Source organism: Corynebacterium sp. AOP36-E1-14 (genome assembly GCF_052377495.1).
GTDB lineage: Bacteria > Actinomycetota > Actinomycetes > Mycobacteriales > Mycobacteriaceae > Corynebacterium.
Genome location: NZ_JBQSWV010000010.1, coordinates 57,672 through 100,024 on the forward strand (window position 1 = coordinate 57,672; position 42,353 = coordinate 100,024).

A 42,353-nucleotide genomic window follows, 5' to 3' on the forward strand; every position below is an offset into this window, starting at 1 on the left:
ACTCGCTGGCCCCGTCGCGGAACATGCGCCGGGTCACGGAGACCTCGGAGTAGTCGATGGGCAGCGCGCCGTCGGCGTTGTCGATGGTCAGGGTGACCTCCGCGCGGCCCAGGGCCTTACGGTCGCCGGCGCCGGCGAAGATGACGTCCTCCATCTTGCCGCCGCGCAGGGTCTTCGCGCCCTGTTCGCCCATCACCCAGGCGAGTGCGTCGACGACATTGGACTTACCGGATCCGTTCGGCCCGACGACCGCGCAGATTCCGGGTTCCAGTTTCAGGGTCGTCGCCGACGCGAAGGACTTGAAACCCTTCAGGGTCAACGACTTGAGGTGCATGGCGGAGAATTTTACCTCAGCGGGTCTCGAACCCGGTGTACTCGCCACGCGGGCCAGTCACCGAGTCCACCACGTGGTCCACCCGCCCCGGGGTGTCACCGGAGCGTAGCCAGTTCAGCAAGTCACCCGTGGCGGTCTCGGAGCCTTCGGCGATGACGAGGACGCGGCCGTCCGGGTAGTTGGACGCGAATCCGGTGAGCCCGAACTCCAGGGCCTTCGTCCTGGTCTTCCATCGGAAGCCCACCCCCTGGACGTGGCCGTGCACCCATGCGGTGAGACGGGTGGTGGGTGCTTCCGGGTGCTCGCTCATGCGTCCAATCCTGCCATGGTGGCTGTGGTGGCCGCTCTAGCCGCGCAGCGTGCGTGCCGGCTGGGCGTCGAAGGTGTCGTCCTTGTCGTCCCAGCACTCCACGTTCTTCAGCTCGGGAAGCATGCTGCGCTTGAAGACGGGGTCGAGCCCCTGCTTGCGCTGTTCGTTGTAGTTGCGCAGCAGCTTGAGCACCACCGGGCACAGCGGGACGATCGCGCAGAGGTTGACGAGCACCATGATCGCGGTGAAGGTGTCGGCCAGGGCCCAGATGAGCGGGAGCTGGACGATGGCGCCGAGGAAGACGCAGATGACCACGAAGGTACGGAAGGCCAGCATGACCATCGGGTTCTTCGTGAAGTACTCCACGTTGGACTGTGCGAGGTAGTAGTTGCCGATCACCGAGGAGAAGGCCAGGAAGAACAGGATGAAGGTCACCGCGTGGATGCCCCAGTCGCCGACCTGGGCGGCCACGGAGTCCTGGGTCAGCGGCGAGCCCTGGATCTCCTCACCGAAGGGCGGATTGGACAGCAGGATGATGAAGGCGGTGACGGAGCAGACCACCAGGGTGTCGAAGTACACGCCGAGGGTCTGAACCAGGCCCTGCTTGACGGGGTGGGACACCGCGGCGGTGCCGGCGGCGTTGGGCACGGAGCCCTGGCCTGCCTCGTTGGAGAACAGGCCGCGGCGCATGCCGTTGACGAACGCCGCACCGACGGTGGCGCCGGCGATCTCCTTGAACCCGAAGGCGTGCTCGATGATCTGGGCGAAGACACCGGGGATCTCGGAGAGGTTCATCAGGACGACGATGAGGCCGAGCCCGATGTAGGCCACGGCCATGAACGGCACGACCACCTGGGTGAAGGAGGCGATGCGCTGCACGCCACCGAAGACGATGAGGGCGGTGAGTGCGGCGACGACCAGCCCGACGATGATCTTCAGGCCGGTGCCGTCGTTGTCGGCGGAGCGTCCGACGGATTCCACGATGGCGTTGGTCTGCAGGGCGTTGTTGACGAAACCGAAGGTGACGGTGATGATGACGCCGAAGATCACGGCGAGGACGGGCTTGTTCAGGCCTCGGGTGATGTAGTAGGCCGGACCGCCGCGGTAGGCGTTGTTGGCGTAGTCGCGGGTCTTGTAGAGCTGGGCCAGGGTGGACTCCACGAAGGAGGTCGCACCACCTACGATGGCGATGACCCACATCCAGAACACCGCCCCGGGTCCACCGAGGGTGATCGCCACGGCGACGCCGGCGACGTTGCCGGTGCCCACGCGCGAGGCCGCGGAGATCGTGAAGGCCTTGAACGGCGAGATCCCCTTCTTGCCCGCCCCCTCCGGGTCCTTGCCGACCATCTCATCGTCCTCGTACGGCGCCTCGGCGACCGCCCCGAACATCTGGGGGAAGAGCCGCAGCTGGACGACCGCAGTCCTGACTCCGAAGTACAGGCCGACCGTGACGAGAATGAAGGCGAGAACCAGCCAGATGTTGTCGTTCATGGATGAGATGAAGTCCGTCATGTTCGGGACGTTACTGCGCATCCAGTGAAAGCGACGTACCAACACCCGCTTAGGTGTCGCAGATCACTTTTGTTTACCTCATTAGGCCACCCCCTGGTCATTGCCGGGCGTTATCGCTGCTCCGAGTCGGTAGGAGCCTCACCGCCTATTGCCCCGTCGGACGCCCCGTCGGCCGCTCCCGCGTCGCCGAGCAGTTCGGCGACCTCGTCGGCGACGTCCGACAGGCCGGGCTCGCCGTCCAGGCCGGCCTCGCCGATGACGTCCAGCAGGACGGCGGCGCCGTCCTCACCGAAGGCCGCGATGATCTGCTCCGCGAGGAAGCGGCTGCCCGGGGTCGACGGGTGCGCGGTCATGTTGAATCCGCGGGTGGTCCAGTCACGCAGCCCGGAGACGAACCGGTCGGCGTCGCGCGCGCAGGTGGAGTTGACGTCCACGGTCATGTCCCGGATGTCGACGAAGCTGACACCCGCCGTCTTCGCCGCGGCCTTCTGGTTGGCCTGCGTGGCCCGCTCGTACTCCGCGGTGCGCGGGGCGGGAGCGCCGGACGGCAGGTTCGGGATGATGTTGCGGTCGCAGTAGACCTCGTCGGTGCCCGTGGTCGACAGGCGGCCGAGCATGAGGATCTCCGCCGCCGGCGCCGCCTCCCTGACCTTCTCCACCGCCTCGACGAGATTGGCCTGGATCTGTTCGTCCGAGGTTCCCCGGCGCTTGTCGTTCATGCCGGCGGCGAGGACCACCGTGGAGGTGTCGTTGACATGCCCGGCCTGGATCGCGAGGTCGACACGGTGGAGCATCTCGGTGGTGGTGTGGGCGTTGCACGCCCAGTTCTGGACGGGGCGTCCGGTCTCCTTGGCGACCATCGCGGGCCAGGCGTCCGGGGCGACGAAGCACCCCGCCTGCCTCGGGTAGGCGAAGCCGAGCTGGGGGTACTTGTTGATCAACCAGTGCGAGTTGGCCGTGAAGGAGTCCCCGAAAGCGACGAGGTTGTTCTCTGTCTCCTCGGAGTACGGGTTCACCCGGGGGAACAGTGTGCCCAGCGTGGGGATGCCCGCGGATCCGGCAACGGTCGCGGACGACCCGAGCGATCCTGAAGACCCTGAGGCCGGCAGGTCGTCGGCCGCGGCAGTCGGGGCGGCGGCGAAAACAATGGTCAGCGCCAGAATCGGGGCCGTGATCGCGGCAAAGGACGTCGGGCAGCGGCGAGGAGGTCGCACGGCAGAGTTCTCCTGAAGGTATGAAATGTCAGTGGCGGAGAGTGGTGGATCATTGCAGCGCAAACAGCACGGCAAGCGCCCAATGAATCCCGGGTAACCGTAGTCGGCTAAGCACTCTATTACATGCAAGCAAGAATATTCATCCCTACGTCTCCCCTACCCCTTCTCACCGAGCGCTGGCGGCTGCCACCTGAGAGGCGAGGAAGCGGGATCCCGGAGTCGAGGGATGGGAGGTCATGTTGAATCCGCGGGTGGTGATGTCCCAATTCCCGGAGATGTAGCGGGCGGCGTCCTTCGCGCAGCTGGAATGGCTGTCGATCGTCTTGGAACGGATGTCGATGAACGGCACGCCGGCAGACGCCGCCGCTGCCTTCTGGTTGGCCTGCGTGGCTCGTTCGTTGGACGCGGTACGCGGTGCAGGCTGGCCGGTGGGCATGTTCGGGATGATGTTGACGTCGCAGTAGACCTGGCTGGAGCCCGTGGTGGCAAGGCGCCCGAGGATGAGCACCTCAACCTTCGGGGCGACGGCGCGGACCTTGTCCACCGCCGCGACGAGATTCGCCCGGACGACCGCGTCGTCGACGCCCTGATTCTTGTCGTTCATGCCGGCGGCGAAGACGACCGTGGAGGTGTCGTTCACGTGGCCGGCCCTGATCGCCTGGTCGACCCGGCCGAGCATGTTCGCGGTGGTGTGCGTGTTGCACGCCCAGTTCTGGACGGGACGGCCCGTCTGGTTCGCGACGAACCCGGGCCATGCGTCAGCAGCTACGAAGCAACCTGACTGCTTCGGGTAGGAACTGCCGAGCCCAGGGTGCTTGTTGACCAACCGGTGCGAGTTGGCGGTGAAGGAGTCGCCGAAGGCCACGACGTTGCCCACCGTCCTCGAGGAGTACGGGGCCGAGGTCGACGATGACCCGCTTGAGCCACTCGATCCACTGGAGCCCGACGAGCCCGAAGAACTCGAGGATCCAGAGGATCCAGAGGAATCCGCTGAGCCACCTCCGGACGACGGCAGATCAGCCGCAACTGCCACGGGGGAGGCGGCGAGGGCCGAGAAGGCCAGGGCAAGGGCCACGAGCGGCGCCAGGGCGGTAGGACGGCGGCGAGACAGTCGCACGGCAGAGTTCTCCTGAAGGAATGAAGTGTCAGAGGTGGAGAGATGAAGAGAGGTGGAGGTCCGAGGAGGAAGCGAACACCCTCCCCAGATTCCCGGCGCCGCGCGAAGTGACTCGTGGCCCACAGAGAACACTATTCTAAGAACACACATTTGGTTCAGAAATCAACTATTCTCAGGGGTCTTTTCCGCCGGCCCCCCCCCCCGCCAACGTCCAGCCACGACCAACCGCGGATAGCCCCCTGCCAGCGCGCCGGTCACCCGTGTGCCCACTACGCAGAGCTAACGGGCTGCCTCAGAATGGTGCGGAGCTTCTCCGGGGCCACGCGGCGGACGTCACTGAGGTAGATCTCGTGGTGCATTCGCTCAGGAACTGGCCCTCGTCGTCGAAGGATCCGACGTCGAGAGCCGCCCGCTGACCCCGAAGGCCGACTTCCAGCCAGACAGAGCGGCCGAGTCTGCCAGCCGAAGCAAGCCGGAAGGTACCCATTCAGCCGTCTGCGAAGAAAGTACCGCTGCGATGTAGCTTGCGCGCTCTAGTGGCCAGATGCACGCAGAAAACTGTGCGCCCTCGGATAGCTACCGGTAGGCTCAGGGAGTGGATGTGAAGGTTTCCAGATCCGAGGTCAACGCTTTCCGGTTGCATGCCCATCACCTAACGGACCGAGTCGAGCAGCACCGCCTGCTCGATGTCGTTGGCGCAAGTGGCATCCAGAACAGCCCTCCTGGCTCGGCATTGCTCTCGTTGCATGCTCGGGCGCAGGGTGTCTCACAGGAACTGGTCGACAAACGCGTAGGCGATGACAAGAACCTGTTGCAGAGCTGGTGCATGCGCGGGTCGCCGTTCTTCTTCCCTACACGCGACGCACCGGTGTTCACCACTGGAGTGCTGCCGCCGACTGAAGAGACGATGCGCCAGTTCATCCGAGGGGCAAGCCCATCGGTAGACGAGCTCGAGCTCAGCCTCACTGAAGTAGTCGAGCTGACTAGAGCCGAGATCGGCACAGTACTGACCGGTCGCCGCCTGGCGATCGACGAGCTTGGAGCCGCTATCGCGGAACGGGTCGCCGACACTCTGCCGACGAAGAAGCGCCGCTTGCGGAACCAAGAAGGCCCCCATGCCGCTGGCCAGCCCCTCGGCGAGGCCATCGTGCACTTCTGCATCCGGATCCTCACCCTACAAGGCGTAGTCTGCCTTGCTCCACGGGAGGACAACGCGGCCCCGTTCGTGTTGGTCGAGGAATGGTTGGGCACGCCAATCCCGGACGTCGACCCGGAAACGGCCCGGGCGGAGCTTCTGCGCCGCTATCTGCACTGCTACGGCCCATCGACCAAAGCGGACTTCGCCAAGTGGTTGGGGGTCCGAGCCGGTGACGCTGAACCTTGGTGGGGTCTCGTCGAAGACGAGTTGACTCCGATCAATTTTGGTCGCAAGACATGGATGCTGACCGATGATGTCGACGCTCTCCAGACATCCCCTCCAATGCAAGGGCTGCGCCTGCTCCCGCCTCGCGATCCGTACACGCAGTTGCGTGACCGCGAGACCATCGTCGACAAGAAGTTCCACAAGACAGTGTGGAAGCCTGTCGGTGATCCCGGCACGGTACTCTCGGATGGTGCGATAATCGGCACTTGGCGTCCCCGTAAGAATGGGAATAAATTCAGGCTTGTAGTTGCGCCGTTTGACCGCCTCACAGCACGCGTCAAAGAAGATATTGAGCACGAAGCTAAGAAAATTACCGCTCTGCGTGGTGCTACCGACCTGACCCTCGATTTCGAACCTTGATACACCTATGGGCAGTGGCCGGCGGGAGAACGTGCAGATAGGCAGCCTTGGATTTTCAGTTTCATTGAGTCAAGGTGTCTTGGGACTGCTGCACGTTTAGGTAACAGGTTGTACCCACGCCGCCAGTGCGACGGTCGTGTTCATGATGTTCTCGAATTCGATGGGCGTCAAACGGCCCAGGCGGGCCTGTCGGCGACGTCGGTGGTAAGTTCGATTGATCCAGGTCACCATCGCGATCCGCAATTGCTCACGCGTGGTCCAGGCGCGGCGGTCAAGGACGTTCTTCTGCAGCAGGGCGAAGAAGCTCTCCATGGCGGCATTATCTCCGCTCGATCCGACTCTGCCCATCGATCCGACCATCCGGTGACGGGCCAGTGTGCGAAGCATCTTCCGACTACGAAATTGTCTGCCCCTATCGCTGTGCACGATGCAGCCGGCGACGTCGCCACGCATCGCCACCACGTTATCCAGGGCTCGGACGGCCAGACGCGACTCCATCCGCGAGCCGATCGAGTACCCCACGATCCAACCAGAGAACATGTCCTTGATCGCGCAGAGGTAGAGCTTGCCCTCGGCGGTGTTGTGCTCCGTGATGTCCGTCAGCCACAACTCATTCGGCACGTCCGCGGCGAATACATGACGAGATCGGCCGTGAAGTCCCGCTTCACCAGATCGTCGAGCACGGGCGGACCGGGGAAGTTTCCCGTTCTCCCCCGCTTCTTACCAAGCACTGACCACCCCTGGTTGTTCCGGCAGATCCGCCACGCGGTCCGCTCACAGATCCCTTCGCCGGTGGCGCGGGCTTCTTCGGCGAGGAATCTCGACCCGAACTCCGGGTCATCCCGGTGAGCGTCGACCAAGGCGTTGGCTCGATAAGCCGAGGCCAACTCCGCAGCGGTGACCTCATCACGGGCGCGCAACGGGCGCTGAACGTGGACGGGAGCGTGTGGTTCGGGAACGGGCGCTGGCTCGTGGTCGCCGTGGGACTTTTCGGGGCCTGCTACGGGCTTTTCACATTCGTCCGCTGGATCGTCGGCCTCGTGGAGACCTGGAAGAACAGTTAGTTCTGGGGGCGCTCGTTGAACTGGAGCTTGTGGCCATCGGGAGCGTCGACCGTTGCGTAGGTACCCCAGGGCTCGCGAGTAACGTCGGAGGTCGTCGCACCCCGAGCACGCATTTCTTCAACGGTGGCCGCAACATCGTCGGCGGCGAACGTCAGGAATGCGCCTTCACCGGGCTGTTTTCCGAACGACTCAGCCGAGGCGAGGACGAGGGACGTTTGGGCGTCGGAAGGTTTGACCTCCAACCAACGCGACCCTTCGCCCATATCTGCATCCATGACGACATCGAAACCGAGAACGTCCCGGTAGAACTCCAGAGCGGAGTCCTGATCGCTAACGTAGAGCACGGCCGAGGCTACTGAAGTGATCATGCATCCGATGCTATCGAGGGCCGCTGTGATGCACCACGGGTCGCCAGCCCTGCCCGATAACCGGACTCGGTCAACTCATGCCGAGTCCATGCCGCGCGAACTCGACGACACGCGCCCGCATGACTTCGTGCCTGTGCTCGTCAGTAGCGTCGGGCAGGAGGAAATGCGCGAGCTGCGGCATGGTGTGCGGCCAGCACGCCATACCGATCAGAGTCATGAGCGTCACCGCACGGGCGGCGGCAGGAAGGCAAGACCACAAGTCCGCTCTCGCCTATGATCGTCGCTGACACACCGGACAGAAGTGCGAGGACCGGTTCATCCACTGCTCGCGCACCATCGGCGTCCCGCACCGGTGGCACGGCTCCCCCGTCCGCCCGTAGGCGTTCAACGACCGCGAGAAGTACCCGGACGCCCCGTTGACGTTCACGTACAGGTCGTCGAAGGTCGTCCCGCCGGCCGCCAGGGCGCGCTCCATGACCTCACGGGCGCACTGCAGGACGCGCAGGACGTCCTGCTGCCGCATCGCGCTGGCGCGCTTACGCGGGTGCACGCCGGCGTCCCACAATGCCTCGTCGGCGTAGATGTTCCCGATTCCGGAGACCACCGTCTGGTCCAGCAGCACCCGCTTGATCTCCGAGCGTTTCCGACGGATCGCCCGGGCGGTGTCCACCTCGTCGAAGGACGCGTCGAGCGGGTCCACCGCGATGTGTGGGACGGGGTCACCGTCGGCGAGTTCCCAGCGTCCGAACGTGCGCTGGTCGACGAAGGTCAGCTCCAACGCTCCTCCGTCGACCGTCGCCAGGCGCGAGCGGATCCGCACGTGCGGGGAGACGACCTGCCCCGGTTCCCCGAGCAGCATCTGCCCGGACATGCCCAGGTGCACCAACAGGTTGCCACGACTCCCCAGCTCCAGCCAGAGGTACTTGCCGCGGCGGCAGACCTGCGACACGACCGCCGCGTCCAATCCGGCGACCAGGGCGGACGCTCCCCCGTCCTGTCCGCGCACCGCACGCGGGTGCAGCACCTCGGTGTGCAGGAACGTCGCGTCGAGGATGTGCTCGGCCAGGCCGGCGCGCACGACCTCGACCTCGGGAAGCTCAGGCATGATGGCGGCTCAGGTCAGCTCAGGGCCTTGTAGGCCTCGCGGGCGGCGTGGTGCTCGGCCTCCTTCTTCGTGTGGCCGATACCCCGCCCACGTACCTGGTCACCGATGGTGACGGTGGCGTTGAAGGTCTGGTCGTGGGCGGGGCCGGACGCCTCGGAGGCGTACACGGGGTCGCCGCCGATGCGCAGGTCGCTGAGCTTCTCCAGCAGCACGGTCTTCCAGTCCATGGTCAGACCGGTGGACGGCGCCGTGGTGATGCGCTCGGCGAAGATGCGCAGCACGGCCTCGCGGGCGGTGGCGAAACCGTGGACCAGGTAGATCGCCCCGAGCATCGCCTCCACTGAGTCGGCGAGGATGGAGTGCTTGTCGTTGCCGCCGGTGAGCATCTCACCGCGGCCCAGCAGGATGTTGTCGCCCATGCCGAGTTCGCGCGCCACGTCCGCCAGGGCGTACATGTTGACCACACCGGCACGCATCTTGGAGATGTCGGCCTCCGAGCGCTCCGGGAACTGCACGTAGAGCTGCTCGGCGACGCTGAGACCCAGCACCGCGTCGCCGAGGAACTCCAGGCGCTCGTTGTTGGGGAGGTTGCCGTTCTCGTTGGCGAAGGAGCGGTGCGACAACGCCAGACACAGCATGTCGTCCGGCAGGTCGACCCCCCACGCCTCCTTCAGCGGGCCGTGGTCGGTCTTCGTGAAGGCCGCCTCCAAGGCGGCCTCACCGGTGAGACGACGCTTGCGTGCCATCAGGCGTCCTCCCCCGGCTTCTCGTCATCGTCGTCACTCACGTCGCCGAACTTCTCGGCCAGCGCCGCCCAGCGCGGGTCCACGACCTCTTCCTCGCCGGACACGCCGTCCGGCTCCGGGGTGGCGTCCGAGCAGGTCAGCCCGTAGTCGGCGCAGACCGGGTTGAACGGGAGGTTCAGGCCGGCCTCGTCGAGGAGCAGCTGGGTGACGTCCGCCCGGTCCTTCTCGACCAGGTTCGGCTCGTCGCCTTCCTCGGCGTCCTCCCCGGAGATGAAGTCCGGGGTCATACCGAAGACGTCGCTGACGTGCAGGGAGATCTCGCGTTCGATGGGGCCGAGGCAGCGGGAGCACTGGCCGGTGGCGTGAGCGTACGCGGTGGCGTCGACCAGCAGGGACTCCCCCAGGTTCGTGATGTCGGCGACGACCTCGACCTGCGCGCCCTCGGCGATGCCGAGCATCTCCCCGCCCAGCCGGACGGTCGCTGTACCGGTGGTGGTCACATGGTGGGGCACGCCGACGGACTGGAGCGGCTCACGGACATCGAGGAGGAAAGGATCGTTACTCACACCATGTTTCTACCCTCGCGACGGGGGGTAGTGCGAATCAGTCGCGGTAGCCGTCCCGGTACTCCTCGCGCGGAGCCTCCCGGTAGTCGTCGCGGTACTCGCCGCGCGGCTCCCGACGGGCCGGCTCACGTCCCGCCGCGTCCCCGTGGCGTGTGCCGGACACCCCGGCACCCTTGCGCAGCGCCGAGCGGTCGCGCGAGACGGTGCGCAGCGTCCCGGTGAGCGACTCCTCGAACTGGGCCAGGGTGGAGTCCACGTAGTGGTCGCACTCGCGGCGCAGACGGTCGGAGTCGGAGTGGGCGGACTCCACGATGCGGCGGGACTCGTCCTCGGCGACGCGCACGACCTCGGACTCTCCGACCAGGCGCTGCTGCTCGGCGATGCCCTCGTTGACCGAGCGGTCGTAGGACTCGTTGCCGGCGGTGACCAGACGCTCGGCCTCCGCCTCGGCGCGGGTGGTGGTCTGCTCGTACTCGGCACGGGCGTCGGAGACCAGGCGGTCGGCCTCGGACTCGGCGCGGGCCACGGTGGAGTGGGCGCGCTCCTCGGCGTCGGTGACCATGTCCTCGGCCTGGCGGCGTGCCTCCTCGAGGATCCGGTCGCGCTGCGCCTCGGCGTCGCGCACCAGGGTGTCCGCCTCGTCCTCGGCGTTGGCGATGATGCCGTCGCGGTGGTCGAGGACGTCCTGCGCGTCGTCCATCTCCACGGGGATGGCGGTGCGCACCTCGTCGAGAAGGTCCTGGACCTCGCGGCGCGGGACCATGCAGTTGGAGGTCATCGGAACGCCGTACGCCTGGTCAACCATGTTCTGGAGGTCATCGAGGCCCTGGAAAGTCTTGTACATGCGTTCCAGCATGCCAGAAATGGGGCGGACGGTACGGGTGTGACACGCAGACGCCACACCCCCTCGGGTGTCGGCCGGGTGTCAGGCGGGCGTGTCAGGCCCCGTAACGGGCGGTCACCGCGGCGGCGACGTTCTCCGGCAGCAGGCCATTGACGTCCCCGCCGTACTTGGCGACCTCCTTGCAGATCGTCGAGGACACGTAGCCGAACTGAGGGTTGGTCAGCAGGAAGAAGGTCTCCGCCCCGGACAGCCGCTGGTTCATCTGTGCCATCGGCAGCTCGTACTCGTAGTCCAGGGAACTGCGCAGCCCCTTGACCATCGCCGGGATCTTGTTGTCGGTGAGATAGTCCACCAGCAGCCGGTCCCAGGTGTCCACGGTGATCCGCGACGCCTCCGGGGAACCACTGGCGTCCAGTGCCTCACGGATCAACGTCACGCGCTCCTCGGCGGTGAACAGGCCGGACTTGTTCGGGTTGTAGGTCACCAGCACGGTCACCTCGTCGAAGTTGCGCGCGGCGCGCGTGAAGATGTCGAGGTGACCGTTGGTGACGGGGTCGAAGGACCCGGGGCAGCAGACTCGCATGCCGCCGATCCTACCGCTCCGTGTTCTCCCCTACCGGCTGTCCCCTGCTGCGCTTACTCCCCGTCGCCGCGCCAAATGGCCATGTCCATGCGCGCGATGCCGTAGGTGCGCTTCTTGAGCTTCTGGTTGGTCTTCTCGAAACCTTCCGGCCAGCTCACCTCCGCCGAGGCCACGTGCCGCTCGATCACGACGACGGCGTCGCGCATCAGCGTGGGCACCAGGGCTGCGACCATCTCGTCGACGGCCTCGTCGGAGAGGTCGTAGGGCGGGTCGGCGAGCACCATGGTGAAACGGTTGTGCGGCGCGGTGCCCAGGAAGCTGGACGCCTTGGCCTCCACCACGTGCACGTTCGGGTGTCCGACGGTCGCGGCGTTGGCACGGATCGTCTCGCAGGCCTGGTGGTTGTCGTCGACCAGGGTGACCTCGGCGGCGCCGCGCGAACCGGCCTCCAGGCCCAGGGCACCGGAACCGGCGAACAGGTCGAGCACGACCTCGCCCTCGAAGCCGAAGCGGACCTGCAGCGAGGAGAACAGTCCCTCACGCGCCCGGTCGGCGGTGGGACGGGTGACGTCGGCGGGAACCTTGATCTTCCGGCCGCGTGCGGTGCCGGAGATGATGCGTGTCACGGCGGATCAGGCCTCCCCGAGGACGAGGATCAGGTCCCCGCCGTCGACGCGCGCGTAGTCCTCCACGGCCCCACGGCGGACCACGCCGGGCCCCGGGGCGTCCACGGCACTCTCGAGCTTGGTGGCCTCGACCACGGCGAGTCGGTCTCCCGTGGCGACGGTCTGGCCGTCCTCGACGGCGAATCTGACGATCCCGGCAAAGGGGGCGTGAATGTCCATGGTCGCTGATTCTATCGTGCCGGGGTTCGCACCCGCCGCCCAACTCCACTGCCGTCCAACTCCAGCCGACTCCAGCCAACTCCAGCCGACTCCAGCCAGCTCCGGTCAGCTGCGCTCGATGTACTCCTGGTCGCCTTCGGTGAAGTCTGCCGCCAGGGTGCGCGCCAGGGGCTCGTCGTAGGCGACGAGGTCCTCGGCGTAGCGGCGTGCCTCGGCGACGGTCTCGCCGTCCTCGGCGAGGTCGAGCAGCCGGGCCCGCCGGTCCCGGGCACCGGACTGGTGCTCGCCCAGGACGTCGCCCTCGGTGCGGGTACGCAGGTCGAGTTCTGCCAGTGCGAAGCCGTCGGTGGTTGCGGCGACGGCCTCCAGCCGCCGGTAGGACGCCGCGGCGACCGGGGTGGTCTCCTCCGCCTCCGGGTTCACCGTGGTCGTCAGGAAGCACAGGGATTCGGCCGTGCCTCGCCCGACCCGGCCGCGCAGCTGGTGGAGCTGGCTGACGCCGAAGTTCTCGGCGTCCATGATCACCATCACCGTGGCGTCGGGGATGTCGACACCGACCTCGACGACGGTGGTGGATACCAGCACGTCGACCGCGCCGCTGGCCAGCTCGTCCATCACCTCGGCCTTGTCGGTCATGCGTCCGTGCAGCCGGCCGATGCGCAGACCCTGCAGCGGGCCGGCCTCCAACCGGTCGGCCACGTCGTCGACCCCGCCGAACCCCTCGATCTTCGGCACCACCACAAACACTCGGTGCCCGTCGGCGACCTGTTCACGGATCACGGCGAACAGCCGCTCGACCCAGGAGCGTTTCCACATCGGCACCACGTGCGTGTGCACCACGCCACGCCCTGCCGGGGAGGTGTCGAGGGTGCACATCGACAGGTCGCCGAACATGGTCATCGCCACGGTGCGTGGGATCGGTGTGGCGGTCATCACCAGCAGGTGCGGGGTGCGCTCCACCGGGGACTCCTCGCGCAGCTTGTCACGCTGGCGCACGCCGAAGCGGTGCTGCTCGTCGACGACGACCATGCCCAGGTCGTAGAACTCCACGGCGTCCTGGATCACCGCGTGGGTGCCGACCACGATGTCGGTGGTGCCGGAGATGACGTCGAGCAGGGTGTCACGGCGTTCCGACACCGGCTGCGACCCGGTCAGCAACGAGACGGTCACACCCGTGCCCGCCAACAGTCCCGTCAGGGTGCGGTAGTGCTGGGCGGCGAGGACCTCGGTGGGCGCCAGGAAGGCGCACTGGGCGCCGGAATCCACGACGCGCAGCATCGACAGCAGGGCGACGATCGTCTTGCCCGAGCCCACGTCGCCCTGCAGCAGCATGCTCATCGGCGACTCGGTGCCCATGGCCTGCCCGATGGTGTCCAGGGCCGCCTGCTGGGCCTCGGTGAGTTCGTAGGGCAGAGCGCGCACCAGCGTGGAGTAGCGCGACTCGTCCTCGATCGCCACCACGGCACGCCCGTGGCGGGCGGTGGTGTCGGCCCGACGCAACGCCATGACCAGCTGCAACGCCAGAGCCTCGTTGAACTTCAGCCGGGTGCGGGCGTCCTGCGCGGGTACCTCCGACCCCAGGCCGGACGTCTCCTCCGGGGGACGGTGGATGTCGTGCAGGGCGGTGGCGAAGTCCACCAGCGCCCGGCCCTGCACCGCCGGCCAGCGCGGTGCGCCTGTCGCGTCGGACGGCGCGGGCAGCATGTCGGCGGGCCGTCCCATCGCGTCGAGGACGTGGGCGGTCACCGCCATGACCTCGGCACCGGTGGTCCCGGTGCGCCGCGGATACGTGGGCAGCCACGGCACGGAGAGGATCTCCTGCGCCGCGCGCATGCCCCCGGCGACCTCGACGATGGTCTCCAGCGGGCCGAAGGCGCCGAACGCCGCCTCGTAGGCCTCCCCCTCCAGGGGGCGCCCGTCCGGGCCGGGCCCGGGGTGCAGGGTGATGTAGCTGGGGTTGCGCAGCTGCCACTCCTCGCGGAAGAGCTTGAGTTTGCCCGACAGCATGAGTTTGGCGCCCACGGTGATGAACGGCTGGTGGCTGCGCGCGGCACCGAACAGGGCCGAGGAGAAGTCCTCCCCGTTGACCCGGACACGGAAGGCGAGGATCTCCCGCGGGCCCTTGCGCCCACGGTTGTCCTGCAGCTGCGACCAGGTGACCTCGCCGAGGCAGGTCAGCAGTTCGCCCTCGACGAGGGCGTCCGTCCACACCTCCCCGGCGCTCGCGCCTGGCCCGTCTGTCCCATCTGTCATGGCCCCGGTGCCGCTGGTGTGCACGTAGCTGACCGGGAAGTTCATCAACGCCTGTCCCAGGGTCGACAGCCCGGGTTTGCCCGCGAGTTTGCGGGCGCGCTCGGGCGAGACCACCAGGCTCAAGGGCCGCGGATCATCCCACCCGAGCATTCACTCCACCCCCACCTGCACGCCGGTCCCCAACCCGCGGACGCGGTAGGAGTGCAGTTCCACACCCGGGTGCTCGGCGCGCAGGGACTCGATGGCGGACGCGACGGGGTCGGCGCCCCCTGCGCCGTCCTCCCCCGTCCCGACCTCGCCGTCCTCTCCTGCGAGGTCGTACAGGACGGTGACCAGTTCGCCACCGTCGGCAAGCAGCCCGGTGACCATCGTGGCCACCAGGTCGGCGACGTCGGACCCGTCAGCCCCGTCAGCCCCGTCGGTCTGACGCCAGCGTTGGGCGGACACGGCGTCCGCCATCTCCTCTGCGTTCTCGTCGAGGTCCGCGGTGGGACTGTAGACGGCCATGGCCGCCAGCCCTCCGACGAAGGACTCGGTGTCCACCACGGTGGCCTCCCAGTCCGAGGACGCCAGGCGGCCGAAAAGCTCGGCGGTGTCCTGCCCGTTGGTCAGCACGATGCAGCCGGTGCCACGTCGTTCGAACTCGGCGATCACCGTGGCGGTGTCGCCGGCCGTCGCACCCGCGGTGGCGAACATGCCGCGCAGTCCGCCCTCCGGGACCAGGGCCAGCACCGGTGCGCTCGGACGCTCCTCCTCGGCGGGTTCGACGAGGGGCAGGGCCTCCAGGGACAGGTCGGTGACCTCCCCGGTGGCGAAGGCGAGTTCGATCAGCGGGCCACCGGCGGTGGTGTGCACGTGGACCCGCCAGGTGCCGTCGGACTCGCCGGGCACGATGACCACACTGTTGCCCCGGGTGTTCAGCTCGCCGCGCAGGGTGTCGAGGTGCTCCTCGTCGGCGCGCAGGGTGAACATCACCTCGATCTCGGCCCTGGCGGCGCCCTCCGGCGTCCGCTGCGACGACTGCGCACCACTCTCGTCGGCCTCGTCGGCCGGCCGGGAGCCGTCCTGCGGGGACGCGGTGGTCCGGCCGGCGTCGGCCGGGGTGTCGGCGAAAGCATCGGTGAGCGCGTCGACGAGAGCGTCGAGGATGACCACCAGTCCCCTGCCACCGGCGTCGACGACCCCGGCAGACGCCAGGGCGGGCAGCTGCGCGGTGGTCTCGGTGAGGGCCTCGGCCGCGGCGTCGCGCGCGGCGCAGGCGATGTCCACCGCACTGACCTCCGAGGCGTCCTGCCCGGTGCCCTCACGCTCGGCGACGATCGCCGAGGACGCCTCCGCCGCGGCGTGCAGCACCGAGATGATCGTGCCCTCCACCGGGGCGGACACCGCCCGACGCACGAGCTTCTCCGCCCGGTGCAGCATCCCGGGGATCGCACCGGCCGACAGGGCGTCCTTGCCCGAGGCGGCGGCGGAGTCCGCCAACGCCCGCAGGAACTGGCTCAGCACCAGCCCGGAGTTGCCGCGGGCACCGGTGACCGCACCGGCGGCCAGCGAGGCCGCGACGTCCGCCACACTCGTCGCGGCGACGGCCTGCGACCCGGCCCGACCATGGTCCTGGTGCATGCGGTCGACGGCCGAACCCATCGTGGCGGTCATGTTCGACCCGGTGTCGGAGTCCGGGATGGGGAACACGTTGAGTTCGTTGATCTCGTCCTTGTGCTCCGCCAGGCCCGCGGCGGCCTGCTCCGCCCAGCTGGCGACGTGTGCCCCGGTCAGCATGCCTGCTCCTGACCGGACAGGTCCCAGTCCACCGGGTCCGCACCCTGCTCGGCGAGCAGGTCGTTCGCGCGGGTGAACGGGCGCGAGCCGAAGAACCCGCGGTAGGCCGCCAGCGGCGACGGGTGCGGCGACAGGATGCAGCGATCGCGCCCCACGACGTCGGCCATGTCCTGGGCCTGACGACCCCACAGCACCGCCACGAGCGGACGGGACGCCAGACTGCGCACCACCGCCGCGGTGATCTCCTCCCAGCCCTGGCCGCGGTGACTGTTCGCCGACCCCGCGCGCACGGTCAGCACCCGGTTGAGCAGCATCACCCCGGCGTTCGTCCACGGCGACAGGTCCGCCGTACGCGGCCGCGGCAGCCCCAGGTCCGACTCGTACTCGGTGAAGATGTTCACCAGCGACTTCGGCACCGGTGAGGTGTCCGCCGTCGAGGAGAACGACAGGCCCACCGCGTGCCCCGGGGTGGGGTACGGGTCCTGGCCGAGGATCAGCACCCGTGTGCCGGTCGCCGGACCCGCCAGCGCGCGGAAGATGTTCTGCGGCGCCGGCTGGACGTCCTCGCCCTCGGCGATACGCCCGGCGGTCCACTGCGCCATCGACTCCAGCGCGCCGGCCCGCAGGCCGGACGCGGCGAGCTCGTTGCGCCACGACGGGTGCACCGTCGCCAGGATGCGACCCGCCAGCTCGTCCTGCGGCTCGCCTGTACCTGTGCCTGTACCTGTACCCGTGTCAGCCAAGGGAGTCCCAGCCTCCCGTGTAGATCGGCGGCTGGCCGTCGACCGTCACCCGCGGCAGGTCGGACCCGCCGGACACCTCGTGCACCACACCCAGCCTGCGGTAGCCCGCCGGCACGTCCTTCGCCGTGGTGCCCACCAACGTGTGGTCCTCCCCACCGGTGAGCACCCACTGCCACGGGTCCACGCCGAGAACCTCACCGGCGTAGTAGAGCTGCGCGTCCGGCGTCAACGACGCCCCGTCCAGGTCCAGCTGCACGCCGGAACGCTCCGCCAGGGTCGTCAGGTCGCGCAGCAGCCCGTCGGAGTTGTCCGTCATCGACGACACCCCCGCCGCCCTGGCCACCGAACCACGGCCCACGACCAGCTCCGGGGCGCAGTGACGGCGCACCAGGTCCTGCAGCACGGCGTTGTCCGGCACCGCCTCACGCGAACCGAAGTACCGCAGGATCGCCTCACCGGCCGCAGAATGCCCGATGACCCCGCTGGCGATCACCTCGTGGCCGGGCTCCGCCCCCGTGATCGTCATCGCCGGGTCCGGGCCGGCCAGCACACCGACCGCCGTGACCGAGACCACCAGCTGTGTGGAGGACACCACGTCGCCACCGACAAGTTCCACCGCCCAGGGTGCGGCGGTCTCCCCGATACCGCGGGCGATCTCCGAGACCATCTCCAGCTCCAGGTCCGGCGGGGTGGCCAGCGACATCAGCACCGCCGTCGGACGTCCGCCCATCGCCTGGATGTCGGCGAAGTTCTGCGTCACCGCCTTGGCACCAACCTCGAAGGGGGTGGACCAGTCGAAACGGAAGTGCACGCCCTGCACCAGCACGTCCGTGGTCGCCAGGTGCCGGGAGTTCGGCGGGGCCGGGTCCAGCACGGCGGCGTCGTCACCGTTGATCTCGCTGGGCGCCGCCTCACGGATGGCGGCGATCGTCGCCGCCTCACCGGCCTGCGCCACGGTGAGCTTGCCGGAGGTGTCTGCCGTCATCGGTCTCCTCGAATCATCACACACCGTGGGTGACACGACTGCCGGAACGGTTCACCGGCCCCGGCGGTCGGGTCCTGCACCCGCGGGGCCGTAGAATCATCCGCATGTCTTCACGGTCTAAGGTCACCGATCAGGGTAGCAGCACCTCCGGACACGGAATGCCACGACGCAGCGGTGTCGCCCTCGCCCTGCTGATCGCGGTGGTGTTCGTGGTCTTCGTCCTCGTCGGAGCGAAGATCCTCGTGGACCGCAGCGTCTACACCCTCGTCGCCATGGGCCCGGTCGACGCGCCGGACGCCGACAGCTCCGCCTGCGCCGACATCACCGGCGACCTGCCCGACCGCATCGGCGACTACCGCGACGTCGGGGTCGCCGACCCCGCCCCCGAGGGGTCCGCCGGCTACCGCGACAGCGGCGGCACCGAGCTCTCCCTGCGCTGCGGGGTCGGCGCCCCCGCCCAGTACACCGAACTCAGCTCCACCGAGGAGTCCGGCGGCGAACAGTGGCTTCCCATCGCCGACGCCACCCCGGGATCCGGGCTGACCACCTGGTACGCCGTGGGGCACTCCCCCGTGGTCGCCGTGACCACCGACGGCCGGCTCACCGCCGCCGACCTCTCCGGTGTCGGCGAGTCGATCAGCGCCCACGGCGACGACACCGACGCCCCCACCCCCGGCGACGTACCGCTGGCCGGGCTCGCCGAGCAGGACGACGCCGACGCCGCGTCCTGCACCGCCCTCGAGGACGCCCTGCCCGATTCCCTCGGCGAGTACCGTCGCATGGGATCCGGGGAACCGGAGGGCTCGCTGGTGTGGGTCGCCGAGGCCCGCGAACCGGTGGTGCTGCGCTGTGGCGTGGAGCTGCCCGACAGCTACGAGGCCGGCGCACAGCTGACGCAGATCGACGAGGTGCCGTGGTTCCAGGACACCGCGCTGGCCGAGGGGTCCACCGCCGGAGTCTGGTACGCGCTGGGCTACGCCGAGACCGTGGCGGTCTCGCTGCCGCTGGACGCGGGCAACAGTGTGCTCACCGCGGTGTCCGAGGCCATCGACGGGCATCTGGAGCGCACCGCCGAGCGCTAGGCCGGGCGCTCCTCTCGACCACATGTCATCTCAGTCATGCCCCAGGCCAGATCCCGGCGGTTTTCTGCCCTGGGGCATGACTCAGATGACAGTGCCCCCCTCTGCCCCCTCTGCCCCCTCTGCCCCCCTGCGACCCGGCGACCCGGCGACGACGCTAGTGGCGTGCCGCCCCGCGCTACCCGGGCCTACCCCGCCAGGGCGTGAGCGATGAGGATGTCCAGCAGGTCGGTGTACTCCACCCCGCTGGCGGCGAACATCTTCGGGTACATGCTGATCGGGGTGAACCCCGGCATGGTGTTGGGCTCGTTGAGCACCGGACCGTCCGGCGTGACGAAGAAGTCCACGCGCGCCAGGCCCGAGCAGCCCAGGGCGCGGAAGGTCTCCACCGCCAGACGGCGCACCTCGGCGACCTGCTCGTCGGGCAGCGGCGCGGGGATCTCGTAGGTGATGATGTCGTCGAGGTACTTGGTGTCGAAACCGTAGAAGCCCTCCGGCCCGTCACCGGTGCCCATCAGCATCGACGGGTAGGACGCCTGGATCGTGCCGTCCGGGTACTGCAGCACACCGCACTCCACCTCCGGTCCCTGCAGCATGGACTCCACGAGCACCTTGTCGTCGGCGGCCAGCGCGGTCTCCAGGGCAGCCGGGAAGTCGGCCCAGTCGTCGACCTTCGAGATGCCGATCGACGAGCCGCCGCGTGCCGGCTTCACGAACACCGGCAGCCCCAGGGCGTCCTGCTCCTCGGGCGTGAGGACGCGCCGCTCGGTGACGATGACCTCGTCACCGACGGGCACGCCGGCGTGGCGGGCGACGGCCTTGGTGTACTGCTTGTCCATGCACGCCGCGGAGGCGAACACGCCGTTGCCCACGTAGGGCACGTGGGCGAGCTCGAACAGGCCCTGGACGGTGCCGTCCTCGCCGTTGACCCCGTGCAGGACGGGGAAGACCACGTCCACCTCAGCGTAGAGGGAACCGTCGCCGAAGCGCAGCTGCCCGCCGCGGCGTCCTCCCCGGCCTCCCCTGCCGCCGAGGTCGAAGTTCACCGAACGGCCGCCGGTGACCTCCGGCAGTTCCCGGTCGTGGACGCTCAGGGCGTCCAGGTCAGTGGTTCCCTTGACCCACACGCCGTCGCGCGTGATGCCGACCGGCACGATGTCGTAACGGTCGGGGTCGAGGTGGGCCATCACCGCACCGGCGGAGATGCAGGACACGCTGTGTTCGGTGTTCTGACCTCCGTAGACAACGGCAACGGTGGTTTTCGCCTGGTTCGTGGGGGTATTCACGGGGACCAAGTGTAGCGCCCGGGGCGGCCCCGGCGGTCACTCGGCTTTCTTCGTGCGTCCCATCAGGTCGCGGATGGCGGTCGGCACGTCCCCGCCGTGGTGGCAGACCCGCACGACCTGGCGGGTGATCGGCATCTCCACCCCGTGTGCCTCGGCGAGCTCGGCGACGGACATGCTGGAGATCACGCCCTCGGCGACCTGTCCCTTCGTCGCACCGGAGGCCTGGTCCAGGGACTCGCCCATGCCGAGGCGCTCGCCGAAGGTGCGGTTGCGCGACAGCGGGGAGTTGCAGGTGGCCACCAGGTCGCCCATGCCCGCCAGGCCGGCCATGGAGCGTTCCTGGCCGCCGAGGGCCACGGTCAGGCGGGTGATCTCGGCGAGCCCGCGGGTGATCACGGTGGCGATGGTGTTGTGCCCCATGCCCATGCCGGCGGCCATGCCGCAGGCCAGGGCGATGACGTTCTTGCACGTGCCGCCGACCTCGCAGCCGATGACGTCGTCGTTGGTGTAGGGGCGGAAGTAGGCGGTGGCCAGGGCGGACTGCACCAGCCGGGCGCGGCGGTCGTCGGTGCAGGCCACCACGCTGGCGGCGGGTTGCTGGCGGGCGACCTCCACCGCCAGGTTCGGCCCCGAGAGAACCGCCACGCGTGAGGCGTCGACCTCGGCGACCTCGGCGATGACCTCGCTCATCCGTCGTCCGGTGGAGTGCTCGATGCCCTTGGCGAGGCTGACCAGCGTCGCGTCGGACGGGATGAGGTCCCGCCACTGCTCCAGGTTGGCGCGCAGCGACTGCGAAGGGACGCCGAGGAAGACGACGTCGGCGCCGTCCAGCGCCTCGGCGGCGTCGGTGGTCGCGCCGATCGAGGACGGCAGGACGGTGTCCGGCAGGTAGGTACCGTTGGTGTGGTCCCGGTTGATCTCCTCGGCGATCTCCGGGCGACGGGCCCACAGCGTGACCGCCGGACGTGCCGCCGAGCCGGTCGGTGCCGAGCGCGCACCTGCCTCGGTGTCCGCGCAGACCTTGGCCACCGTCGTCCCCCAGGAGCCGGAGCCCATCACCGCTACGCGAACCATATCTGCCGTGCTCCTCTGTGTCGTGGGTGGCGGTCGCCGTCATCGGGTGGTGTCGCCTTATGCCGGGGACTTCCCGACTACGTGCCCCACACCGGTCACCGCTAATGTGGGTGAGAGGAAGAGATTCCGCCGTATCTGCTCCCCAACATTGAACCATGACGCACCCGGTCCGTGGTGACGGCACGACCGGACCGGTGCGCTCGGGAAGGCGTCACCCTTGATCAGCCACACCGGCACCGGAGACCTGTCCACCTCGCTGGCTTCGAGAAACCTCGAGGACGACTCCCCCGCCGCCCCCGTCACCGGTCACGTCGCCCGGATCGGCAGCACCCCCGCCGACGAGTTCGAGCGCCCCGTCTTCGCCGCCGGTGCGGTGCTGTGGCGGCGCACGGTGCCCCAGGGCCCGGGTGCCCCGGAGACCGCCGGCAGCGCGGAGGGGCAGGACGCGATCGAGATCGCGGTGATCCACCGTCCCCACTACGACGACTGGTCGCTGCCGAAGGGCAAGGTCGACCCCGGCGAGAACCTGGTGGAGACCGCCACCCGTGAGATCGCCGAGGAGACCGGCTACTCCCCCACCCTGGGCTGGCTGCTGGGCCATGTGCACTACCCGCTGGGCAACAAGACGAAGGTGGTCTACTACTGGACCGCCGAGGTCACCGGCGGCGACTTCAAGGACAACAACGAGGTCGACGAGCTGCACTGGCTCTCCCCGGAGGACGCGAAGGCGAAGGTCAGTTACGACGCCGACCGCGACGTGATCGGTGCTGCGCTGGAGGTCCTGGCGTTGGGCTGCACCCGACGGGTGCTCTACGTGCGCCACGCCAAGGCGATGTCGCGGGACAACTGGAAGCAGGACGACAACCTGCGACCGCTGACGAAGAAGGGCTACCTGCAGGCCACCTCCCTGCCGGCGGTGCTGGAGGGTTACCGTCCGCGCACGGTGTCCTCGGCCACCCCCGAGCGCTGCCGCGCCACGGTGGAGCCCACGGCCGCCTGGTTGAACCTGGACATCGAGACGGACGTGAACCTCGGCGACGCCGCCCTGGCGCACTCCCCTCGTACCGTGATGGAGGCCCTGGTCAGGGCGAGTTCCGCGCCGGTGAGCGTGGTGTGCGCCCAGGGTGAGATCATCCCGGCGGTCGTCTCCGGGCTGGCGCAGGACGCCGGCTTCGAGGTCGAGGACCTGCGTGCCAAGAAGGCCAGCGTGTGGGTGCTGCACTTCGGGCAGGGCGACACGCTGCTGGGCGCGGACTACCTGGCGTCCCCGCTGCCGGTGCGCTGAGGCTGCACCGCTTCAGTCCTGCTCAGCCCTGCAGCAGGATCTCCCAGCTCACGCCGAAGCGGTCCACCCCGCGGCGGGTGTGACCGTCCAGCCCCAGTTCACGGCCGAGCACCTCGGCCTGCACCGGGGTGTCGCAGTACACCCGGAAACTCACCGCGTCGGTGAAGGTGAAGGGCTGTTCGGTGGCCGAGTCCATCATCGAGAACCAGGTCCCGAGCAGTCGCACGTCGGCGAACATCACCGAGCCGGCGACCGCGGGGCCGTTGTCCTGCGGGTAGGTGACGATGGTGCCGGTTCCGGTGCCTCCGGCCCCGTCAGGACCGAAGACCTCGGCGAACACCCCGGTCCACAGCTCGCGCGCCTCACCGGCCCGGTTCTGTGCTTCCCCGCCGAAGAGGAAGGACGGGATCAACGCCGGGCGTGGGGCCCCGGCCGGATCGGTGAGCATGACCTGCCAGCTCATCCCGTACCTGTCGAGCACCCAGCCGTAGCGGGCGCTGAAGGGGTACTCGTCCAAGGGCATGAGTACGGCCTGGGCGTCCTCGGCGAGTCCCTCCCAGATGGTGTCGAGGACCGCGCGTGCGCGCGCCTGCGCCGCCTGCTGCGCCTCCGGGGTGGCGTCCGGTGACCAGCCGAAGAACGACGGGTCGACGTTGACCATCATGTTGGTCGCAGGAGAGATCCCCTCGGCGCCGGAGGTATCGGCGGCGTCGGCGGCGTCGGTGAGGTGCAGTCGCATGCCGGCGACGAAAAGGTCCACGCCCTCGTCGGTGGCCGTGCCCCCGGTCGCCCCGAGTTCCAGGCCCGCCTCCTCGAAGGGGCGGAAGACGTCGGTGTAGAACCGGGCCGCCCCGACGACCCCGTGGTCGCCGACCTGCAGGCGCAACCGCGGGACGATGCGCTGGTGGTTGCCGGTGGTGTGCTGGGTCATGCCCTCCGAGGGTACGACATCTCAGCCGATCAGCGGCTTGAATCCGGGGCGGGTGGCCTCGAAGTCGCTGATCGCCGCCTCGTCCTGCAGGGTGATGCCGATGTCGTCGAGGCCGTTGAGCAGCCGCCAGCGGGTGTCGTCGTCGACCTCGAAGGCGAAGACGTGCTCTCCCAGGCTGGCGGTGCGCGCCTGCAGGTCCACGGTGATCTCCACACCGGGGCGCTGCTCGATGAGCTTCCAGATCAGCTCGATGTCCTCGGCGGTCATCGTGGCGGCGAGCAGCCCGTTCTTGGCGGTGTTGCCGCGGAAGATGTCGCCGAAGCGTGGGGAGAACACCACGCGGAACCCGTAGTCGAGTAGCGCCCACACGGCGTGCTCGCGGGAGGAGCCGGTACCGAAGTCGGGTCCGGCGACGAGCACCGAGGAGGCCACGAACGGCTCCTGGTTGAGGACGAACTCCGGGTCACGGCGCCAGGACTTGAACAGCCCGGACTCGTAGCCGGTCTTGGTGACCAGCTTGAGGTACTCGGCGGGCACGATCTGGTCGGTGTCCACGTTCGAGCGGCGCAGCGGGCAGGCCACGCCGGTGTGGGTGCTGAACTTCTCCATGGTGCGCTTACGCTCCCTTCTCGAGGTTCTCGGACGCTCCGGACGCTTCAGGCAGGTCGGCGGGGCTGGCGAGGTGGCCGAGCACCGCCGTCGCCGCGGCGACGGGCGGGGAGACCAGGTGGGTACGTCCTCCCTTGCCCTGGCGTCCTTCGAAGTTGCGGTTGGAGGTGGACGCGGAGCGTTCGCCGGGGGCGAGCTGGTCGGGGTTCATGCCCAGGCACATCGAGCAGCCGGCGGTGCGCCACTCCGCCCCGGCGTCGAGGAAGACCTTGTCCAGTCCCTCCTGCTCGGCCTGGGTCTTCACCGCGGTGGAGGACGGCACGACCATCATCTGCACCGACGGGTCCACGCGGCGTCCGCGCAGCACGTCGGCGGCGGCGCGCAGGTCCTCGATGCGGCTGTTGGTGCAGGAGCCGAGGAAGACGGTGTCGATGCCGATCTCGCGCAGCGGGGTGCCCTGCTCCAGGCCCATGTACTCGATGGCGGACTCGGCGGCGATGCGCTCGGTCTCGTCGGTGATGTCCTCCAGGTACGGCACCGCGGCGTCCAGCGGCAGGCCTTGGCCAGGGTTGGTGCCCCAGGTGACGAACGGGGTCAGCGCGGCACCGTCGATCTCGACGACGGTGTCGTAGGACGCCCCGTCGTCGGTGGGCAGCGAGCGCCAGTAGGCGACGGCGTCGTCCCAATCCTGGCCGGTGGGCGCGTAGCGGCGTCCCTTGAGGTAGTCGAAGGTGACCTCGTCGGGGGCGATCATGCCGGCGCGGGCGCCGGCCTCGATGCTCATGTTGCACATCGTGAGCCGCCCCTCCATGGACAGCTTCCTGATGGCCTCGCCGCGGTACTCGATGATGTGGCCCTGGGCGCCGCCCGTGCCGATCTTGGCGATGATCGCCAGGATCAGGTCCTTGGCGGTGACCCCGGGACGCAGTTCCCCGGAGACCTCGATGGCCATGGTCTTGAACGGTGCCAGCGGGAGGGTCTGGGTGGCGAGCACGTGCTCGACCTCGCTGGTGCCGATGCCCATGCCGATGGAGCCGAAGGCACCGTGGGTGGAGGTGTGCGAGTCGCCGCAGACGATGGTCATGCCCGGCTGGCTGGCGCCGAGCTGCGGGCCGACAGTGTGCACGATGCCCTGCTCGCCGTCGCCCATGGAGTGCAGGACGACCCCGTACTCCTCGCAGTTCCTGCGCAACGTCTCGACCTGCAGGCGTGAGACCTTGTCCTCGATCTCGAGAAGGTTGCCGGAGTGCACGCCCAGGGTGGGCACGTTGTGGTCCTCGGTTCCCAGGGTGAGGTCGGGCCGGCGCAGCGGCCGGTTGTTCTGCCGCAGTCCGTCGAAGGCCTGGGGGCTGGTGACCTCGTGGATGAGGTGCAGGTCGATGAACAGCAGGTCGCGCCCACCGTTCTCCCCCCTGGTCACGACGTGGGCGTCCCACACCTTCTGTGCGAGGGTGCGCGGGGCGTGCGTGGTGGTGTCGTCTGGGTGCGTCTGCCGGGTCACAGCATTCACAGTTCTCTCCTCGTGCTTGCTCGCTGCAGTCGTCCGGAGGTTCCGGTCGTCGCCCGCCCGTCACTGCGGGGCAACCTGGAAGTTCCACTGGTTGGAATGTATAGTATCAGATCATGGGAAACCCCTTCGTCACCGAGACGCCCTCACCCACGCCTACTGCGGCGACCGCGACCACCAGCGGTATCCAGGTCCTCGACCGTGCCCTGCTCATCCTGGGCATCGTCGCACGGCGCCCGCACAGCCTCTCCGAACTGTGCGAGACCACGGGCCTGCCCCGCGCCACGGCGCACCGCATCGCCGTCGCGTTGGAGAAGCACCGCATGGTCACGCGGCTGGAGGACGGCCAGTGGACCGCCGGACCGGCACTGGCCGAGCTGGCACCGAAGTCCTCGACCCGTCTGGACGAGGCGGCCGAGCACGTGCTGCCCGACCTGGTGGAGCGCACCGGCGAGGCCGTGCAGATCTACAAGCTCTCGGGCCACGAGCGCGTGTGCATCGCCACGGCGGAACCGCGCCAGGGCCTGCGGGACACGGTACCAGTGGGCAACCGGCTGACCCTCACCGCAGGCTCCGCGGCGAAGGTGCTCGTCGCCTACTCCCCCAAGGTCTTCCAGGACGACGTGCTGACCTCGGCCCACTACACCGCCGAGGACCTGGAACTGGTGCGCGCCGGCCAGATCGCCGAGTCCGTGGGCGAGCGCGACGCCGCCCTGGCCAGCGTGTCTGTACCGGTGCGGGACGCCTCGGGCGTCATCGCCGCCCTGTCGATCTCCGGGCCGGCCGAGCGCATGGGCCCCTCGCCCGCCGCCCGCCACCGCGAGGCCCTGCAGCACAGCGCCGCCGAGCTGGAGCACTACCTGCGTTGATCGGGAGATGATGGCCTGGGGGTGATACGGGGCGGTCTGGGGCGGCTCCCATGCCCGTGTTTCCGATATAGCCTGCGCAATGCGCAGGGGTGTCCTACGCTGACACGGACAATACCGCCGTGCCTCACACCGGCACCAACGAATGGAGACCCATTATCCTCGGTAGCTTCGGAATCAACGAACTCGCCGTCATCGTCCTGGCCGTCGCGTTCATCGCGGTCGTCGTCTGGGCCGTGGTGAAGGTCATCAAGTACCTCTCCTGACGGTCCCACAACCCCGCGCTACGGGTGGCCTTCTGAAAGCAGACCAACAATAGCGTGAGGTATCAGCGACGGGCCGGGTACCCGACCCCGGACATACGAAAAGCCCGGTCACGAAGACCGGGCATTTCGACTACTACTTTGTACCCCGTACGGGATTTGAACCCGTGTTACCGGCGTGAGAGGCCAGCGTCCTAGGCCGCTAGACGAACGGGGCAGGAACTAACGTATGTCGTCCAGCAGGGCACCGTGGCCGCGCTGTGCAACGGGGAGAACTATATATGACGATCCACATCGGCACCTAATCACCGCCGTGACGTGCAATGATGGTGACATGAACCCGCTCACCACCACGCAGCTGCGGGGCCTGCGCCTCACCGCCCAGCTGCTCGCCCCCGCCGCGGCTCGTCCCCCACTGCCGGACTCCCCGCACGGGCAGGACGCCGCAGTCCACGCCGTCGCCGCGCACATGCTCGCCAGCCAGGCGCAGAACCTCCCCGCGGGCGTCCGCGCACTGGGACTGCGTGCCGGTGCCCCGATGCTCACCGAGGAGGATCTCACCGTCGCCCACGTGGTGCGCAGCTGGTCGCAGCGCGGCACCCACCACCTGCTCGCCGCCGAGGACGTCCGCTGGCTCACTCGCCTGTGCACCCCGCGGGTACAGAAGGCCTCGGCGAAGCGACGTGGACAACTGGGCCTGTCCGACGAGGACGTCGACGTATGCCGCACCGCTCTGCTGGACGCGCTGGCGGCGTCCTGCACTCCCCTGGCCCGCAGCGAGGCCTACCAGGTGTTCGCCCGCGCCGGCATCGACCCGGAGGGCGGCCGCGGGCCGCACATGCTGCGCCACTTCGGCGGGGAGGGCGACATCGTCCAGGGCCCGCGTTCCTCGGCCGCAGGACGCCCCGAGGACACCTTCGTGCTGCACGACAGCGTGGTGACCGACCCGCGGAACCTCGACGGGGAGGACGCACTGCGCGAGCTCGCCTGCCGCTACTACCGCTCGCGCGGCCCGGCCGGCGTCAAGGACCTGGCGTGGTGGTCGGGGCTGACCGTGCGCGACGCCCGCGCCGCCACCGCCCTCGCGCTCGCCACAGGAACGGTCATGGAGGGCTCCACGCAGGACGGACGCAGCGTCCTACTGGCCGACTGGCAAGTCGACGTCACCGCCGCTGAGATCACCCAGGCTCTGGCTCTGACGTTGGAATTACCCGCGTTCGATGAGTACCTGCTCGGCTACGCCGAGCGCTCGGACGTGATCTCGGACGCGGTGGCCGGCGAGGTCGGCCCCACGAAGAACGGGCTGTTCCACCCCTGCCGCGTCGAGGCCGGGGCCGTCACCGGCCGGCTGTGACAACTGAGGACGGTCAAGGACAGTCAAGGACAGCCGCCTACTCGGAGAGCAGGCGCGACTGCTCCTCGGCGACGGCGGCCAGGTCCTCGTTGCTGAGGTAGTCGCGGTCGAAGCGCTGCCACGGCTGCTCCACCATGCGCCACACCCCGGTCGTCCGGTCGCAGAACGGGTGCGCGGCACGCACCCAGCGCATCCACGGGGCGATCTCCCCGGTGTCCGGGTCGATGCGCGTGTAGTGCAGGACCGTGCAGTTGAAGATGGTCATCTCCTTGTCCTTGTCGCAGCGCAGGAACTCCTCGTCGCTCCAACGCTCCAGGACCAGGCGGGTGGACCACATGAAGTCTCCGTGGGTCACCACAAGCACGTTGTCCTCGCTGCTCTCACGGTGCAGGGTGCTGAGCATGTTGCGCACCCGGTTCTCCGCGACGTTGGCGATCGACTCCCCCGCCGGCGGCGCCCAGTACAGCGGGTCCTTGCGGCGCAGCAGGGCGTTGTGGGCGTACTGCTCCTCGAAGACCTTGCGCGGCAAGGGCGAGATCTCACCCCAGGAGCGTTCACGCACCACCCGGTTCTCCTCCCACAGCGCACCGTCGAGCTGGAGGTTCGCCGCGGTCTCCCGGGTACGCACGTACGGGGAGGTGATGCAGCGGTCCAGCGGGTCGACGTTGTCGGTGATCCACCGTCCCGCCGCGTGCGCCTGGGCCACACCGGCGTCGGTCAGACGCCATGAGCGGTCGGCGACCAGCATCGTCTCCTCGCTGAAGAGTGCCTGGTCGCCGGCCTTGTCCGCGCGTTGGATCACGTTGGCCTCGCTCTGGCCGTGGCGGACGAGGATCAGGTTCTTCGGCATGGTCACCCCACCCACCCTAGACCTTTCGCCTAGGAACAGTTGCACCCCCTTCTGCTCCGGGGATACCCCGACCCCGGACATGCGGAAAGCCCGGTCCGAAGACCGGGCTTTGCCGTTTCACATACCTTGTACCCCGTACGGGATTTGAACCCGTGTTACCGGCGTGAGAGGCCAGCGTCCTAGGCCGCTAGACGAACGGGGCAAGAAAACGAACTGCACATCATGTTCAGCGTTTCCGCTGGCCTACCAGGACTCGAACCTAGAACGACGGTACCAGAAACCGCTGTGTTGCCAATTACACCATAGGCCAATCGTTGCTGTGCTCCGCGGTGTTCCCCGCGCTGCCTTGCAACGGTGGATACTATAACCAGAGCGCTCGCACACTCGCAAACTGCCAGGTCAGGACGCCGATCGCGGCGTCCTGCGCCCGCTGCGACCGGCGTACGCCGGCTACAACCCTGTTATTCGGCGGCGACGTACAGCGTGACCGCCCGTGCGGCACGCAGACGTGCCAGCGTGGACTCGCGTCCCAGCAGCTCCATCGACTCGAACAGCGGCGGGGACACCGCCGCGCCCGAGACCGCCACCCGCAGGGCCCCGTAGGCCTTGCGCGGCTTGAGTTCCATCGAGTCGATCAGACGCGCCGACAGGGCCGCCTCGATCTTCTCCGTGACGAACCCCGCGTCACCGAGAGACTCCAGCGCCTCGATCTCCTCGATCGCGGCGTCCAGGACCTCCACGGCTTCCTCCTTGAGGTTCTTCTTCGCCGCCTTCTCGTCCAGCTCCAGGTCCGCGTCGGCGGTGACCAGGAAGCGCAGCAGGCCGTCGGCGTCGCCGAGGGTCTTGATGCGGGTCTGCACCAGTTCCGCGGCGAAGGCGAACTTGTCGGCCGGGTAGTCGGCCGGGAAGCCCTTGTACTCCTCCAGGTAGCTGCGCAGGCGGGTGGTGAAGTCCGCCAGGTCGAGCAGGCGGATGTGGTCGGCGTTGAGCGCCTCGAGCTTCTTCTGGTCGAAACGGGCCGGGTTCGGCTTCACGTCGGCGACGTCGAAGTTCGCCACCAGCTCGTCCACGCCGAACACGTCCTGGTCGGCGGACAGGGACCAGCCCAGCAGCGACAGGTAGTTCAGCATGCCCTCGGGGATGATGCCGTTGTCGCGGTGGTTGAAGAGGTTGGACTCCGGGTCACGCTTGGAGAGCTTCTTGTTGCCCTCGCCCATCACGAACGGCAGGTGCCCGAAGGTCGGGGTCGCATCCGCCACGCCGATGCGCACCAGCGCCTCGTACAGGGCCAGCTGGCGGGGCGTGGACGGCAGCAGGTCCTCGCCGCGCAGCACGTGGGTGATCTTCATCAGCGCATCGTCCACGGGGTTGACCAGGGTGTACAGCGGCTGCCCGTTGGAACGGGCGACCACGAAGTCCGGCACGGTGGACCCGTCGACGTTCATCTCGCCACGGACCAGGTCGTTCCACGTCCAGGTCTTCTCCGGCATGCGCAGACGCCACACCGGCGAACGGCCCTCGGCCTCGAAGGCGGCGACCTGCTCGGAGGTCAGGTCCCGGTCGAAGTTGTCGTAGCCCAGCTTGGGGTCACGGCCGGCGGCGCGGTGACGCTCCTCGACCTCCTCGGCGGTGGAGTACGCCGGGTACACGTCGCCGGACGCCTTGAGCTTCTCCAGCACCTCGACGTAGATCTCCATGCGCTGCGACTGGCGGTACGGGCCGTGCGGGCCGCCGGGCTCGCCGACCCCCTCGTCCCAGTCCAGTCCGAGCCAGGTCAGGGACTCGACGATGGCCTCGTAGGACTCCTCGGAGTCCCGGGCGGCGTCGGTGTCCTCGATCCGGAACACCAGCTTTCCGCCGGTGTGCCGGGCGTAGGCCCAGTTGAACAGTGCGGTGCGGACCATGCCGACGTGCGGGGTCCCGGTCGGCGAGGGGCAGAAACGAACGCGAACATCACTCATGGTGCACTATTTCACCACATCCACTCCCCCGCCACGTCCCCGGAGTACCCGGCGGCCCGCAGCGCACCCACCCAATCGTCCAGCGGGAGGCCGCCGCTGCCCGGTGCGCCGCGTCCGGGGTCGTCGGCGATCTGGACGTGGGCGGGGAAGGTGAACGGGTCGCCGGACCCTTCTGCGCCGTCCAGACCGTCCAACCACGCCGCCACGTCGTCGGTCCGGCTGAGGTGCCACAGGTCGGCCAGCAGCCCGGTCCCGGGGAAGCTGCTGGTAACCGCGCGGGCGTCGACGACGGTCTGCACGGGGTAGTCCTCGACCCCGGAGCTGGGTTCGATCAGCACGGTGCCGTGGCCTCGCCCCTGCACCAGGTTGGCAAGGGCGGCGGTGTTGTCGAGCTGCATGGGGCTCAACCGGCGTCCTCCCCGCCCGAGCAGAAGGTTGAAGCGGCCGGCGCCGGTGGCGTCGGCCAGCCGGGACATCGCGTCGACGTGGCGCCGGCTCAGAGGTTCCTCGTGCAGGACGCCGCGGTCGCCGGCGGCGAGGTCACCCGCCCAGAAGTTCACGGCGACGAGCGTGAGCCCGCGGCGCGCGAGTTCCGCGACGAGGTCGTCGACCTCCGTGTCGTCCGGCTCCGGGGTGGTCCACGGCCACCACAGTTCGATCCTGTCGACCCCCAGGGCGCCCGCCCTGTCGAGGTCGGGGTGCCCGGCGGGCCTGCCGATCGAGCAGTTCACCGCCGTCGTGCCTGCTGTACCTGTCATGCCTGCCGTCCCTCACGTCGGAATTGTCCCCAATCTACGCGACCCGCCGGAGGCGCATCGGCCATAATGAGCCCCATGGTTGAATCCCCACACTCCCCCAGGGTCGCCCCCAGGGTCGCAGTCGTCACCGGTGCCGGCGGCGGGCTGGGCCGTGCCTTCGCCACCGCCTTGGCGCAGGAGGGCTGGAGCGTCGCCGCGTTGGGACGCAGCGTCGGCACGCTGGAGGCCACCGTCGAGGCGTGCCGCACGGCAGGCGACACGGCGGGCGGTTCTGCCGACCATCTCGCCGTCGTCTGCGACGTCACCGACGAGTCCTCCGTTTCCGCCGCATTCGACCAGGTCACCAGCACCCTGGGAGGCCTCGACCTGCTGGTCAACAACGCCGGCGTCCCCGGAGCCACCGGGCGGATCGACACCGTCGACGCCGCCGCCTTCGAGGCCACCATCGCGACGAACCTCACCGGCACCTTCCTGTGCACCCGGGCGGCCTTCTCCTGGATGGCCGCCCATGGCGGAGGACGCGTCGTCAACAACGGCTCCATCGCCGCGCACGCCCCGCGTGCCGGCGCGGCGGCCTACGCCGCGTCCAAGGCCGCCGTCGCGTCCCTCACGGTCTCCACCGCGCTGGACGGACGGGGCCGGGGTATCACCGCCACCGAACTCGACATCGGCAACGCCGCCACCGAGCTGCTGGGCACCTTCACGGCTGCCGACCCTGCCGCCGAACCCACCTTCGACGCCGCCGAGGCCGCCCGTCTGCTGGTCAGCGTGGCCGACATGCCGACCGGCGTGTCCGTGGACCGGGTCACCGTCACCGCCGCAGGCATGCCGTACCTCGGGAGAGGATAGGGACGACCGGCGATAATTTCAGTTTGTTTCCCACCCCTGAGTACGGTGACGGTGTGATCAACAACGATCGCCCGTCAACTGCGCCGGACTTCCTGCTCTCCCGCGCGTCGGGCAGCATCCGCACCCAGGGGACACGCGCGTCCTTCCCCGACCCGTTCGAGGCCGCCACGGCCCTGCGCGACGGCAGTGCGCGGCTCGTCGTCGGCGCCGTCCCCTTCGACACCGCCAACCGGGCCGCACTGACCGTGCCAGGCAGTGTGGTCGAGACCGAGGGGCCGCTGGAGCCGCCGGCCTACTACCGCGGACGTGAGTTGGGCGAGCTGCTCGAGGTGCTCAACGTGCACCCCACCAGCAGTTCCGAGGAGCACCAGTCCACGGTGGCCGCCGCCATCGAGACGATGCGCACCACCACCCTGCGCAAGGTGGTGCTCGCCCGCGCGGTGGACATCGAGTTCGCCGAGGAGGTCGACCCGCTGCTCATCGCCGCCCGGCTGATCGACCTGTCCGCCCACCGCGACGGTTTCGCCGTGGACCTCTCGGCGACCGGACGCTCCGACGACCGTGGCACGATGCTCGTCGGCTCCTCCCCCGAGGTGCTCATCCGCCGACGCGGCACGACCGTGGAGGCCCGTCCGCTGGCCGGCTCCGCCGCCCGGCTGGCCGACCGCGGTGCCGACGAGGCCGTGGGACGCACGCTGCGCGACTCCACCAAGGACCTCACCGAGCACCAGCTGGTCGTGGACCACTACCGGCAGGTGCTCGGCGGGGTGTGCTCGGAACTGTCCATCCCCCGGACCCCCGAGCTGATCAAGACCAACGAGATGTGGCACCTGGCCACCCCGGTGCGCGGCACACTGCCGGACCTGCACTTCTCCGCACTGGACCTGGCGTTGATGCTGCACCCCACACCCGCCGTCGGGGGGACCCCCACCGACGACGCCATCGGGATCATCAACGAGGTCGAGGAACCACGCTGCTGCTACGCCGGCTTCGTGGGCTGGTGCAACGAGGACGGCGACGGCGAGTACATGGTCAGCATCCGCTGCGCCGAGATCGCCGGTGCCACCGCCAGGGCGTGGGCCGGCGGCGGGATCATCGCGACGTCCTCCCCCTCGGCCGAGGCCGCCGAGACGACCGCCAAACTGCAGACCGCACTGCGGGCACTCAACGTGCCCGCCGCGATGCGGGCGGTCTGACATCCCCCTGTAAGAGGCTCCAGGTAGAGGCTCTAGTAGGCCTCGATGGGGTTGACCAGGTGGCCCAGGCCGGGGATCTCGATGTCGATCCGGTCGCCGGGGACCATCTCGGCGGTGCCGGCCGGGGAGCCGGTGCAGATCACGTCGCCGGGCAGCAGGGTGAACGCCTGGGAGACCCACTCCACGATCTCGGGGATGGCCTTGATCATCTGGTCGGAGTTGGAGTCCTGCTTGGTCTCGGTCACCCCGTCGTGGGTGAGGTGCGCCTTGATGGGCAGGTCGGTCAGGTCGGCGAAGTCCAGGTCCGTCTCGATCCACGGGCCCAGCGGGCAGAAACTGTCCAGACCCTTGGCGCGCGACCACTGGCCGTCGGCGAACTGCAGGTCGCGCGAGGAGACGTCGTTGACGATGGTGAAGCCCAGGACGACGTTCTTCCAGTCGTCGCGCTTGACGTCCTTGCAGGGCTTGCCGATGACGATGGCGAGCTCACCCTCGAACTCCACGCGGGTGGCCCACTCCGGCTTGCGGATCGGCGCGCCGGTGCCGACCACGGCTGTCGGCGGCTTCAGGAACAGTGTCGGCGGCAGGTGCTCGGCGGACTTGTTGAACACCTCCTTGACGTGGTCGGCGTAGTTGCGGCCCACGGCCACGACCTTCGACGGCAGGATCGGTGCAAGCAGGCGGACGTCCTCGAAGGCCCAGCTGCGCCCGGTGAACTCGGGTTCCCCGAAGGGGTGCCCGGCGATCTCACGGCAGGTCGCGCCGGTTCCGTCGGCCTCCCCGCCCTCCAATGCCACGAAGGCCATGCCTTCCGGATGTGCGATTCGCGAAATTCTCATGGTCGGTTAGCTTACAGTGGAAAACTGGACTAGCTGTGGGCGCCCCCGGATTCCAGGCAGTTACACCTGTGCCGACCGTAGGGTCGAGTAGGGTGACCGGCCGTTGGAGGGGGAGGTCATCGCCAGGAACAGCTCCGCACACGACAGCGCGTCGGTCACCGCCCGGTGCGGCGGGTAGGTCGGCAGTCCGTAGCGTTCGCGGATGCGCGGCAGGCGCAGGTCCTCCCCCCGGGGGTGCACGGACCTGCGCTGCATGCGCCGGCGCTCCAGTGCGTAGGTGTCCAGGGTCGGCACCGTGAGCCCGGTGCCGAAGGCCGTCCGGCACGCCGCGGAGAGGAAGTCCTGCTCGATCATCGCGAAGTGGGCGAGCATCGCCCGGCCCTGCAGGGCCTCCAGGAGCTCGCCCAGCGCGTCCTCCAACGGCATGCCGGCGTCGACTACGTCGTCCGTGAGCCCGTGCACGGTCGCCGACTGGCCCACGCCCTCGTCGTCGTCCTGCGGTCCGGCGATCACCACCTCGCGTGCCCCGGACAGCACGATGCGCCGTCCCTCCATCGGCACCCAGCCGATCGACAACAGCCGGTCGGACGACAGGTCCAGCCCGGTGGCCTCGACGTCGACGGCGAGGACCGGCAGGTCCTCCAGGCGCGTCGAGCCGGCCGGGGGACGCTCGGCGTAGAAGTCCGCCAACGCCCCGGTCGCCCGACGCCTGTTCCACGTCCTGCGCAGCATGCTCACGTGTTCCTCACCGGGTACTTCACGGCCAGGGAGGTCTGGATGCTCTTGATGATGCCGAAGGCGTCGCGCAGGTTCTCCCGGTCGAGCTTGCCCAGGTTGTCCGGGTCGATGCGGTAGTCGGCGACCTCCCCGCTGCGCAGCTGGCCGGCCTGGTGGCGCAGCGAGAGCGCCTTGAGGAAGTTGAAGGCCTCCGTCAGGTCGCGGGCGGCCTTGTGCGTCAACGCCCCGGTGGACGCCGCCTGCGCCAGGCGCTGGTGGGTGCCCACCGCCTTCACCCCGCCCATCAGGGCGTACAACCGGGCGATCTGCACGATCGGCGCGGTGCCGCCGGCCTTGACGTCCAGGGTGTTGCGGTAGTCGCCGCCACGCTGGACGACCAGGCCGCGGAAGATGCCCAGCGGCGTCTCCTTGCGTGCGACCAGGGCGGCGAGCCGGGCGTGGAAGCGCGAGGAGCTGCGTGCCAGGGCCACCGAGTAGCGGTGCACCCGGTCGGCGAGTTCGCGCGCACCGTAGACCGGGCGCATGTCGAAGAAGGTCTGGGCGTGCAGCAGCGCGTCCGGGTTCGGCGCGGTGACCCAGGTGTGGAAGGAGTCCTTCCACTGGTCCACGGTCATCCGCCACTTCGGGTTCATCGCCATCATGTCGCCGGGGCACAGCCGCTGGCTTGCCTCGTCCAACCCGGTGCACACCAGCCGGCCCAACTCGGCGAAGTACTCCCCGTGCAGTTCCTCGTCATAGGAGTTGTGCAGCACCAGGCCGTTGTCCTGGTCGGAGGAGAAGCCCACCGCCCGGCGCGCCTGGGAGCCGATGACGATGAAGGCGTAGGGCACCGGCGGGGGCCCGAGCTCCTCCTCGGCGAGCACCAGCAGCCGGCGGGCCAGGGAGTCCAGTGCCACGGTGAGGATCTCGCTGGCCTCCTCGGCCGAGGCACCGCGGGTGATGAACCCGCTGGTCATCTCGGCGGTGTCGTTGATGATGCTGCGCATCTGCTCGGTGTCGGTGGCCTTGGCCAGGTCCGCGGTGAGGTAGATCGGGTCGTTGCGCAGCGCACGCATGATGTCGGAGGCCGAGATCACCCCGATGACACCGTCGCCGCCGCCGTCGAGCCCGCCGACGACGGGCAGGTGGTGCACGCCCTGCTCACTCATCATCAGCATGGCCTCGAAGGCGGTGGTGTCCGAGGAGGTGGAGAACGGGTTCTGCGTCATGATCCCGGACACGGCGGTCTCGGTGTCCAGGCCCGCGGCGAGCACGCGGGTGCGCAGGTCGCGGTCGGTGATGATGCCGACCAGCTCATTGCCGGAGACGTCCGGGAGCTCGGGGCCTGCGGTGTCGGCGGGGTCGGCGGCTCCTCCCGTGTCCCCGGAGTCCCCGGTGTCGGCGGTGTCCCCCGTATCGGCGGTGTCGGCGAGGACCGGCAGGCAGGAGATGCTGTTCTCGCTCATCAGCTGGGCGGCCTCGCGCACACTCGCCTCACAGCTCACCGACACCAGGTCACGGTCCACCAGCTCGGCGACGTGGGTGCGCAGTGCGTCCGACCCGGAGCGCACGCTGAGCCGCTCGGCAGCGGCGCGGATGCGTTCGGACACCCCGGCGAAGTAGCGGGCGACCTCGGGGTTGCGCTCGATCAGGCCGCGGACCTCCTCGCGGTCCATGGTGAGAAGGAGGCTGTCCTCGACGGCGATCATGGTGTAGTGCGACGGACCCGGGTCCACCCCGAATCCGCCCTTCGTGACGATGGTGGAGTGGCCGAAGAAGCGGCCGGCGCCGCGGCGGTCGAGCAGCACGTCCTGGGAGTCCAGGACGTCGACGGCGCCGGAGCGGATCACGTAGAGGACGTCGTTGGGCTGCCCGGCGGTGATCACCGTCTCCCCGCGGCGGACGTAGATGATCTCCATCTTGGCCGGCAGGTCGTCGAGTTCCTCGTCCGGCAGGTGGCTGAACGGCTCGTGGCCGCTGAGGAACCGCCGGACCTCGTCAAGTTCCACGCTCATGGTCGGCAAGTGTATGGGGTGGGCGCGGGGCACCGGACACCCCAACCCCGAAGTGGGGGTATAGGCAACGAGTTTCACATCAATTCGTGGCATAGTGCTGTATTCCACTGTGACGTGGATTACCCTGACGGGCATGGCACTGGAACACGCGATCATGATCTCCCTGGCGGAACGCCCGGGGACCGGTTATGACCTGGGACGACAGTTCGCCACATCCCTGGGCCACTTCTGGCCCGCCACCCGCCAGCAGATCTACCGGACGCTCGGACGCCTGCACGACGACGGACTGGTGACGTGTCGCGACGTCGCCCAGGACGGCAGGCCGGACAAGAAGATCTACACCCTCGCCCCCGCCGGGCGCACCGCCTTGCACGACTGGATCGCCGACCCGTCCGAGGTCATGAAGATCCGCGACGACCTGTCGGTCAAGATCCGCGGCGCCGAACACGGCGACCTGCGCGACCTGCTCGCCGACGTCGCCGCGCACCGCGACGCCCACACCGAGACGCTGCGGCTCTACCGCAGCTACGAGGCGCGCCAGTTCCCCGAGCTCGCCGGGAACGGCGGGAACGCCACAGACGGCGGCAGGACCGCGCTGACCGGACGCCGCCTGCACCAGCACCTCGTCCTGCGCCTGGGCATCCGCCTGGAGACCAGCTTCGTGGACTGGTGCGCCGAGGTGATCGACGCCCTCGGCAGTACCGGCACAGAACCGACCACACCTGCGACCACAACTGCGACCACACACGAGAAGGAAGACGACGGATCATGACGAGTTCCCCGTTCCCCCACCTCTTCAGCCCCCTCACCATCGGTGGCCTCACCCTGCCGAACAGGTCGGTGATGGGGTCGATGCACACCGGCCTGGAGGACCGCATCTGGCACGCCGACGAACTCGGCGAGTTCTACGCCGAACGCGCCCGCGGCGGTGTCGGCCTCATCGTCACCGGCGGCATCGCCCCGCTGCGCAGCGGTGACCTCATGTCCTTCGGCGGACGGATGGCCACCCCCCTGGCGGTGCTGCACCACCGCCGTGTCACCGACGCCGTCCACCGCGAGGGCGGGCGCATCGCCATGCAGATCCTGCACGCCGGACGCTACGGGGTCACCCCCTTCAAGGCCGCCCCCGGTTCCGAGCCCTCCCCGATCCACCCGTTCAAGCACATGCGCATGACCGAGCGGATGATCCGTCGGGCGATCCGCTCCTTCGGACGCGCCGCCCGCCTGGCCCGCAAGGCCGGCTACGACGCCGTGGAGATCATGGGTGGCGAGGGCTACCTGGTCAACCAGTTCCTGTGCCCGCACACCAACGACCGCACCGACCGCTGGGGCGGCTCGACGGCCAACCGCCAGCGCTTCCTCATCGAGGTCATCGACGAGATCCGCCGGCAGGTCCCCCGCGACTTCCCGGTCATCCTGCGCCAGTCCATCGCCGACTTCGTCAAGAACGGCCAGACCTTCGACGAGATCGCCCTGCTCTCCCGGCGCGCCGAGCGCCACGGGGTCGACGCCATCAACACCGACATCGGCTGGCACGAGGCCCGCGTGCCCACCATCGTCACCTCCGTGCCGCGCGGTGCGTTCGTGAAGTTCACCGAACGGCTGCGCGACGAGGTGTCCATCCCCCTGATCGCCTCGAACCGCATCAACACCCCCGAGGTCGCCGAGGGGATCCTGGCCAACGGCAAGGTCGACGCCGTGTCCATGGCCCGCCCGCTTCTCGCCGACCCCCACTTCATGGCCAAGGCACAGCAGGACCGCGCCGACGAGATCAACACCTGCATCGGCTGCAACCAGGCCTGCCTGGACCACATCTTCGTGGGCAAGAGCGTCTCGTGCCTGGTCAACCCGCGTGCCGGGCGTGAGACGAAGCTGGTGCTCTCCCCCACGCGCCATGCGCAGAAGATCGCCGTGGTCGGTGCCGGACCGGCGGGTCTGTCCGCCGCGGTCTCCGCCGCCGAGCGTGGTCACCACGTGGAGCTATTCGAGTCCCGCGACGCCATCGGCGGACAGTTCTCCATCGCCGCGAGGATCCCGGGCAAGGAGGAGTTCCACGAGACCATCCGCTACTTCTCCACGCGGCTGGACACCCTGGGTGTGGACGTCCACCTCAACACCCGCGCCAGCGCGCAGGACCTCGTCGACGGCGGCTTCGACCACGTCATCGTCTCGTCCGGCGTGGCCCCGCGCATCCCCGACATCGAGGGCGTGGACCACCCCAGCGTGATGACCTACGCCGACGCCGTCCTGGGCGACCGCGAGATCGGCGACCGCGTCGCCGTGCTCGGCGCCGGTGGCATCGGCTTCGACGTCTCCGAGTTCCTCACCACCCCCACCGGGCCCGACTCCCCCACCCTGAACCTCAAGGAGTGGGAGCAGGAGTGGGGTGTCGACAGCGACCCGGCCGCCGTCGGCTCACTGACGAAGCCGCGTCCCTCCGCGCCGCTGCGCAAGGTGTACATGGTGCAGCGCAAGAGTTCCCGGCAGGGCAAGTCGCTGGGCAAGACCACCGGCTGGGTGCACCGTGCGGCGGTGAAGATGAAGGAGGTCGAGCAGATCAGCGGGGCGACCTACGAGAAGATCGACGACGACGGCCTGCACCTCGCCTTCTACGAGGACAAGGACGGCACCCGCACCCTCACCGACCGTCGCGTGCTGGAGGTCGACTCCATCGTGTTGTGCACCGGCCAGGAGTCCGTCACCGAACTCGTCGCACCGCTGCGGGAGGCGGGGGTGACCTTCGACGTCGTCGGGGGCGCCGATCTCGCCGCCGAGCTGGACGCCAAGCGCGCCATCCGGCAGGGAACCGAGGCCGCCGCCGCGATCGCCTGAGTTCCGCGATAGGGTCGGGACGGTCCCCTCCCCCCGCCTGACATCGTCCGAAAGGCCAGACAACGTGTCCCTGTCCCGCCGCAAGTTCCTGCTGAGCGCCGGAGCGTTCTCCCTGGCCGCCGTCGTCCCGCTCGCCGCCTGCTCGCGCGACGGTTCCGGTAGAGCGCAGGACGCCACGTCCGGCGACAGCCAGGCCACCGCCGAAGACGGCGTCGGCGTGGCCGTCGTTCCCGACGACCCGTCCGGCGTCGCCACGAGCGCGGCTCTCTTCGCCTCCGCGAGCACCGCGGTGCTCGTGGCGTCCGACCCCACCCCGGAACAGGTGGGCACCGCCTGCACCCTGGCCCGGGACAACGGCGTGCCCGTCCTGCTCGACGGTGCCGGTGGCGATTCCGGTCCCGTCATCCAGGAGCTGTCGCGGCTCGGTGCCACCGACGTCGTGCTCGTCGGCGGCAGTGCCGACGACGTCGACGGCCTCGGGGACCTCAACGACATCACGGTTCACACCGTCGACACCGGCGATGCAGACAACTGGCCCGAGGACCTGGACCCCGGCGTCGCTGGCGAGGACCTGGAGTCCGCGGGAGTGGCACTCGCCGCCAGCACGTCCTCCCCCGTCAGCGTCGCCACCACGGTCGCCGCCGGATACTCGCTGACCCGCGTCATCGCCCCCGACCCACGCTCCACCGACGAGTCCGTGGCCGCCAGCGTCGAGGCGATCACCGGCGACGGCAACCTCATCGCCCTCGGCGACCACTTCGGCACCGCCGACGACCTGCGCCGACGCGCCGAACTCGCCGCCACCGTGGAAGGCAACCTTCCCGGCGGCGGACAGGTCATGTTCCCCGGGCGCAAGATCATCGCCCTCTACGGCCACGCCGCCGAACCCCTGCTCGGCGTGATGGGCGAACAACCCCCGAAGGACGCCGTGGAACGCGCCCGCCGCCTCGCCGCCGAGTACGACGCCACCAGCGACGTCCCGGTGATCCCCTCCTTCGAGATCATCGTCACCGTCGCCGCCGCGGAACCCGGCCCCTCCGGGAACTTCAGCAACTACAGCGACCCCGCGGAGGTCGTGCCCTGGATCGACGCCATCGTCGACGCCGGCGGCTACGCCATCATCGACATCCAGCCCGGACGCGAGACCCTGCTGCAGCAGGCCCAGCACTACGCCGACCTGCTGAAGAACCCCTCGGTCGGCCTCGCCCTGGACCCGGAGTGGCGGCTCGGCCCCGACGACCAGCCGATGGTCGAGGTCGGCCACGTCGACGCCTCCGAGATCAACGAGGTCGCCGACTGGCTCGAGGGGCTCGTGGTCGCCGAGAAGCTGCCGCAGAAACTGCTGATGATCCACCAGTTCCAGCTCCAGATGATCCGCAACCGCGAGAACATGACCACCGGCACCGACAACGTGAGCGTCGCCGTGCACTGCGACGGGCACGGACCGCAGGGTGTGAAGATGGAGACCTGGAACGTGGTGCGCCAGGACCTCGACCCCGCGATCGCCCTGGGCTGGAAGAACTTCATCGACGAGGACGAGCCGATGCTCGACCCCGCCCAGACCGCCGCGATCTCGCCGACCCCGGACATCGTCAGCTACCAGTAGGTGGCGTGCAGGTGATGGTCGGGTGGCGGGGGGCTACGCTGCTCCCCTGGCCCCTACCCCGCCCCGATGTAGCCAGATCACCCTCCCAGGTAGCCAAATCGCCCGAATCCCTTCCTGGGCGGGCGACTATTTCGCCGTCTTACCCCGGGGAGCAAGCATGCCGGCGACCGCGGCCAGGACGACCACGCCCCACAATCCCAGCAGCAACGACCACGGCACATCCAATGCTGTCGTGACCCCCGTGCCGACCAACATCTCAGACAGGGCGAACTGCGCTGCCCAGAGCGACACCGCAGACATCACACCCGCAGCCAGGCCGATT

The 42,353-nt window shown here is 69.0% G+C and carries 40 protein-coding genes, 3 tRNA genes and 2 pseudogenes (1 of these 45 only partly in view); 11 read left to right on the top strand and 34 right to left on the bottom strand.

Features of this window, described 5'->3' with window-relative positions; all coding sequences use genetic code 11:
- From smc to ACT3TD_RS06560, 6 genes and pseudogenes are all read right to left on the bottom strand, one after another.
- A protein-coding gene (gene smc / locus ACT3TD_RS06535) for a chromosome segregation protein SMC (protein ID WP_301441841.1) crosses the window boundary here: on the bottom strand, window positions 1-334 show its 5' portion. The gene continues 3,209 nt to the left of window position 1, outside the view; only the first 334 of its 3,543 coding nucleotides appear in the window; the start codon lies at window positions 332-334; its stop codon lies beyond the left edge, outside the window.
- 16 nt (window positions 335-350) lie between these two features.
- Window positions 351-644, bottom strand: a complete 294-nt coding sequence (locus ACT3TD_RS06540; RefSeq protein ID WP_301441842.1) for an acylphosphatase — start codon at window positions 642-644, stop codon at window positions 351-353.
- Window positions 645-680: 36 nt separating this feature from the next.
- Window positions 681-2,159: an alanine/glycine:cation symporter family protein gene (locus tag ACT3TD_RS06545; RefSeq protein WP_301441843.1), complete on the bottom strand. Its 1,479-nt coding sequence runs from the start codon at window positions 2,157-2,159 to the stop codon at window positions 681-683.
- Between the two features lie 110 nt (window positions 2,160-2,269).
- A complete protein-coding gene (locus ACT3TD_RS06550; protein ID WP_444637976.1) occupies window positions 2,270-3,373 on the bottom strand; it encodes an SGNH/GDSL hydrolase family protein in 1,104 nt (367 codons plus the stop codon).
- Window positions 3,374-3,539: 166 nt separating this feature from the next.
- Window positions 3,540-4,250 (bottom strand): SGNH/GDSL hydrolase family protein, encoded by a 711-nt coding sequence (locus ACT3TD_RS06555; protein WP_301441845.1) that lies wholly within the window; start codon window positions 4,248-4,250, stop codon window positions 3,540-3,542.
- A 509-nt stretch (window positions 4,251-4,759) separates the two neighbouring features.
- Window positions 4,760-4,849: pseudogene (locus ACT3TD_RS06560) on the bottom strand (GyrI-like domain-containing protein); the annotation flags it as partial.
- Window positions 4,850-5,085: 236 nt separating this feature from the next.
- On the opposite strand from ACT3TD_RS06560, the gene ACT3TD_RS06565 reads away from it, so the two are divergent.
- Window positions 5,086-6,273, top strand: a complete 1,188-nt coding sequence (locus ACT3TD_RS06565) for a winged helix DNA-binding domain-containing protein (protein WP_441578852.1) — start codon at window positions 5,086-5,088, stop codon at window positions 6,271-6,273.
- Window positions 6,274-6,369: 96 nt separating this feature from the next.
- On the opposite strand, the pseudogene ACT3TD_RS06570 reads toward ACT3TD_RS06565, so the two are convergent.
- The 13 genes and pseudogenes from ACT3TD_RS06570 to ACT3TD_RS06630 all read right to left on the bottom strand — a co-directional run.
- Window positions 6,370-7,175: pseudogene (locus tag ACT3TD_RS06570) on the bottom strand (IS3 family transposase); the annotation flags it as partial.
- Window positions 7,176-7,333: 158 nt separating this feature from the next.
- A complete protein-coding gene (locus ACT3TD_RS06575) occupies window positions 7,334-7,705 on the bottom strand; it encodes a VOC family protein (RefSeq protein WP_301441847.1) in 372 nt (123 codons plus the stop codon).
- 271 nt (window positions 7,706-7,976) lie between these two features.
- Window positions 7,977-8,810 (bottom strand): bifunctional DNA-formamidopyrimidine glycosylase/DNA-(apurinic or apyrimidinic site) lyase, encoded by an 834-nt coding sequence (mutM, locus tag ACT3TD_RS06580; protein ID WP_301441848.1) that lies wholly within the window; start codon window positions 8,808-8,810, stop codon window positions 7,977-7,979.
- Window positions 8,811-8,824: 14 nt separating this feature from the next.
- Window positions 8,825-9,556 (bottom strand): ribonuclease III, encoded by a 732-nt coding sequence (gene rnc / locus ACT3TD_RS06585; RefSeq protein ID WP_301441849.1) that lies wholly within the window; start codon window positions 9,554-9,556, stop codon window positions 8,825-8,827.
- Window positions 9,556-10,122, bottom strand: a complete 567-nt coding sequence (locus ACT3TD_RS06590) for a YceD family protein (protein ID WP_441578851.1) — start codon at window positions 10,120-10,122, stop codon at window positions 9,556-9,558. The genes rnc and ACT3TD_RS06590 overlap by 1 nt, the downstream gene beginning before the upstream one ends.
- A gap of 37 nt (window positions 10,123-10,159) precedes the next feature.
- Window positions 10,160-10,966, bottom strand: a complete 807-nt coding sequence (locus tag ACT3TD_RS06595) for an ATP synthase F0 subunit B (protein ID WP_301441851.1) — start codon at window positions 10,964-10,966, stop codon at window positions 10,160-10,162.
- A 94-nt stretch (window positions 10,967-11,060) separates the two neighbouring features.
- Complete coding sequence (gene coaD, locus ACT3TD_RS06600) at window positions 11,061-11,549, bottom strand: pantetheine-phosphate adenylyltransferase (RefSeq protein WP_301441852.1); 489 nt, start codon at window positions 11,547-11,549, stop codon at window positions 11,061-11,063.
- 53 nt (window positions 11,550-11,602) lie between these two features.
- Complete coding sequence (locus tag ACT3TD_RS06605; protein ID WP_301441853.1) at window positions 11,603-12,175, bottom strand: RsmD family RNA methyltransferase; 573 nt, start codon at window positions 12,173-12,175, stop codon at window positions 11,603-11,605.
- A 6-nt stretch (window positions 12,176-12,181) separates the two neighbouring features.
- Complete coding sequence (locus ACT3TD_RS06610; protein ID WP_301441854.1) at window positions 12,182-12,394, bottom strand: biotin/lipoyl-containing protein; 213 nt, start codon at window positions 12,392-12,394, stop codon at window positions 12,182-12,184.
- Between the two features lie 105 nt (window positions 12,395-12,499).
- Window positions 12,500-14,797 (bottom strand): ATP-dependent DNA helicase RecG, encoded by a 2,298-nt coding sequence (locus ACT3TD_RS06615; protein ID WP_301441855.1) that lies wholly within the window; start codon window positions 14,795-14,797, stop codon window positions 12,500-12,502.
- Window positions 14,798-16,426 (bottom strand): DAK2 domain-containing protein, encoded by a 1,629-nt coding sequence (locus ACT3TD_RS06620; RefSeq protein WP_301441856.1) that lies wholly within the window; start codon window positions 16,424-16,426, stop codon window positions 14,798-14,800.
- Complete coding sequence (locus ACT3TD_RS06625) at window positions 16,420-17,169, bottom strand: uracil-DNA glycosylase (RefSeq protein WP_301441857.1); 750 nt, start codon at window positions 17,167-17,169, stop codon at window positions 16,420-16,422. Before ACT3TD_RS06625 ends, ACT3TD_RS06620 begins: the two co-directional genes overlap by 7 nt.
- Window positions 17,162-18,154: a thiamine-phosphate kinase gene (locus tag ACT3TD_RS06630; RefSeq protein ID WP_301441858.1), complete on the bottom strand. Its 993-nt coding sequence runs from the start codon at window positions 18,152-18,154 to the stop codon at window positions 17,162-17,164. The genes ACT3TD_RS06625 and ACT3TD_RS06630 overlap by 8 nt, the downstream gene beginning before the upstream one ends.
- A gap of 104 nt (window positions 18,155-18,258) precedes the next feature.
- Here ACT3TD_RS06630 and ACT3TD_RS06635 point away from each other — a divergent pair, with 104 nt between their 5' ends.
- Window positions 18,259-19,236, top strand: coding sequence for a DUF3515 domain-containing protein (locus ACT3TD_RS06635; RefSeq protein ID WP_301441859.1), 978 nt, complete (start codon window positions 18,259-18,261; stop codon window positions 19,234-19,236).
- Window positions 19,237-19,421: 185 nt separating this feature from the next.
- On the opposite strand, the gene ACT3TD_RS06640 is transcribed toward ACT3TD_RS06635, so the two are convergent.
- Complete coding sequence (locus ACT3TD_RS06640) at window positions 19,422-20,519, bottom strand: D-alanine--D-alanine ligase family protein (protein WP_441582071.1); 1,098 nt, start codon at window positions 20,517-20,519, stop codon at window positions 19,422-19,424.
- A gap of 36 nt (window positions 20,520-20,555) precedes the next feature.
- Entirely contained in the window at window positions 20,556-21,593 is a 1,038-nt protein-coding gene (locus ACT3TD_RS06645) for an NAD(P)H-dependent glycerol-3-phosphate dehydrogenase (RefSeq protein WP_301444183.1), read from the bottom strand.
- Window positions 21,594-21,810: 217 nt separating this feature from the next.
- Between ACT3TD_RS06645 and ACT3TD_RS06650 the strand changes: the two genes are divergently transcribed.
- Window positions 21,811-22,878: an NUDIX hydrolase gene (locus ACT3TD_RS06650; protein ID WP_441578848.1), complete on the top strand. Its 1,068-nt coding sequence runs from the start codon at window positions 21,811-21,813 to the stop codon at window positions 22,876-22,878.
- A gap of 22 nt (window positions 22,879-22,900) precedes the next feature.
- Here ACT3TD_RS06650 and ACT3TD_RS06655 read toward each other — a convergent pair whose 3' ends face one another.
- Genes ACT3TD_RS06655 through leuC form a run of 3 tightly spaced genes read right to left on the bottom strand, consistent with a single transcriptional unit; the run spans window position 22,901 to window position 25,928 of the window.
- Window positions 22,901-23,809: a VOC family protein gene (locus ACT3TD_RS06655; protein WP_441578847.1), complete on the bottom strand. Its 909-nt coding sequence runs from the start codon at window positions 23,807-23,809 to the stop codon at window positions 22,901-22,903.
- 21 nt (window positions 23,810-23,830) lie between these two features.
- Complete coding sequence (gene leuD, locus ACT3TD_RS06660; protein WP_301443718.1) at window positions 23,831-24,418, bottom strand: 3-isopropylmalate dehydratase small subunit; 588 nt, start codon at window positions 24,416-24,418, stop codon at window positions 23,831-23,833.
- A 7-nt stretch (window positions 24,419-24,425) separates the two neighbouring features.
- A complete protein-coding gene (leuC, locus tag ACT3TD_RS06665; protein WP_441582069.1) occupies window positions 24,426-25,928 on the bottom strand; it encodes a 3-isopropylmalate dehydratase large subunit in 1,503 nt (500 codons plus the stop codon).
- 113 nt (window positions 25,929-26,041) lie between these two features.
- Between leuC and ACT3TD_RS06670 the strand changes: the two genes are divergently transcribed.
- Window positions 26,042-26,794 carry an IclR family transcriptional regulator gene (locus ACT3TD_RS06670; protein WP_301443719.1) on the top strand — a complete coding sequence of 251 codons (753 nt, stop codon included), beginning with the start codon at window positions 26,042-26,044 and terminating at the stop codon, window positions 26,792-26,794.
- Between the two features lie 119 nt (window positions 26,795-26,913).
- Window positions 26,914-27,057 (top strand): hypothetical protein, encoded by a 144-nt coding sequence (locus ACT3TD_RS06675; protein WP_301443720.1) that lies wholly within the window; start codon window positions 26,914-26,916, stop codon window positions 27,055-27,057.
- A 141-nt stretch (window positions 27,058-27,198) separates the two neighbouring features.
- On the opposite strand, the gene ACT3TD_RS06680 is transcribed toward ACT3TD_RS06675, so the two are convergent.
- Window positions 27,199-27,271, bottom strand: a tRNA-Glu gene (locus ACT3TD_RS06680).
- 117 nt (window positions 27,272-27,388) lie between these two features.
- Here ACT3TD_RS06680 and ACT3TD_RS06685 point away from each other — a divergent pair.
- Window positions 27,389-28,408 carry a winged helix DNA-binding domain-containing protein gene (locus tag ACT3TD_RS06685; protein ID WP_301444085.1) on the top strand — a complete coding sequence of 340 codons (1,020 nt, stop codon included), beginning with the start codon at window positions 27,389-27,391 and terminating at the stop codon, window positions 28,406-28,408.
- 37 nt (window positions 28,409-28,445) lie between these two features.
- On the opposite strand, the gene ACT3TD_RS06690 is transcribed toward ACT3TD_RS06685, so the two are convergent.
- The 5 genes from ACT3TD_RS06690 to ACT3TD_RS06710 form a co-directional block, all read right to left on the bottom strand.
- Window positions 28,446-29,258, bottom strand: a complete 813-nt coding sequence (locus ACT3TD_RS06690; protein WP_444614760.1) for a histidine phosphatase family protein — start codon at window positions 29,256-29,258, stop codon at window positions 28,446-28,448.
- A 129-nt stretch (window positions 29,259-29,387) separates the two neighbouring features.
- Window positions 29,388-29,460, bottom strand: a tRNA-Glu gene (locus ACT3TD_RS06695).
- Between the two features lie 36 nt (window positions 29,461-29,496).
- Window positions 29,497-29,568, bottom strand: a tRNA-Gln gene (locus ACT3TD_RS06700).
- 151 nt (window positions 29,569-29,719) lie between these two features.
- Window positions 29,720-31,219, bottom strand: a complete 1,500-nt coding sequence (gltX, locus tag ACT3TD_RS06705) for a glutamate--tRNA ligase (RefSeq protein WP_441582068.1) — start codon at window positions 31,217-31,219, stop codon at window positions 29,720-29,722.
- Window positions 31,220-31,230: 11 nt separating this feature from the next.
- Window positions 31,231-31,977, bottom strand: a complete 747-nt coding sequence (locus tag ACT3TD_RS06710) for a TIM barrel protein (protein WP_301443923.1) — start codon at window positions 31,975-31,977, stop codon at window positions 31,231-31,233.
- A 75-nt stretch (window positions 31,978-32,052) separates the two neighbouring features.
- Between ACT3TD_RS06710 and ACT3TD_RS06715 the strand changes: the two genes are divergently transcribed.
- Window positions 32,053-32,826 carry an SDR family oxidoreductase gene (locus ACT3TD_RS06715; RefSeq protein WP_301443924.1) on the top strand — a complete coding sequence of 258 codons (774 nt, stop codon included), beginning with the start codon at window positions 32,053-32,055 and terminating at the stop codon, window positions 32,824-32,826.
- A gap of 56 nt (window positions 32,827-32,882) precedes the next feature.
- The gene (locus ACT3TD_RS06720; RefSeq protein ID WP_444614764.1) at window positions 32,883-34,022 is read left to right on the top strand and encodes an isochorismate synthase; all 1,140 of its coding nucleotides are present in this window, start codon (window positions 32,883-32,885) and stop codon (window positions 34,020-34,022) included.
- A gap of 32 nt (window positions 34,023-34,054) precedes the next feature.
- Here ACT3TD_RS06720 and ACT3TD_RS06725 read toward each other — a convergent pair whose 3' ends face one another.
- From ACT3TD_RS06725 to ACT3TD_RS06735, 3 genes are read right to left on the bottom strand one after another with little or no spacing between them, the layout of a single operon-like run.
- Window positions 34,055-34,861: a fumarylacetoacetate hydrolase family protein gene (locus ACT3TD_RS06725; RefSeq protein ID WP_441578844.1), complete on the bottom strand. Its 807-nt coding sequence runs from the start codon at window positions 34,859-34,861 to the stop codon at window positions 34,055-34,057.
- Between the two features lie 60 nt (window positions 34,862-34,921).
- Entirely contained in the window at window positions 34,922-35,593 is a 672-nt protein-coding gene (locus tag ACT3TD_RS06730; protein WP_301443890.1) for an exonuclease domain-containing protein, read from the bottom strand.
- A 2-nt stretch (window positions 35,594-35,595) separates the two neighbouring features.
- The gene (locus ACT3TD_RS06735; protein ID WP_441578843.1) at window positions 35,596-37,593 is read right to left on the bottom strand and encodes a putative nucleotidyltransferase substrate binding domain-containing protein; all 1,998 of its coding nucleotides are present in this window, start codon (window positions 37,591-37,593) and stop codon (window positions 35,596-35,598) included.
- Between the two features lie 133 nt (window positions 37,594-37,726).
- Here ACT3TD_RS06735 and ACT3TD_RS06740 point away from each other — a divergent pair, with 133 nt between their 5' ends.
- The 3 genes from ACT3TD_RS06740 (at window position 37,727) to ACT3TD_RS06750 (ending at window position 42,031) form a co-directional block, all read left to right on the top strand.
- A complete protein-coding gene (locus ACT3TD_RS06740; protein WP_301443892.1) occupies window positions 37,727-38,365 on the top strand; it encodes a PadR family transcriptional regulator in 639 nt (212 codons plus the stop codon).
- A complete protein-coding gene (locus tag ACT3TD_RS06745; RefSeq protein WP_441578842.1) occupies window positions 38,362-40,425 on the top strand; it encodes an oxidoreductase in 2,064 nt (687 codons plus the stop codon). The genes ACT3TD_RS06740 and ACT3TD_RS06745 overlap by 4 nt, the downstream gene beginning before the upstream one ends.
- Window positions 40,426-40,489: 64 nt before the next feature.
- Window positions 40,490-42,031: a hypothetical protein gene (locus ACT3TD_RS06750; RefSeq protein ID WP_301444045.1), complete on the top strand. Its 1,542-nt coding sequence runs from the start codon at window positions 40,490-40,492 to the stop codon at window positions 42,029-42,031.
- A 126-nt stretch (window positions 42,032-42,157) separates the two neighbouring features.
- Here ACT3TD_RS06750 and ACT3TD_RS06755 read toward each other — a convergent pair.
- The coding region (locus ACT3TD_RS06755; protein ID WP_444637977.1) for a hypothetical protein at window positions 42,158-42,353 on the bottom strand (196 nt) is incomplete at its 5' end.

What these genes read in the sequence shown, in the direction of transcription:
- ACT3TD_RS06540 (WP_301441842.1), bottom strand. Translation starts at nt 644, where the DNA reads ATGAGCGAGCACCCGGAAGCACCCACCACCCGTCTCACCGCATGGGTG.
- ACT3TD_RS06545 (WP_301441843.1), bottom strand. Translation starts at nt 2,159, where the DNA reads ATGACGGACTTCATCTCATCCATGAACGACAACATCTGGCTGGTTCTC.
- ACT3TD_RS06575 (WP_301441847.1), bottom strand. Translation starts at nt 7,705, where the DNA reads ATGATCACTTCAGTAGCCTCGGCCGTGCTCTACGTTAGCGATCAGGAC.
- mutM (WP_301441848.1), bottom strand. Translation starts at nt 8,810, where the DNA reads ATGCCTGAGCTTCCCGAGGTCGAGGTCGTGCGCGCCGGCCTGGCCGAG.
- rnc (WP_301441849.1), bottom strand. Translation starts at nt 9,556, where the DNA reads ATGGCACGCAAGCGTCGTCTCACCGGTGAGGCCGCCTTGGAGGCGGCC.
- ACT3TD_RS06595 (WP_301441851.1), bottom strand. Translation starts at nt 10,966, where the DNA reads ATGTACAAGACTTTCCAGGGCCTCGATGACCTCCAGAACATGGTTGAC.
- coaD (WP_301441852.1), bottom strand. Translation starts at nt 11,549, where the DNA reads ATGCGAGTCTGCTGCCCCGGGTCCTTCGACCCCGTCACCAACGGTCAC.
- ACT3TD_RS06610 (WP_301441854.1), bottom strand. Translation starts at nt 12,394, where the DNA reads ATGGACATTCACGCCCCCTTTGCCGGGATCGTCAGATTCGCCGTCGAG.
- ACT3TD_RS06615 (WP_301441855.1), bottom strand. Translation starts at nt 14,797, where the DNA reads ATGCTCGGGTGGGATGATCCGCGGCCCTTGAGCCTGGTGGTCTCGCCC.
- ACT3TD_RS06620 (WP_301441856.1), bottom strand. Translation starts at nt 16,426, where the DNA reads ATGCTGACCGGGGCACACGTCGCCAGCTGGGCGGAGCAGGCCGCCGCG.
- ACT3TD_RS06630 (WP_301441858.1), bottom strand. Translation starts at nt 18,154, where the DNA reads ATGACGGCAGACACCTCCGGCAAGCTCACCGTGGCGCAGGCCGGTGAG.
- ACT3TD_RS06635 (WP_301441859.1), top strand. Translation starts at nt 18,259, where the DNA reads ATGTCTTCACGGTCTAAGGTCACCGATCAGGGTAGCAGCACCTCCGGA.
- ACT3TD_RS06645 (WP_301444183.1), bottom strand. Translation starts at nt 21,593, where the DNA reads ATGGTTCGCGTAGCGGTGATGGGCTCCGGCTCCTGGGGGACGACGGTG.
- ACT3TD_RS06655 (WP_441578847.1), bottom strand. Translation starts at nt 23,809, where the DNA reads ATGACCCAGCACACCACCGGCAACCACCAGCGCATCGTCCCGCGGTTG.
- leuD (WP_301443718.1), bottom strand. Translation starts at nt 24,418, where the DNA reads ATGGAGAAGTTCAGCACCCACACCGGCGTGGCCTGCCCGCTGCGCCGC.
- ACT3TD_RS06670 (WP_301443719.1), top strand. Translation starts at nt 26,042, where the DNA reads ATGGGAAACCCCTTCGTCACCGAGACGCCCTCACCCACGCCTACTGCG.
- ACT3TD_RS06685 (WP_301444085.1), top strand. Translation starts at nt 27,389, where the DNA reads ATGAACCCGCTCACCACCACGCAGCTGCGGGGCCTGCGCCTCACCGCC.
- ACT3TD_RS06690 (WP_444614760.1), bottom strand. Translation starts at nt 29,258, where the DNA reads ATGCCGAAGAACCTGATCCTCGTCCGCCACGGCCAGAGCGAGGCCAAC.
- gltX (WP_441582068.1), bottom strand. Translation starts at nt 31,219, where the DNA reads ATGAGTGATGTTCGCGTTCGTTTCTGCCCCTCGCCGACCGGGACCCCG.
- ACT3TD_RS06710 (WP_301443923.1), bottom strand. Translation starts at nt 31,977, where the DNA reads ATGACAGGTACAGCAGGCACGACGGCGGTGAACTGCTCGATCGGCAGG.
- ACT3TD_RS06715 (WP_301443924.1), top strand. Translation starts at nt 32,053, where the DNA reads ATGGTTGAATCCCCACACTCCCCCAGGGTCGCCCCCAGGGTCGCAGTC.
- ACT3TD_RS06725 (WP_441578844.1), bottom strand. Translation starts at nt 34,861, where the DNA reads ATGAGAATTTCGCGAATCGCACATCCGGAAGGCATGGCCTTCGTGGCA.
- ACT3TD_RS06730 (WP_301443890.1), bottom strand. Translation starts at nt 35,593, where the DNA reads ATGCTGCGCAGGACGTGGAACAGGCGTCGGGCGACCGGGGCGTTGGCG.
- ACT3TD_RS06735 (WP_441578843.1), bottom strand. Translation starts at nt 37,593, where the DNA reads ATGAGCGTGGAACTTGACGAGGTCCGGCGGTTCCTCAGCGGCCACGAG.
- ACT3TD_RS06740 (WP_301443892.1), top strand. Translation starts at nt 37,727, where the DNA reads ATGGCACTGGAACACGCGATCATGATCTCCCTGGCGGAACGCCCGGGG.
- ACT3TD_RS06745 (WP_441578842.1), top strand. Translation starts at nt 38,362, where the DNA reads ATGACGAGTTCCCCGTTCCCCCACCTCTTCAGCCCCCTCACCATCGGT.